Origin of the sequence: Azonexus sp., assembly GCF_049652925.1 — a bacterium.
Classification (GTDB): Bacteria; Pseudomonadota; Gammaproteobacteria; order Burkholderiales; family Rhodocyclaceae; genus Azonexus.
On record NZ_JBASFI010000029.1, the window covers coordinates 56370 to 105658 of the forward strand.

A 49289-nucleotide genomic window follows, 5' to 3' on the forward strand; every position below is an offset into this window, starting at 1 on the left:
GCCGGGCCCGCCATGGCGACCGCGTGGTCTTCATCCCGGGCAATCACGACGAAGTGCTGCGCGATTACTGCGGCATCGTTTTCGGCGAGGTCGAGGTCATCGACGAACTGGTCCACGAAACCCTGGATGGCCGCCGCTTCCTGCTCATCCACGGCGACCAGTTCGACCAGGTGACGCGTCATCATCGCTGGGTCGCCGTGCTCGGCGACAAGGCTTACGAAATGCTCGTCCGCATCAACAGCCTGCTCTCCTGGGGGCGGCGCAAGCTCGGTATTTCCGGCTACTGGTCGTTGGCCGGCTACGCCAAGCGCAAGGTCAAGACGGCGCTGACCTTCATTTTCGATTTCGAGGAATCGGCCATCCACCACGCCAAGGAGCGGGGCCTGGACGGCGTCATCTGCGGCCACATCCACTGGGCGACGATCCGCGAGATCGACGGCCTGACGTACGTGAATTGCGGCGACTGGGTCGATTCCTGCACGGCCATCGTCGAACACTTCGACGGCCGGCTCGAACTGGTCACCTGGGGCGAACAAAAGCCGGTGCCCATGCTGGCCGCCCCGGTTGTCCAATCCGTTGCCGAAACTGTAGAGGCCTGAGATGCGTGTTTTGATGGTTTCCGACGTGTATTTTCCCCGCGTCAATGGCGTCTCGACTTCCATCGAGACCTTCCGCCGCACGCTGTCGGCGCATGGCGTCGAGGTCAAGCTGGTCGTCCCGCGTTATGGCAACGAGGTTGATGAGCCGGGCATCGTTCGCGTCGCCGGCCGACCGGTGCCGGGCGACCGCGAAGACCGGCTGGTCGGCTGGCGGGCCATGCACCGGTCGGTGCTCGAAGCGGCGCAGGACTGCGACCTGATCCACGTCCAGACCCCGTTCATCGCCCACTACGCCGGCCTCAAGGCCGGGCGCAAGCTCGGCCTGCCGGTGGTGGCGACCTATCACACGTTGTTCGAGGAATATCTGCAGCACTACGCCAAGCCGATCCCGCCGAGCTGGTTGCGCGGCCAGGCGCGGGCCTTGTCACGCCGGCAATGCAACCAGCTCGATGCCGTGATCGTGCCGTCGACGGCGATGCGTCAGCGGCTTGAAAGCTATGGCGTGACATCGCCGATGCGCGTCCTGCCCACCGGCATTCCGATGGCGCAATTCGCCGGCGGCAACGGTATGCGCTTTCGTCGGAAGTTCGGCATAGCCGAATCCCGCCCGATGGCGCTCTTCGTCGGCCGCGTCGCCCATGAAAAGAATATCGGCTTCCTGCTCGAAGCCCTCGTCCAGGCCCGCCAGATCCGCCCCGACGCGCTGCTCGTCATCGCTGGCGAAGGCCCGGCCATGGCCGACCTCAAGGCGCAGACCGCGGCGCTGGGCGTGCAGGATGCCGTCCAGTTCATCGGCTACCTCGACCGCCAGCAGGCGCTGCCCGATTGCTATGCTGCGGCCAATGTTTTCGTCTTTGCCTCACGCACTGAAACGCAGGGCCTGGTCCTGCTCGAAGCGATGGCGGCCGGCGTGCCGGTCATCGCGCTGTCCGAAATGGGGACGACCGACATTCTGGCGCCGGCGCGCGGCGCCTTCTCGCCGCCGAACGACCCGCGGGCTTTCGGTGAAGTGCTCGGCCAGTTTCTCAAGCATCCCGAATCATGGCGCCACCTCAACGATGAAGCGCCGATCTACGCGCAGGAATGGACCGATGTGGCGATGGCCGAGCGGCTGGCGCGCCTTTACGGCGAACTGACCAATTGCAAAATTGGCCAGAAATTCCGGTTGACCGTAGCAATCTGATCGCCAGCCCGATGAACGACCATTCCGACGCTTGCTGCGTCCGCTGCGCCTACTTCCGGCCGAGCGATGCGCTCACCGGCCTGTGCCATCGCTATCCGCCGGTCTTCGCCGGCGACAGTTCGCCGCGCGAAGCCCATCACTGGCGCCATCCGGTCGTCGGGCCGCATGGCTGGTGCGGCGAACACCGGTTGGCGCCCGGCGCTCAGATGTCTTCGAGCGGTGTCACCAACTGATTGACCTTGCGCAGGCGTTCGGCCATGACGCGCATGACCTGGGTGGCGAAAAACGGCGTTTGCTGAACGAGAAACTGGAAGCGCTTTTCGTCGACTTCGACGAACTCGCATTCGGTCACGGCGACTACGCTGGCCGAGCGCGGCCCGGGTGAAACGATGCCCATTTCGCCAACGATGCTGCCATGCTCGAGGCTTTCGACGACCCGGTTGTTGACGATGACTTCGGCCGTGCCAGTCGTCAGGACGTACATCATTTGGCCGTCCTCATTCTCGGAAAACAGGGCGGCGCCCGGGGCGACCTTGATGATGGTGGGGTTGTGCGTAAACAGCTCGAAGAAAACCATGGTTACATTTCCGGATGAACGAGACTAGGCCTTTTAGCATAGGCGGGCTTCTGCATCATTGCAGGAATATTACAGATAAGCCGGGCTTGACCTAGAACAAGGTCGGCGAGATCAGGCGCAGGCCAACCGAAAACCAGTGCTGGTCGCTGATGGCGCCAAACCGGCTGCCGTAGGTAGTGTCGATCTGGACGTGGTTGGGCACGATCCAGTAACGGACGCCCATCTGGAAAAATGGATTGCCCTTGTCCTGGCCATAGCTTTCGGCAATCAGCCAGGCCCGGTTGGTGATCTGGATTTCGCTGCCGAGGCCCCAGGTCAGGCGATTTTCCTGGTTTTCGCGTTCGCGGGTGTAGCCGAGGTTGGTGTGGATAACCACCCGGTCGTCGGCCAGCGAAAAGCTGACCGGCACGTGGAAATACGGGTTGCCGGTGTGTGCGCTGCCCGGCTGCGTGGCATAACCGGCGGCGAAACCGACGCCGTAACCATTGGTTTCCAGCGGCTTGAGCAGGGTCTTGCCCTGAATGACCATGGCGCCGCTTTCCTGATGGCCGTCAGCATAGGCCAGCGCGCCGCCGAAAGTCAGCTCGAAATTGCCGCCCGGGTTGCAGGCTGGCAAGGCCCAGAGCTCGTGCTGGCTACCGTGCAGGTGTACCCAGGATTCGACTTGGCAGGCGCCGCCATCGGTCAGCCGCGCATCGTCGGTGATCATCGGGCGGGCGGCGTGGGCGGCCGGCAGGGCGGCGAGCAGGAAGAGCAGGGCGGAAAGCAGGCGCATGGGCATATTCGGACGAGCGTAGGTTTGAATTGTGACAGAGCGATGACTCCGGCTGTCATCAAAGCTTAGCGCTACCTGATTAACGTGAGCGCTTTCGCGGAGATTTCATGCAGGAACCCTCGTCGAACGAACTCGGCCTCGATCCGGCCAACGAATCGCCCTTCAAGGGCAAGACCGGACTGCGCCGGGTGTGGAATGCGCTGACCTACTCGCTGGCCGGCCTCAAGGCCGCTTACCTGTGCGAAGACGCCTTCCGCCAGGAAGTCATCCTCGCGGCGCTGCTTATCCCGGCGGCCTTCCTGTTGCCCGTGCCATGGCTGGGGCGTGGGCTGATGATCGCCAGCGTGCTGCTCGTCCTCATCGTTGAGCTGCTCAATTCGGCCATCGAAGCCGTGGTCGACCGCGTCAGCCTGGAAAACCATCGCCTGGCCAAGCGCGCCAAGGACATCGGCAGCGCCGCGGTGCTTGTTTCGCTGATCCTCGTCATGTTCGTCTGGGCCTGCGTGCTCATGGAGATCGCCTGATGTCACTGGTCATTGCCTTCGTCACCGAAACCTTCCCGCCCGAAGTTAACGGCGTGGCGATGACCGTTGGCCGGCTGGTCGGTGGCCTGCGCGAGCGCGGCCACCGGGTCAGCGTCATCCGGCCGCGGCAATCCAAGGGTGATGCCGGCAGCGAACACGAACTGGCCTTGCCCGGCTTCCCGCTGCCCGGCTACCCCGGCCTGCGCTTCGGTCTGCCGGCCGGGCGTCGGCTGGCCCGCCAATGGCGCCAGCACCGGCCCGATCTGGTCCATGTCGTGACCGAAGGGCCGCTCGGCTGGTCGGCCGTCAGCGTCGCCCGCAAAATGGGCATCCCGGTCACCTCGGGCTTCCACACCAATTTCGACCGCTATAGCGTGCATTACGGCATGGGCTGGATGCGCCCGGCCGTCGCCGCCTACTTGCGCACCCTGCACCGGCGGACGCTGGCGACCATGGTGCCGACGGCCGCATTGGCCGCCGACCTGGCCGGCGAAGGGCTGACCGGCGTACGCGTCGTCGGCCGTGGCGTCGATACCGAACTTTATGATCCGGCCCGCCGCAGCGCCGCCCTGCGCGAGAACTGGGGCGTCGAAGGCGATGGCCCGGCTTGTCTTTACGTCGGACGGGTGGCGGCCGAGAAGAATCTGGCGCTGGTCAAAAAGACCTTTGCCGCCATTCAGGTCTGGCATCCGAAAGCCAAAATGGTCTGGGTCGGCGACGGCCCTTCAGCCAAACAACTGGCCGCCGATCATCCCGATCACCATTTCGCCGGCATGCGCATTGGCGAAGATCTGGCCGCCCATTACGCCAGCGCCGACCTCTTTCTCTTCCCCAGCCTGACCGAGACCTACGGCAACGTCGTCGCCGAGGCGATGGCCAGCGGTCTGCCGGTCATCGCCTACCGTAGCGCCGCAGCCGCCGAACTGATCGCCCAGCAGCAAAACGGCATGGTCGCTTCGCCCGGTGACGAGCGCGGCTACGTCGAAGGTGCGCTGTGGATGCTCGACGAAGCCGAGCGCCTCGGCGAAATGGCCGAAGCGGCGCGCAAGACGATGCTGCCGCGCAGTTGGGCCGGCGTCGTCGAAACTTTTGAGAACGTAGCGCGTGAAGCGATGGCGACTCAGCCCTGAATCATATGCAGTTCAACCACGGCCGGATCGTCACCGTGGTCGATCAGGATGCGTTTGACGCGATCCTGCCAGAGTTCCCCGAACAGTTTTTTCTCGGCCGGACTGGCCGTGCCCTGGACGACGGCGGGCAGCAATTCGCCGAGGCGCGGATCGGCCGATATCAAATTTGGGCGAAAATTCCCGTTGACCGTGGCATTCGTATCGAGCCGGGTAAACGTCATGCCGACGCTGCCGCTCACGCCGAAGCGCAGCAAGCCGCGCCGGACATGCTGTCCGCCCAGCCCCTTGAAACCGCCATCGCCGGCCGCGCCGGTCAGTAGCGTGGCGACACTGGCGATGACGCCGGCGACGCCAGTATCGATGCTTTCATGGAGGGCGACAGCAATGTTGCCGCGGACGGGAATCTCGTTGCCATAAAGCGCGCGCAAGGCACGCACGCTGGTCAGCCAGGCCCCGGCCACCGTCGGGCAGGAATGCCCGGCCAGTTTGACCGCATCGGCAAAGCCGTATTCGATCAGCCCGCCCGCCGCCGCGCCGAGCAGTTCGGCCAGCGGGTCGCGCAGCGTGATGGTGGGAACGCGGGAAAAGAATTCGGGAAAGGCCATTGTGATCTCCTTGAGGCTGCAGTATGCCCAGCCGGCCAGAGCGTGGCCTTGATGTCGGTCAGGCGCGCTGGATCAGCTCGATCTTGTAGCCATCCGGATCTTCAACGAAAGCGATGATCGTCGAGCCATGCTTCATAGGCCCGGCTTCGCGCACGACCTTGCCGCCGCGCGCCTTGATCGCGGCGCAGGCGGCAGCCGCATCGGGCACGGCCAGCGCGATGTGGCCGTAGCCGGTGCCCAGCTCGTAGCTCGGCGTGTCCCAGTTGTGGGTCAGTTCGAGCACGGCTTCGCTGGCTTCGTCGCCATAGCCGACGAAGGCCAGCGTGAAGCGGCCTTCCGGGAAGTCGGTGCGGCGCAGGAGCTGCATGCCGAGGATTTCGGTGTAGAAAGCGATGGATTTGTCGAGATCGCCGACGCGGATCATGGTGTGCAGAATGCGCATGCGTGTTCCTTAAAAGTGGGGGATTTGCCGGGCCAGTTGGCGCAGTTCAAGCCGGCGCGTCTTCCAGTCCGGGCAAAGTTGCTCAACCACAGACCAGAAGCGCGGGCTGTGGTTCAAGTTGTTATTGTTCCATACACGTAGGCATGTATCGGTGTATGTGTACATATAAATCAATATCTTACGAAAAAATATCCTAGCATGTAGGTGTATCAGCATGTACGGGAAAGCACAGGAATCCCCGTACAAACTCCATACACGGCTGGTCGTGTAGGTGATAGCCTCATACTTAGGAGAACGGTTCATGGTCAAGAAAATCAAGCTCACAGACGACATTGTGGCATCCCTCCCTATTCCAGCGAAGGGGCAGGCATTCCATTGGTGTGCCAAAGAGCGAGGGCTGGCAGTTCGTATCACTGCAGCCGGGTCGAGAGCGTATATCGCCCAGGGGCAGGTTCAAGGAAAAACGGTTCGGGTGACGCTTGGGAGATCCGATCAGCTTTCTGTTGAGGATGCCCGTGTTCAGTGCCACGCCGCCCTGCTTTTGATGCGTCAAGGCACCTCGCCGGTTGAACGCAAAAAGCAGGTCAAGATCGAAGGCGTCACTCTGCAGGAAGCCCTTGAGGACTACCTCCAAAATAGGCGCAGTGCCTACGGCCCCCTTCGGGAGAGCACGAAGGAAAAGCTCCGAGGTCACGTAGAACACAATCTAGCTGACTGGTGCAGCAAGCCCATGACCAGCATTACTCACCTGATGGTGGCGCAACGATTCCGCGAGATTAGCGAACGGGCACCAGTGCAAGCCAACATCGTCATGGGCACGCTCAGGAGCTTGTTTTCATGGGTTCGGGACAAGAGCATCAACGCCGAGGGTATCCCTACGATCTGCGCCCATAACCCTGTGGTCATCGCCTTCCGGCAGCTTGTGAAATACAACCATGTCAAACCGCGCACGCGCCGCGTCCCAACTGACCGCACCGGGGCGGTCTGGCATCTGCTGGAGCAAAGGCTGGATGCAGATAAATTCACCCCGAACGATAACCACAATGCTGCGCTGGCGCTTTGCCTGATGATCGTTGGTGCCCGCTTCAACGAACTGGCAACCCTCAAATGGACGGCGGTTCATCTGGACGACGAAAAGCCGTATATCGAATTCACCGAAACCAAACAGCATCGCCGCCTTATGCTGCCGATCACAACTACGCTCAATCGGTTACTGCGTCTGCAATGGGAGCGTCGGCAAACTGGCAACCCCTATGTCTTTGTCGGTCGTACTCGGAAAAGCCACGTCAAAATTCTCTACAAGACGCTCCACCACGTTGGCGACATTGCTGGCGGAAAGATCAGTGCCCACGACTTCAGGCGCGGGCTGGTGCAGGCAGGGGAGACGGTGGGCATTCAGAGCCATATCGTTGAGCTGCTTACCGGCCATGCGCCCACGGGGGTCACGGCAAAGCATTACCGTGATTCGGAAGACTTGCGGCACTACCTGCCGCAAGCCCAAGCGATAGCGGATTGGTTCGAGCAGCAGGGGGCGATCTATGCCGCCCAGCAGTCCGGCGCAAATGTTATGGCAATCCCTTCTCGTGCTTGAGGGGCGCGAAATCTTGACCGAGATGACTGCATGATGTCGCCCCACCTAACCACTGAAGTTCATTGGCTCGACCAAGATGTATGTGGCAGATATCGGCCACTATCTGCCGTTGGCTGTTACATTTGAATTTCTCGTGCTGGAGGGCGCCGAACGGCCGGTATTCGGCGAGCTAATTTGCAGCTTCAATTTCTCAAGCCGGCCAAAAGCAGCCGGTCAGCATCCCGCAGCAGCGGCCATGCAGGCGGCTGCTCAGCTCCGAAACCTGCCGCTCCTTTCCTCGCGTTGAAGGACATCCCACGACTTCGACAAAAACGAACGGAATGCTTCAGGGGGGCGCTCTTGAAAGTCCGGTTCGTCATCTTGATTAATCCGGGCAGCATAAAAGTCGCGATCCCCATTCAAAACATTGGCGTCCAGGAATAGCGAATAATGCTCCTCGGTGTAGGCTTGGCGTTCGCTGATAGCCACGACCGTTTCGATGACGTCTCCGTTCAACACAGGGTGATCGTCCGAGTCGTGATGAAGAAGATTCTGTGCCTGCAAGGCTTCCGCCAAGTCATTGATCGTTTCAAAATCGTCCATTGTTAAACCTCCATTTTTTGACAAAAAATACTGACTCATTTAGGTAGCGGCTCGTGCCAAACGAGAAGGTCGCGGGTTGTTTCGATGATCCTTACTCCACGTGACGTTAATGCTGCTTTGTTGGTCACAATGGCCGCGACGTGGCGCGCCCAACACTCGTAAGACCCCCAATGCTCGTCGATCGATGCTTGGGAAGGCCATTCATCGCGAATTCGGTAGAAGCCGGTTGCCCTGTACTCGGTTATCGTCCTTATCTTTCCTGGCGTTAGCGGCAGAAATACTCCCTCGCACTCGAAGCCGAATCTGTTTTTTTCGCAGCCAAAAAAGTCCCCGGGCCATACCGAAGCCTTTTTAAACGTCATAAAGCTGCCGCAACCCCCGTGACAAAAGACAACAACTTCGTCCTTGCTGTTATTTGTCGTGTCCATGATTGCTCCCGACAAACAGCCTGTGAAAAAAGGCGTCGCGCTCTTTCACGAATTCTGGGTTGGCATTTGGAGACAAGGCGGACTCAAAGATTTCTTCAGCCGCGGCGCGAAATTTTTGTGGCGCGGGATGCGTAGCGACTAGCGCTTGCAACGCGTGCTCGCAAAAATGAAGGCGTAACAGGACTTGAGCGACGTTCATGGTTAACCCTCCGAATGGTGCTGGCTGCTCGGTTGATTGGTTGCGACGGCGACATTCCCTTGGGGATGAGAAACCGCAAGAATGGTGATGAAAACGCTCCCTTTTGGCAGTTTGCTGTTCTGACTAATGCTTAAGAAAAGTGGCGCTTTGTCCGGCATCATCCTGTGCAGTTGGCGCGCAATTTCGCGATAGCGCGCCATCTCCATGCCGTTGGCGCGCACCACAACCAAGGCGCCAAGATGCTCACTGCCCGCAGGATTTGGCCATGCCATCTCGACGGCACGATCGATATCATCCAGGCCGCGTGAAAGCACGCAGGATGTGCTGATCCGGGAAAGGGGTGGCAGTGCCGCGAAATCAGCCTCGTCGAAACCCACAGTAGTCTCGCCTGACATGGCCGAGAAGAGTTCACGCACAACGTCGATTGGCACAGTAGGGGCATGGGGTAGCTGCATAGTTTTTCCGTTCATGGTGAGATGGCGGGGAATACAGGGGTTGGGGTGCTACACGGCTTGTCGTGCAGCACCCATGTGGTTCACTCCCGAGTCTTGGCGGCAATCGCCGAAGAAGCAACGCCACCAGTGACCGCGCCGGCAGCCGCAATCATGCTGGTGCCTGCTGCTATGCCGCCACCGCCAGCGGCCAACGCGCCACCACCAATAGCAGCCAGCGAAGCGTTAGTCAGTGCCGCACCCGACAGCGTGCTAATTGTCGCTCCCGTACTTGCGGCCCCCAAAATTCCAGCGCTTCCTGCAGTTGCCGCAATTGCTGGGGCTGTAGCCAAGGCCAAGCCTCCAGATGCAACCGTCAACCCTGCGACGGCCAAAGCCGTACCGGGGTTCTCTGCGATGAAATCCGCCCCGTTTTTAATGCCGTCGATAGCGGTGCTGCAAACATTGCCAATGAAGTCGAAAAATCCCATGTTGTTTCCTTTCTAAAATCAGCGGATGGCCCGCCGCTGCTCGGGGTGAAAAGAAAAATTAGGCAGATGGAAAGTCAATGGGCCCGAGTCAGATCAGCGGCCTCGACGCCAAGGGCTGTCAAAACGCAGAGCAGGTCTTTATCGGCATCGCCGATGTGGTCGCCAATGTCCAATACACTCACCCAGCTTGCCAGCCCCCAAAGATAGGAAACACCGGCGCCGAGGCCGCAGGCGGATGGATTTGGCACGGAGCGCCGTGGGGTGCCGTCAGCGAAGTGATCCAACGTGGTTAGGCCCATCACCAACCAATGCGCTCTATCGCGCTGAAGCAGGATGACTGGTCGGGCCTTCCCTTTGGTCTTTGGGCTTTGCAGCGGATTGCGGACCAATGCGGTCACGATTTCGCCCGGCAGATGGTGGGCAAACTGGCGCGGCGAAACGAAAGCAGAATTTCGCATGTTAAGCCCCCAGAGGCATGTGCCGATTGAACCGCACGGCGCTGCCGAAAGGAAGGACGCACAGATCGATATCCAGCCAACGAACAGTGGCGAGAAGCCTGGGTGCCTGCAGTTGTGGAGATTGGGCCGAAAAGGCCAGAATATGGCTTACGAGAGGAACGGCGCACAGGGGCGCTGTGGTGGCGAGAAACAACATCGTGCGGACTCCTGGGACTATGAATTTCACGGCAACGCCCTTCGTTGCCATCAGTTGCCGCTGCGCTCACGTATGTCGATGTCGCAGCATTCATAATCGAACGCGAGATGTCCCGCGCCCTATCCGTCAATAAAAGGGACGGATACCCAGCTGAGCGGCATTGCGCCGCATCCGCAATAAATATCAAGATGCTTTTTTTAGGCTATGCCTACACCAGAGGAATGTCAACAGTTGTCGAATGTCTATATCTGAGTCCTGCCGTTCCCTTCTCCTTTTGCCAATGCTGGCACTGTTACATCACCCCAGATCCCCCTGCAGCGCCGGTCAAGTCGTTGCGATTCAGTGGTTAACTGCCTGCGATTTCGCAATATCACATAACCCTACATAAAGATGGCTATTTGCTGATTTGACGCCGGATGAATGTTGGTGCCACCATTGGCGCGAACGACCCTAGGCGGGTTTGACGTATTGACATCAAACGCTGCCATGGGGAGTTTGTTAAGCTGTGCCTGCTGGTGCAGTTAAGTGCATCAGCATCCATCCCGGTCACGTTAAGTACCGGGTCACCGCCTAAGTCCGCTTCCCGCCGTTCGTGATGGACTCGCGTAACTCAATAAACCCGACGAGGGCGTTTTGGAGTTACGCATCATGGAAAAGCCTCGTCTCACCATCACTGAAAAGCTGCTTGCATCGCAGGGGCTTTTGTCTCGCAAACAACTAGCCCCGATTCTTGGGGTTGAGGTTGGCACACTGACCGCATGGGTTTCTCGCAATCGCGGACCCGCCTTTATCAAGGTTGGTGACCTCGTTCGCTATGACCCGATAGAAGTAGTTCGTTGGCTTGAGAGCCAGACGGTCGAACCTACTGCGTCAGCGGAGTCTCTGGCACCGAAAGCCGCCTCGGCATTGCCGGACTGGCTGCTACCGAACCGCCCTAAAGCCCACATTGCAGGGGCTTGAACATGAGAACGACATTCAATCAATCGCTTCTGGCGATGGGCGCGTTCGTCTGTATGGGCTGCGTATGGAATAGGTCTATCTGGGGAGGTCTGCTATGACCGAGAAGAGAAACAGCGGGGAGGCACCTGAAACCTCCCCGCTGCAAGGAACACCCAAAGACAAAGGTACAACGAAAGGTAGTGTAGGAAACCTTGTTGGCACTGGCTTTGACAAATGGATGGCGGCACAACAGCCTGCAGCATTTTGTCGGCAGCAGTACGAGGGCCAACAGCCGATCATCGCCCCAGCCGCCCAGCAGCCCGGCACTTTCGCCTCTATGCAAGCTGCAAAACGGTGGCTTGTGTGGAATCAGGACAAGAAACCGTTTTACGCCAACGGCACCCCGCGCAACGGCACTCTGGACTCTCCGGCTGACCGCGCCGCTTGGGCGTCATACGATGAAGCTATCGCCGCTGTCGCAAGTAGTGGTGGGCGCTTTGTTGGCATCGGCTTCGCCCTTGGGCAGGACGATGCGGGTGGATTTTGGCAGGGCATCGACCTAGACAAGATTCCTGACAACCAATTGGCCAGCCTTGCGAACAGCGCGCCGGGATATGTCGAATGCAGCCCTAGCGGGAAAGGTATCCACGCTATCGGCTATGGCAGGCACTTCGCCACGCTCGGCAGCAACGGGAGCGGGATCGAGGCTTACTCTGGCGGTCGATACTTCACGGTTACCGAGAACATGATTCGTGATGTGCCGCTGACTTGCATTGCCGACTTTGTGGCAACACAGGTTGCACCACGGCACAGTCGGACAAACGCAGCGCAGGTGCAAGTAGATGCCGGAACCGTGCAGGTGGAGGCAAAAACCATCACTGAACTTCGTTCGGCGTTGATGCACATGCGCTCCGATGACCGCGATCTTTGGGTAGCGATGGGGCACGCACTGAAAGAACTAGGAGACACCGGGCGCGGCTTGTGGATGGAATGGTCTGCTACCTCCGACAAGTTCGACCCGAAGGACGCCGCGAAGAAATGGGACAGCTTCAGACCGAATCACACCGGCTATCAGGCGGTCTTTGCGGAAGCGCAACGACGCAGTTGGCTTAACCCGAATAGCAACAGTGCCCGGGCACCCATATCCCGACCTATCGACAATGCGCGCCGTTTCACTTTGCTGTCCGATGGCGACCTTCAGAGGCTTCCGCCCCAGCAATGGCTGGTTAAGCGAATCATTCCTGATAGTGGGGTCGGCGTCATCTTCGGTAACTCAGGAACCTTCAAATCATTTCTTACGCTCGATCTACTGGCGCATGTCGCAAACGGCCAGGAGTGGTTCAAGCACCGTGTCAGAAAGGCACCCGCCGTCTATATCCCGTTCGAGGGGCAGGGCGGTATCCCAAAGCGTGTTCAGGCGTGGCGTTTGGCAATATCTGGCAGAGCGGGCTGTGATGTATCCACCCAGATTGCCTTTATTACCGACCGCATGAACCTCCGAGAAGCAGCCGACCGTGACACGCTGGTGGCGACGCTGATCGAAACGGGTTTGGCCGGCGGGGTGTTATGCATCGACACACTGGCGCAGGCTGGTCAGGGTATCGAGGAAAACACCAGCGAGGGTATGGGCGAAATGATCAGCGTCTTCCAAGAGCTTCAGCAACGGCTCGGCGGTGTTGTTCTGGTCGTGCATCACAGCGGCAAGAATGCCTCGGCAGGGATGCGTGGCTGGTCTGGTCTGTGGGGGGCGTTGGACTTCTCTATCAAGTGCTGGCGCGATGATGAATGGGACCCTCTCGACGGGCAGTTTGTACTCGACAAGGTAAAGGACGAGGAGAGCGGTAAGGCATATCCATTCACTATGCTTCGTGTCCCGCTCGGATATGACGCAGACGGCGATGAAATCACATCCCTAACGGTCATTCAGTCGGAGGAGGAGGCAAACAGACCGCCAGTAGTGCCACCGGACGTCGCTGAACGCCATCACGTGGAGGAGGAGTTTGTCCTTCAGTGGATTAAGGACGCATTTGCCAAGGGGATGCGCCACAGTGGCAGGACGCTGGAAGGTGACCGCGAAAAGATGGAGGCATACCTGAAGTTCTCGCAGGCTCAGCTTCGAAACGCCATCGCTCGCCTCGAATTGAAAGTGAAGATCGTCAAAGAAGGTAGCGGCAGGAACACCTGGCTACGGGCAGTTGAGGGAGGGATCGACGCATGAAAAGGGTAGTTCCTCGGCCGCTTTCGCGTTGCGCGTTGTTGTGCGTTGCTTCCGCGTTGGGAGTTTTAACGCGAAAGCAAACACCCGGGAAAGCAAGCGCGCATTTCAATGCGCGTTGCGGGTTTTTTCCCTTAGGGCAACGCGTATTTTTAACGCGCATTTCGGTGCCGCTTTTTATGCCGTTGCAATCCCTGAAAAAACAGGTCATACGCGTTGCGAATCACTCCAACTGCCTGCCGATAGAAAGCCGTCTAAACCTTCGTTATCCACCGAATGCGAAATGGACGGTAAAACTGAAACCCCCAACGAGACGGCACCGTTGAACCATAGGGCACTGAGCGCTGTACGGTGGGGGAGGGCGCGCTGCTGCGTAGCGGGCGGCACAGGCGACGGCGCTAGCGCGGCCAATACCCATGCACCGGCGCCATCGTTTGATCGCCTGCAGCGCGTTGCTGCAATCGCCTCTTTCTCATATGCCGGTAACTAATGGAACTGTCCATTTGCTGGGCAACGGATTGGAATGCTTCTGTTTTTTCGCTCCGGTGATTTGCCGAGTAAGGAATTTGTACGGATTCAGCGTTGGTGGATCACCTGACCTGTCCAAGCTGGTCGCCACCATCGGCAACTGGATGCAGCGCCGTCATCAGAGTATTACCGGTAATTTCGCCCTATGCTTTTGCCATGCCCATTCCAGCCGAGAGATCAGCTTTGCCAACCGACAACGCCAGGAACCAGCAAGCATTCCGAGACCGACTTAAACACGACGGAGGTGCTCGCGTGGAATTCACCCTCAATCAAGACCTGCTCCAGATGGTGGAACAGGTCAGACAGAGTCTTGGGGCGGGATGTGCCCGCCAAGACGCATTAACCCACCTGATTAACCAAGGAGCATCAACTATGCAGCGAAATCAGTATCGAGAAGACCAGTCGGCTGGGCAACCTTCACGCCCGATTCAAATGACAGTAGCCGAGCATCAAGAGCTCGACCGCTTCAAGGCAGAACTGCCCAACGCGATCATCAGCGCCGAGCATGACCAAAAAGCCCACGCCTTCAACGGTGGCGATGCAGGTGCCGCTCGAAAAGAAGCATTCGAGGCGCAGCTCAACGCCGGGAACATCCACCGCCAGAAGTAACCCGATTCACCAACCACTAGGAATCATCCAAATGAACACCCCTGAAAAACTCCGCGAAACCCTTGCTGACGTAATCGCCAAGCACAACGAAGCCAGCGGCGAATATGCCGTTCTTAATGCTGACTATGTTTCCGCAGCAGCGAAAGGCGAGGACGCGAAAGCTGATCAGCTCGAAGTTGCAATGGAGCGCACCCGTCGGCTGATTCAGCGCCTTGAGCTTCGGCGCGCTGCGCTGACGGCTGAGGTTGGCAATGCTGAGGAAATTGAACGTGCTGAGCGCGGTGCCAAATTGAAAGCCACTGCTGACTCGATTTTGAATCGGGCTGGCAAGCGCATTGCTGACATGGAACCGCTCGCTGCTGCGCTTGCCAAGCTGACTGACGATCTGGAAAGCGACTTTAGCGATTGGAAGGAAGCCCGATATTTTGCTCAGCAGTCCGGCGCGACACCGGAAGGCTTTGCCAATCAAGCAAATGACGCACTTGTGCGGCGTGTTACTGATTCGCTGGCCATGTCAAAGGTTCGCACCGCCAACATCAGCAAGGAACTGAGCCGCGTCAGCGTTTTTATGTAACACAACAGCATGGCGTAACCTGCGGCCAAGCCGCATAAGTGCCTGTCCATCGGAGTACCGAATGACAAAGACAGGCAAAGGCCCGAAGGCCATCACCAGCGCCAAGAGCATCCGCGAAGCGGAACGTCGTGCCGAAATAATCCAGATGCGTCTAGATGGACGCAACCTCCAAGAAATTGGCGACCATATGGGCATCAGTGCGGTGTCCGTCCATAACGTCATCACCCGCGCCCTAGCTTCCATGACGAAGGAGCCTGCGGAAGAGTTGCGAGGTCTAGAGTTGGCCCGCCTCGACTCGTTGTATGCGGAGGCGATGAACGTGCTCCGGAGCTTCACTCCCCTCCTGCATAACGGTCGAGTCGTTCAGATTCCCGTTATCGACCGCAACGGTGAGGCCATCAAAGACCCCGGGACCGGCCAGCCCCTTACCTGTATCGCCGAAGACAAAGCGGCCCGTCTCGCCTCGATAGCGGCAGCAGCGCGGGTCATGGAACGCCGCGCCAAGCTTCTCGGCCTCGATGCGCCAAGCCGGTTCCAGCAGGACGTGACCGTCAGCACCGACGACAAACCGGATTACGACCTTAACAAGTTGGACATGAACGAGATGCTTTTTTACCGCCATATGTTGGTGAAGATGCATGACCCCAGTAGTCCTGACCGCACTGAGCGCCCCAATCCCAGCGACGAGTTGCGAGCCAAGCTGACTCCCGCCGAGATTTGCACCCTGCAGGCGATCTTCAAGAAGCTGGATGTTCAGTACCTCGCAGCAGGCACGGTGCAGGCCCTGCGCGACACACAGCTAGCCCTGCCTGCCCCGTAAGAAGGAGATTCGCATGATCGCTACCCACATTGACCGAGAGAAGCGCCTGAAGATCGTATTCGATAGCGAGCGCTCACCCGCCACGCGTTACACGATCTTCTTTGAAGGCCGAGATACTGTGGTCGTCGGACAGCCATTCGAATCAGCGGAAGCGGTATGGCAGCGTGTGCTTGATACCGTTGCCGAGATGCGGGCGGTCATTCGGCGCGGTGCATGGCGCGGGCGCGAACACTATTTCGCCATCATTTACGCTGACATTGAACCGACTGACGAGCAGCGCAAAGAACCCATGAAAGACTGGATAACTGCATGCCTCTATCAACTGGCAGACCCGGCACGCAACAAGGATGGCGATTCGCGGGTTGAGGCACTGATTGCCCTGAGCGAACTGCACGATCTTAGCACCCACCGCTTCACACAGGCGCTCAACCTGTGCGAGTTGGCGGCTGCTGAATTAGTAAGGCGGCAGTGATGAGCGGGGGCGATATCTATTAACCAAAATTACGCTGATAAGTTGAACAATAAATCTCAAAATTGTTCATTGGGGTCCAGAATCGTTTCTCCCACATTGGAGTCCCTGATTCGGTTTCATCGGCAAATTTGACCATTTTGTTAATCATTTCGAAAACTGCTTTTGTAATCCAAAGCGGCTTCTCTGAGAGCGTGCAGAGCTTTGCCGCGTAGTTGGCAGCTTGACCTACCCAGACAATGTCGTTGTCTCCTTTTACTCCGATACGAGCAGCTCGTAGGTTGCTCGTATCGACTCCAATAACATGTTTCAGGATAAAACTGGTATTTGGGTACTGGTTCTTGATTGCTGGCCTAAGAATTTCATTAACTGTGTAGTTAATTTGCAGTGCAGCTTTAACGGCTGAAGTGTTTTTGTTGTCACCAATGAAAATGGCCATGATTCGGTCACCGTCATACGCAGTAATCGAGCCGCCTTCACTTCGGATAATTTGTGCTGCACTACGCAAATAGATTTTGTAGATCTCGGCAGCAAATGACCAACTATATGTATCAACCATGTTGGTCGAGCCATCCAAGTCCGCATATAGAACCGTTGCTGACTCTAGGTGCTTTGCATGGTTTTCATTCAGTCGAAGATCTTCTGATACAGGTACCTTTGTGGTTGCCTCTTCCTCCCATATTTGGGAGAGAGTAGCTTTTGCCTCCGTAGTGAGGTCGGCTTTAAGTCCCATAGATACCCCTACTTCTTAATGAGTGTTGCTAGGGCTGCAACCCATGGGAGGATTGCCACAAAGGACCATTTCATTCCAGCTCGAACCCACTTGAACTTATCCCTCGCAATTTCGGCATTCCGATGAATCTGGGCTAGGCAATCAGTAAGCAAGTCATTGGCGGATGACTTTTGGAAGCTGTCTTGAAAATCGGGGGCGGCGTTCTTGCAGATGCAGCCAAAGAAAATCTTCGAGTCTTTGGGGCCGTTCAGCCTTGGGATAATTGCCATTGCGATGCAATAGAGACCGGCAACAAGCATTCCTCCTGAAAGCCAAGTCAGAAGGTTTGCCCAGGGAGTCCGCTCAGAGGTTTGCAACGCACTATATCCGGTGGCCAATGCGCCGAGCATTGCAGTGTCGATTGTTACGATAACGGCAGCCTTGACCTCTGATGAGGCGACCCAGCCGAGATGGCGCTCCAGAACCCACTGAGCAAACTTTAAGCGTTCTAGCTCGTTGAATGCATCAGCACTTTTAGGGGCGGGGTTTGCCACTAATAACGGTTGAGTACCCTGCATTACCTAAATTCCAGCGTCAATGAAAATGGCATGGTACATCGGGTAAGCCATTCACAGAAACATCGGCAGCAATCGGGTGTTAGGCCAGCGTATTAGACGAATAGCCTTGCCCATGCAGGAACGGACGAGGATTGGCCGAACGTCGCCTATACGGCATCGGCGAACTGGGCCGGGTTGCCGGCGGCAGGGGCCGCGATCACCCCAAGGTGGCTACATGGGTATTGGCTCGGGTGTTGCCCGGCCTGTGCCGGCATTGCTGCCTCAGTCCGTCACACTTTGATCGGGCCAAACATCCCCGTGTAGATCAGGGCATTCCAGATTTTCTTGATCGCTTGCCCGGTCTCTTGGCTCACAAACAGGGACGACCGGCTGCCGTGGGGGCGGCCAAGGAGGTAGGGGCGCATCGTTTCCCATGTCTCTGCCACATGAGACCACTCCCAGCATGGAATTTCCTTTTCTAGGATCAGGGGCATGGCAATGGACAGCGGGATCATTCCGTCTGCGTCCAGGCGTTTGTTCCACTCGCACTTGACCAGCACAGGAGTCGCATCGGGGTGATATAGCTGCACGTCCAGCTTCTCCGCCGTGATTCTGGCGGCATGGTGATGTGGCAGCGCATTCACGGATTCGATGATCACCTCTGCCTTCCCGCTTGCAGTGTAGGGGCAGGTGATAAATCCATTGACGAAGTATTTCGTATGGTCGAGACCTTGGTATCCGCAGTCCTGGCTCGGCGTTGTAACCGGGTAGCGGTCGTCATGGTTGCGGACCAGCGGATGCCACGACGGATACCCGCTAACAACAGGTCCGAGTTCATCAATGATATCCAGCAACGCCTCTTTGCTGCGTGCCCTTTGGGACTCGTCTGCATCCCTAGGCCGTGGAACAAGATAAGCCTCCATCTGCTCGTATCCGACCCGTGCTGCTTCGTCTGCTCTGAACGCCATTTTGCACACTCCTATCTATCGCGATAGTGTGCATGATATACCTACATTACGCACAAGTTAACTGTTTTGTGCGCAAGTTGCGTCCTCTGTGTGTTGCTGCTGGCCGTGTTACTTAGCCGTAAATCCGAATGTAAGTCGTTCCGGTAAATTCAAGGAGGGCGACATTGTTCTCTTGGAGGCTCTTTCTGATTTCCTTCGGGTCGATAGCCATTACACGCTTCAAAAGATCTAGCACCTCTGGATTTTCCCAGTTCCATGTCGGTGACCTTATGACCGCCATGAACGCTTCTATCATTTCGAAATGTCGTGTAAGTCCCTCAACTGCGCTCTTGCATTTCGTGTAGTCGTCGAATTTGAATACCTGCCCCTTCGCTGCTAGGGACTTGAGCTTAACTACCGACGGCTGGAGATTATCCAGTACCTCGTGCAGGAGCTTGCCATGATGCTCCCCGTCCTTCTGAATGTAGGCAATCGCACCTTTGACTGGTATGTCTTCCTGCTCGCGGTTTTCCCATGTTGGCATTTGGCTTTTCATGCCGATCTTTGCAATCACTACGAACGTTATGGGCTCAACCATCGCCGCAATGTAGGTGTGGGCAGCCTCAACTAGCGCATCGAGGAATTCAGCTTTACCCTTGGCCTTGTCTTGGCGCCTCCAAGTATGCAACGCATAGAATGCAATTGCGGCGGTGAGCACGGCTGCAATTGCGCTGATTGTTTCAGGCCAGCGTATCGCGTCAAGGGACCAAGTAAGAGCGTCGCACATCAGAAAACTCCTTCAAAAGACAAGCTCGTGAGGCAATCTAGTTCGCAGATGAATTGTTACGCACTGTGTTCAATTGGGCTGTGTCGATCCTAAACAGCAGGTGAGTTAGAGAGTGCAAAAACCATACAAATTCCTTACAAGAAGCTCGGTATGGTTTTTCCAAGAACCCTTAATTCAGCACGTAAAGCACGCCATTGCGGGCATAGCTGCTCGACCACAGCCCAGAACCTAGGACTATGGTTCATTTCCTTGAGATGGGCCAGCTCGTGGCAGACGACGTAATCGACGATGGCCAGCGGCATGAGCACCAGCCGCCAGTTCAGCGCAATGCCGCCGTGGTGGCTGCAACTGCCCCAGCGCGTGCGGGCCGACGACAGGCGCAACGGCGGTTGGCCGACACCGAGCCGCGGGGCATGGATGGCCAGCCGTTCGGCGAATACCGTGCGGGCTTTTTCGCGCAGGGCTTTTTCGAGCAGGTCACTGGCGGGATGCGTCGCATCGGGGCGCAGGTAAAGCGTGCCGGGGCCGAACTGCCAGCGGTTACGGCCGACATCGGTGAATGCTACGGTCAACGGCTCGCCAAGGCTAAAAACCACGGTGCCAGCGGTGATCTCCTGCTTGCTGGCAGCCGGCCGGTCGCGCCAGGCGGCGAGCTTGTCGAGCACCCACTGGCCGTGCTCGTGGATCAGGCTTTCAATGTCGCCGATGCGCGCCCGCGTCGGCGCGCCGACGCGCAGGCCGCGGTGGTCGATGGCCAGGCCGATGGTCCGGCGCTGGCTGCGCCGCAGCTGGTAGGCGACGGCCTGGCCGGCAATGACGATGCTGCGCGCCGGCTCAGGTGGCGTTGTGCGAGGCATCCGCGTAGCGATGCGGCGAAATGCGGTGCATCTCGTCTTCGATCCAGGCTTCGGCCCGCTGATTGACTTCGGCCTCGGTCATCCCGGTGGCGTCGAATGCCGGGCCGATGCTCATCGTGACGGTGCCCGGCGTTTTGAGGAAAGCCTGGCGCGGCCACAGTTCGCCGGCATCATGGGCAATTGGCACAACCTTGCAGCCGACGCGGGTGGCGAGGTAGGCGCCGCCCGGCTTGTAGCGTTTTTTCTGGCCCGGCGCGACGCGCGTGCCTTCGGGGAAGAGGATGACGTAGAAGCCCTGCTTGAGGCGCTCGCGACCCTGGACGACGACCTGGTCGAGGGCATCCTTGCCGGCAGCGCGGTCGATCGAGATCATCTTCATGGCGCCTAGCCCCCAACCGACCAGCGGCACGCGCAGCAATTCTTTCTTGAGCACGAAGACGCAGAAAGCGCCGGCCGGTACCAGATCCTGGATGGTCATCGTTTCCCAGGCCGACTGGTGCTTGGCGAGAATGACGCAAGGCTCTTTCGGCATATTTTCCAGGCCGATAACCTTGGGCCGGATGCCGAGGATATTTTCGACCCCGAACTGAATGCCGAGGCGCCACAGCTTGCCGAAACGGTAGCCCCACAGCCCGCGCAAGGCGAGGGCGGCGATGACGACGAGCGGCGCGGTGAGGATGGACCAGACGACGGCGTAGGCCATGAACAGCGTCGAGCGCACTGCCCTCATGGTGTCTTCTCCTTGAGGATGGCGTCGACCGCGGCAGACAGGTTCTTGAAGACCACGGTGCCCTCGGGCAATTCGTTTTCGGCCTTGGTTTTTTCGCCCTTGCCGGTCAGCACCAGCATCGGCTGACAGCCCGCTGCCGCGCAGGCCTGCAGGTCGCGCAGCGAATCGCCGATGGCCGGGACGCCCTTGAGATCGACGTTGAGCGTCTCGGAAATGCGCTTGAACATGCCGGGCTTCGGTTTGCGGCAGTCGCATTTCGAATCGGCCGCATGCGGGCAATAGAAAATGGCGTCGATCCGCCCGCCGAGTGCGACGACAGCCTTGTGCATCTTGGTGTGAATCTGGTTCAGCGTTTCCATGTCAAACAAGCCGCGCCCGACGCCCGACTGGTTGGTCGCCACGACGACCCGATAGCCGCACTGGGTGAGGCGGGCAATCGCTTCCAGACTGCCCGGGATCGGCTTCCATTCGGCCGGGCTCTTGATGAACTGGGCGGAATCGAAGTTGATGACCCCGTCGCGGTCGAGGATGACGAGCTTGGCTGGCATGGCGTTCTTCCTGTTCTCAGGCAGACAGCTTGGAAATGTCGGCGACCTTGTTCATCGCCACGTGCAGCTTGGCGAGCAGGCCGAGACGGTTGGCGCGCAGGGCCGGATCGTCGGCATTGACCATGACGCCATCGAAGAAGGCATCGACCGGAGCGCGCAGCGCGGCCAGCGCCTGCAGCGATTCGGCGTAGTCGCCGGTGACGAAGGCGGCGTCGGCCTGCGGCACGACATCGACGAGCGCGTCGTGCAGGGCGATTTCGGGCGCTTCCTTGAGCAGGGCGTTATCGACCGTCGGCTCGACCGGGTTCTCGACTTTCTTGAGGATGTTGCTGACCCGCTTGTTTGCTGCCGCCAGCGCGGCAGCTTCCGGCAGCGCGGCAAAGGCGCGCACGGCGGCCAGGCGCTTGGGAATGTCGCCCAGGCGCTGCGGCCGCTGGCTGACCACGGCATCGACTTCCTGCGCCGTGTAGCCCTGCTCGCGCAGGCTACCGGCCAGGCGGTCGTAGATGAAGTCGGCCAGTTCGGCATCGGCGCTCTTGAAACCTTCGACGGCGGCAAAAGCGCTGCCTGCCACGGTCAACAGGGAATTCAGCGGTAAATCCAAATTGCTTTCGGCCAGCATGCGAATGGTGCCCAGCGCATGCCGACGCAGCGCGAACGGGTCGCGGTCGCCGGTCGGGATCTGGCCGATGCCGAACATGCCGACCAGCGTTTCCAGCTTGTCGGCCAGCGCGACGACCGTGCCGACCATGCCGCGCGGCAGGGAGTCGCCGGCGAAACGCGGCTTGTAGTGGTCTTCGACGGCGTCGGCGACATCAGCCGCAAGGCCGTCATGCAGCGCGTAGTAACGGCCCATGATGCCCTGCAGCTCGGGGAACTCGCCAACCATGTCGGTCAGCAGGTCGGCCTTGGCCAGCACGGCAGCCTGTTCGGCGTGCTGCGTCAATTCGCCGCCGCCAAGATGGTCGCCGATGGCGCGGGCAATCGCGGCAACGCGCTGGACGCGCTCGCCCTGGGTGCCCAGCTTGTTGTGATAGACGACCTTGGACAGGCCGATGACGCGGGATTCGAGGGACTTCTTGCGATCCTGGTCGAAGAAGAACTTGGCGTCCGCTAACCGTGGACGCACGACGCGCTCGTTGCCGCCAATCACGGCGGAAGCGTCTTCCGGGCTGATGTTGCTGACGACGAGGAACTTGTTAGTCAGCTTGCCGGCGGCGTCGAGCAGCGGGAAGTATTTCTGGTTGGCCTTCATGGTCAGAATCAGGCATTCCTGCGGCACGGCGAGGAATTCTTCTTCGAACTGGCCGATCAGCACATTCGGGCGTTCGACCAGCGCGGTGACTTCGTCGAGCAGGGCGTCGTCGTCAGTCGGCTTGCCACCGGCCTTGGCGGCTGCAGCGGCAAGCTGGCGGGCGATTTCGGCGCGGCGCTCGGCGAAGGAGGCGATGACGGCGCCGTCGGCGGCCAGCTTGCTGGCGTATTCGTCGGCGTGGGCGAAGACGACCGGATCGACGACGGCTTCAAAGCGGTGGCCATGCGTTTCGCGGCCGGAGGTCAGGCCGAGAATGGCCAGCGGCACGACATCACTGCCGTACAAGGCGACGAGGCCATGGGCAGGACGAACGAAATTGACGCTGCTCCAGCCGTCCTGCAACTGGTAGGTCATGACCTTCGGGATGGGCAGCGCGGCGAGGGCGGCTTCGAGTGCCTTCTGCAGACCTTCGGCCAGGGTGGCGCCCTTGGCCAGGCTTTCGTAGAACAGCACGTCAGCCTTGCCGTCGTTTTCGCGGTGCAGGTTCGGTACGCAGGAAGCGTCGGCGCCGAGGGCGGCGAGCTTCTTGAGCAGGGCCGGCGTGGGGTTGCCGGCGGCATCGAGACCAACGGCGACTGGCATGAGCTTCTGGACGACCGGCTTGTCGGCGGCGACGGCGGCGACTTCGGTAACGTGGGCAGCGAGGCGACGCGGCGAGGCGTAGGCGGTGACGGCTGCGGTCGACGTGGCCAAACCGGTATTTTTCAGCGAGGTTGCCAGCGTATGGGCAAACACTTCGCCCAGCTTCTTGAGCGCCTTGGGCGGCAGTTCTTCGACGAACAGTTCAACGAGCAGATTCTTGGACGACATATCAGGCAGCTTTCTTTGCATTCTGTTCTTCGAGCTTGGCCAGCACTTCGGCGGCCCATTCCTTCGGCGCCATCGGGAAGCCGAGGCGGGCGCGGGAGTCGAGGTAGGCCTGGGCGACGGCGCGGGCGAGGTTGCGGATGCGGCCGATGTAGGCGGCACGTTCGGTCACCGAAATGGCACCGCGGGCGTCGAGCAGGTTGAAGGTGTGGGCGGCTTTAAGCACTTGCTCGTAAGCCGGCAGGGGCAATTGGTTGCCCATCAGGTGCACGGCGGTTTCTTCATGCTTGCCGAAGGCGTGGAAGAGGAATTCGACGTTGCTGTGCTCAAAGTTGTAGGCCGATTGCTCGACTTCGTTCTGGTGATAGACGTCGCCGTAGGTCAGGCCTTCCGTCCACGTCAGGTCGAAAACGTTTTCGACGCCTTGCAGGTACATGGCCAGGCGCTCGATGCCGTAAGTGATTTCGCCGGTGATTGGCTTGCAGTCGATGCCGCCGACCTGCTGGAAGTAGGTGAATTGCGTCACTTCCATGCCGTTCATCCAGACTTCCCAGCCGAGGCCCCAGGCGCCGAGCGTCGGGTTTTCCCAGTCATCCTCGACGAAACGCACATCGTTCTTCTTGAGGTCGAAGCCGAGGGCTTCGAGCGAGCCGAGGTAGAGCTCGAGGATGTTGTCCGGGGCCGGCTTGAGGACGACCTGGAACTGGTAGTAGTGCTGCATCCGGTTCGGGTTCTCGCCGTAGCGGCCGTCCTTGGGTCGGCGCGACGGTTGCACGTAGGCGGCTTTCCACGGCTCGGGGCCGATGGCGCGCAGGAAGGTGGCGGTGTGGCTGGTGCCAGCGCCGACTTCCATGTCGTAAGGCTGGAGCAGGGCGCAGCCCTTGTCGCTCCAGTATTGCTGGAGGCGCAGGATGATTTCCTGAAACGTCTGTTTTTTGGTGGTGCTCATCGGATGCAATCGGTGATGTTCTGAGACGCACGATTTTACTTGCTTTTGCCACGGATGGCGCGGAACGAAGCCGGCGGCATACTGTCTGCCAGATCTCTGGATAAATAACGGGAATGAAGATGGCGGAAACGACGATCACGCAAAAAACAACCCTGGCTGGTGGCTGCTTTTGGTGCACCGAAGCGGCGCTCGAGCAACTGGACGGGGTTATTTCTGTGCTGCCCGGCTACATGGGCGGGCAGGATCCGAAGCCGACCTACGAGGCGGTGTGCCGCGGTGACAGCGGCCACGCCGAAGTCGTACAGATCGAGTTCGACCCGGCGAAAATCGATTTTGAGACGCTGCTCACGGCCTTTTTCACGATCCACGATCCGACCACGCTGAACCGCCAGGGCCACGACGCCGGGACGCAATACCGTTCGGCCATTTTCTTCCATGATGCCGGCCAGCAGGCCGCCGCCGAAGCGATGATCGCCCACCTGAACGGCGAGGGCGTCTGGGGCTTGCCCATCGTCACCGAGGTGACGCCGGCCTCGACTTTCTTTGTTGCCGAGGAATATCACCACCAGTATTTCCGGCGCAATCCGCACCAGGGTTATTGCGTCGCCGTGGTGGCGCCCAAGGCGCTCAAATTGCGCAAGGTTTTTGCGGAGCGGATCAAGGCTGGCTAGGTGATTGCGGGGCGATTCCACGGTCAACCGGGAAAAACGGCCAAAATTGAAATGGCGTATTTCGGCCTGTTTTTGACTGGACGCCGAGACAGCGTTTCAACCGTTTTTGTTGCGGCGATGCAACACTGAATCTCCTGCGCGCCGGGTTGTTGATTGACAATAACTATATAAATCAATACACTGGAATCAATGCTGCGGTGCAGCATCGGTTTCCGTGGCAATTTGCCTGTCTGGCTGCGGTATCCAGCGACCCCTCTCTTGGGCTCTGGCCGATGTCGTACCCCCTGTAACCGTTCGCTGTCGAAGACGTTTTTTGGCAGTGGCAACAGTGAAGGAGGTCGCATGTTTACCTCAACAGTTTTTCCCTCATCGATGTTGCGGCTCTCTGCCGTCGCGTCTTCAATGTTTCAGAAGTTCCTGATGCTGGCCGGCGTATTTTTTGTACTTGCCCTGGTCGGCGTCCAAAGTGGCAATCCCACCATGCTCGGCGGTTTGAAGTTCCTGCTGCCAGCGAGCGAAGAAGTGGCGCTTGATGACGAACTGGCGGTCGACGATATCGATCCCGTTGGCGAGGCTCTCAGTGCCCGCATGCGTGGTGCGATGGAGTACGTCTCGCATCGCTATCGCGTGGCGCCGGATGCGCTGGAGCCGATTTTTGCCACGGCCCAGTCGGCCGGGCGGCAACTGCACCTCGATCCGCTGCTCATCATTGCCGTCATCGGTATCGAGTCGCGCTTCAATCCGTTCTCCGAAAGCGTCGTCGGCGCCAAGGGGTTGATGCAGGTCATGCCGCGTTTCCATCAGGACAAGTTGCCTGAAGACGCCGATCAGGCCGCCTTCCTCAATCCGGTCATCAATGTCCAGGTCGGCGCCAAGGTGCTCAAGGAATCGATCCGTCGCAACGGCGGGCTGGAAAACGGCCTGCAGCAATTTGCCGGGGCGACCGGCGATCCGGAGCGGCGCTACGCCACCAAGGTGCTGGCCGAAAAGCTGCGCCTCGAACAGGCTGTCCAGAAGTTCAGGACGACCTGATAACGGCTTGGTCCGGCGGGTTGATGAACTCCATCAACTCGCGGACGAAGCGCTCGCGCTGCCACTGGTGCGGCGAGTGGTCGGTGCCCTCGTAGATGCGCAGCACGGCGTTCGGGATGTTGTCGGCGACGTAGTGCGCTGTCGACGCATGGTAGAAATTGCTTTCGCCGCCATAAACCAGCAGCGTGGGCAGCGGGATATTGGCCAGCACGTCGCGATAATCGGCGGCGGTCAGGCTCAGCCAGCAATTGATCAGTGGTTCCGGGTTCTGGGCCTGCAGCGCGGCGCGTGAGCGTTGCCAGCCCGAGGCGTTCTGCAGGTATTTTTCTTCGGCCCGCTTGTTGAGGCCGTGCGCCGTCAGCTTGAGCACGCCCTCGGCAAAATCGTCGCGCAGCCAGGACACCAGCTCGTTGTTACGGTCGACGCCAAAATCGCCGTAAATTCCGTGTGCCCAGTCGTCGGCTGTCAGCAGCTTGGGCGACTGGTCGATGAAGCAGAGCTTGCCCAATCCGTGTGTGCCGTGGTCGCGCAGGTATTGCCAGAGCGTCAGGGCACCCATTGAATGGCCAACGGCTGTGGCATCGTGCAGGCCGTAATGGTCGATCAGGTTGCGGAGGTCGCGCGCCATCCGTTCGACCGTCGCCGAACCAGGGTGGGCCAGCGTATGGCCGCCGTGGCCGCGCGCATCCCAGCGATAAACGCGGTGCTGCTCATTGAGCTCGGCCATGAAAGGGAACCAGTCCTGGCTGCTCGACGTCCAGCCATGGAGCAGGATCAGCGGCGAACCCTCGCCGGAAATCCTGACGTGGATCTTCTCGCCATCGTCGGCCACGAAATGCGTCATCGGCTCACTCTTTGAAATCGTCTGGCCGCCAGTATAATCGCCGGCGTCAATACGCAGGAGTATGGAAATGTTCGACTGGAGAGACTACGGCAACGGCATCATCGCCTTCGACGCCGGCTACGTGCGCCCCATCCTGGCGGCGATTCACATGATCGTCGATGACGGTCGCGTCGCCTTCATCGACACCGGTAGCAACGATTCGCTACCCCATGTGCTGGAAGCGCTGTCCAAGGTCAGCCTCGGCCGCGATGCCGTCGATTACGTCATCCTCACCCACATTCATCTCGACCACGCCGGCGGCGCTGGTTCGCTCATGCGCGAATTCCCGAATGCCAAACTGGTCGTCCATCCGCGCGGCTCGCGCCACATGGCCGAGCCGTCAAAACTGGTCGCCGGCGTCACCGCGGTTTACGGCAAGGAATACGTCGATACCGTTTACGGTGACATCCTGCCCATCGCCGCCGAGCGCATCATCGATGCCCACGAAGGCCTGACCATCCAGCTCGGCGGCCGCGAACTGCTCATGATCGACACTCCGGGCCACGCCAAGCACCACATCTGCATCATCGACCGGAAAGCCAATGCCATCTTCACCGGCGACATGTTCGGCCTCTCTTACCGGGAATTCGACGTCGACGGTCGCCAGTTCATCCAGCCAACGACCAGCCCGACGCAGTTCGACCCGGCCGAAATGCGCGCCTCGATCGACCGCCTGCTCGGCTACGGCGCGCAGGCCATGTACCTGACCCACTACGCGCAAGTGCACGATGTCCCGGCGCGCGGCGCCGACCTGCGTCGCCGTCTCGACGCCCACGTCGCCATCGCCGAAGCTCACGCCAACGACGGCGAAACCCGCCACGCCGCGACCAAGCAGGAACTCACCGCCTACCTCCTGGCCGAACTCCGCAGCCACGGTTGCACGCTACCCGAAGCGACCATCCTCGACATCCTGGCGACCGATATCGAACTCAATGTGCAGGGACTGATCTGGTGGCTGGATCATCAGGGCTGATCGGCGGCTGGCCGAGCCATAACTGAGGCACGGCAGCGGCAGACTCGGCAATTCCACGGTCAACCGGAAAATTTGGCTGAAACCGGAATCCTCAGGTCAGCGGAGCGCTGCGCATACTTCCCTGACCTGACCACGCAGCCAGCGATGGGCCGGATCGGCATCCAGCCGCGGGTGCCAAAGCAGTGAAATCGTGATCTCCGGTGTGGCGACCGGAAGCGGAAAACTATGCATGCCGGCGCGCAAATTTCCGGTGTGTCGTTCGGGAACGCTGGCGATCAGGTCCGAGGCCCGAGCCAGGGCCAGTGCGGTCGAAAAGCCACCGACGATGGTGACGATCTCGCGTTCCAGTCCGAGTGCCAGCAAGGACTCATCAATCGGTCCCTTGTCCTTGCCCTGACGCGAGACGTAGATGTGCCGTCCGTCCGCATAACGTGCAAGCGTGACTTCACCTTGGCTGAGCGGATGCCCCATGCGCACGACGCCGATGAAACGATCCCGGAACAATGCCTGCACACGCAGTTCCGGCGCCATCGTCTGCCCCACAACACCGGTTTCCAGATCGACAAGCCCGTCGCGCAGCGGCTTGCTGTTCTTGTCCGGTTTCTGCACAAAGCATAGCCGGACGCCGGGTGCCTCGTCGCCGACGCGGGCGATCAAATCGGGGCCGAAATTTTCGACGAAACCTTCGCTGGTCCGCAGCGTGAAGGTCCGGACCAATTGTTTGAGGTTGAGCTTTTCGGCCGGCCGCAACACGGCTTCCCCGTCCTGCACCAGTTGCCCGACACGTTCGCGCAGTTCGATCGCGCGCGGCGTCGGAACGAGACCGCGCCCGGCCCTGACCAACAAAGGGTCGCCCGTCGTCTCGCGCAGCCGCGCCAGCGCCCGGCTCATGGCTGACGGACTGAGCCGCAAGCGTCGGGCCGCGCCTGCCACGCTGCCTTCGGCGAGCAAGACATCAAGGGTGAAAAGCAGGTTCAGATCCGGTCTTGGCATGGGGTAACGATAGCAGTGTTTGTCTGATATGTGGCGCTATACGCATCAATAACATGCGAATGCTGCGCCTTCCGCCATGTCGTGCCAGGACCTACGATTCAGATAAGCCCGTTCGGGCGCTGCACAACAAAGGAGTTCATGGTGAAAACAATCATTGCCGGGCAAGTTGAAGCGTTCTCCCGAAACGCCGAATCGACGCCTTCGCTGCGCTGGGTGCTGGCCAGCCTGGCGCTATCCGTATTGCTCTCGTCCCTCGGTACGAGCATTGCCAATGTCGCCTTGCCGAACCTCGCAGAGGCCTTCAATGCTTCCTTTCAGGCGGTTCAGTGGATCGTCATCGCCTATCTGCTTGCCATCACGACCCTGATTGTCAGCGCCGGACGGCTGGGCGACATCATTGGCCGCAAAAAGCTGTTGTTGATCGGCATTTTCCTGTTCACGTTCGCCTCGCTCCTGTGCGCCATGGCGCCCACGTTGTGGCTGCTGATTGCTGCCCGCGCTCTGCAAGGCCTAGGCGCAGCCATCATGATGGCCGTTGCCATGGCCTTCGTCAGCGAGACGGTGCCAAAAGAAAAAACCGGCAGCGCGATTGGCCTGCTGGGAACGATGTCGGCCATCGGCACCGCGCTTGGCCCATCGCTCGGCGGTGTCCTGATCGCGGAGCTTGGTTGGCGAGCAATATTTTTCATCAATCTGCCGCTGGGCGCCCTGACACTTTTTCTCGCCCATCGCTACCTCCGCGTTGATCAAGGGAAAGCGAAAGTCGAACGCGCCCGTTTCGACACCATGGGCACGCTCCTCCTTGCGTTGACGCTGGCCGCCTATGCGCTGGCGATGACGACCGGGCGCGGCAGTTTCGGTCTGCTCAACATGGCGCTGCTATTGGCGGCGTTGTTCGGTGGCGGCTTGTTTGTATATGCCGAGGCGAGAACCACATCACCCTTGATCCAAATGGCGATGTTTCGCCAGCTTGAACTGAGCGCGAGCCTGGCCACCAGCGCCCTCGTCTCAACAGTGATGATGGCGACACTGGTCGTCGGGCCATTCTATCTGTCTCGTTCTCTCGGGCTTGAGGCGGCAACGGTTGGGCTCGTCCTGTCCATCGGCCCGGCGGTCGCTGCGCTGAGCGCAGTGCCGGCCGGTCGCCTGGCAGACCGGCTTGGTACCCAATGTGTCACCACCCTTGGCCTTCTCGGCATGGCGGCCGGTGCTTTGACACTATCCCTGTTGCCGACGATGTACGGCATCGCCGGTTACATCGCACCGATCGTCGTCATCACCGCCAGTTATGCGCTCTTCCAGACGGCCAACAACACTGCGGTCATGACTGATGTCAGCCCGAACCAACGGGGCGCCATTTCCGGCCTGCTCAACCTGTCGCGCAACCTTGGACTGATCACCGGCGCATCCGTCATGGGCGCAGTCTTCGCGATCGGATCGGCGACGAACGACATTGCAACGGCACCCATCGACGCCGTTGCTGCCGGTATGCGGATTACGTTCGCCGTTGCCACCGCGCTGGTTGTCGTTGCGCTTGTCATCGCTACTGGCGCTTACCGTTGCGCATTCCGGAATCGGGTAGCGGCTCCTTAGGCGGCAAATCAATCTGACTTCGATAAACGCTGGCAGTCAGAAATCACACGGATTTTCACCGTATCGAAATCAGCAATCCGCCGATGAGGATGCACAGGTGATGTGACACGAAAGGGCCACCAGTGCCCTTCCACGGTCAACCGGAAAAATTGCCCGAAATTGAAATCAGGCTGCTTGCGAGCGATTATTCAAGACGCCTCGAATCAGCCTCAGAGCACCGACCACTCAGCGTCTTCTTTTGCTGGGGCGTGCAGTTTTTGCGTGCCGCTCCCGAGCAAGCCACGAGCCGGCGCGGCTCGCCCGCCGGCCGATGCGCCATGGCCAAGCTTGAAGCTGGAAACCTGCCGCTTCAGTTGTTGCGCCTGTTCCTCCAGCGATTCGGCTGCGGCGGCAGCTTCTTCGACGAGGGCGGCGTTTTGCTGGGTGACTTCGTCCATTTGGGCAACGGCTTTGTTGACCTGTTCGATGCCGATGGTCTGTTCGACCGAGGCGGCGCTGATGCCGGCGACGATGGTGGACAGGCTGGAGATGGCGGCCATGATTTCGGTCATGCTCTGGCCGGCCTTTTCCGCCTGGTTGGTGCCATGTTCGACCTTGCTGGCCGACTCACGGATCAGCCCGGAAATTTCCTTGGCGGCTTGCGCCGTGCGATGAGACAGGGCGCGGACTTCGGTGGCGACGACGGCAAAGCCCTTGCCCTGCTCGCCGGCCCGGGCGGCTTCGACGGCGGCGTTGAGGGCGAGGATATTGGTCTGGAAGGCGATGCCTTCAATGACGCTGATGATGTCGCCGATTTTGCGCGAGCTGTCGCGGATTTCGAGCATGGTGGCGGCCGAGGCATTGACGATCTCGCCGCCGCGCTGGGCGATTTCCGAGGCCGATTGGCCAAGACGGTTGGCCTGTTTGGCGCTGTCAGTATTTTGCTGGGCCGTGGCGGTGAATTCCTCGATGCTCGCCGCCGTTTCTTCGAGGCTGGAGGCCTGTTCCTCGGTGCGCACCGAGAGGTCGGTGTTGCCGGCGGAGATTTCCTTGGCGGCGGTCGAGATCGTATCGACGGCGCCGACGACGTTGCCGATCAGCTCCTGAAGGTTGGCCACGGTGGCGTTGAGGCCTTCGGCCGTTTCGCCAAACAGCCCCGGGTAATGCCTTTCGATCTTGTGCGTCAGGTCGCCCTCGGCCAGCGCTTGCGACACTGATGAAATGTCGGAAAGCGCCTGCTCGGCCGTTGTGCTCAGGCTGTTGAGCAGATCGATCAAGGTCTTGGCGTAGCCCTGCTTGCGCGTCGTATCGATTTGCTGCGCGAAATCTCCCTGTGCCGCCGCATCGACGATGGAACGAACCTCGTCGACCACCTGCACCAGGGCGCTTACCGTGGCATTGACGGCGTTGGCCGTCTGCCCGAAGGCGCCGGGGTAAACCGCATCCACCTTTTGCGAGAGATCACCGGCGGCCAGCGCCGAGGCGACGCGTGAAACGTCCTGCAGGCTGGTGTCAGTGACGACCATCAGCTGATTGAGGGCGGCGGCGATTTCCTTGCCGAAGCCCTGCTTGCCGGCCAGGTCGATCCGCTTGCCGAGATTGCCCTTTTCCGCCGCATGGACCATTTGCCTAATCTCGTCGACCAGCCCGCCCAGGCTGTCCTGCATCTGCTTCATGGCGGCCAGCATGCTCGCCGAATCGCCAGGCTGAACAACGACCGCGCCACCCAGGTCGCCGCGGGCGATGCGGTTGGCCACCTCGACCGCCTCGGCCGGTTCGCCGCCGATTCGCCGATTGAGTGATGTCGCCAGTGATTTCATGCCGAACACGACCAGGGCACAGCCCAAAATGCCGGCGATGATCGCGATGAGGCTGCTGGTCTGGCTGGTGTTCATTAGCTGTTGCATCGACGTTTCGGCAAACTGGCCGGCCACGCCGACCGTCGCCTCGACGCCCGTCCGGTGCGCCTCGTAGTGCTGGCGCATCTGCCTGAGCGAAGCTTCGAGTGCCGTCGTGTCCTGCGCCGCTACGGCCGGCAGGAAGTTGTTGTCGAGTTCGGCCCAGAACAGGTCGGCATGACGGCGCTGCTCGCCAAGCAGTTTCTGTTTTACCCCGGCGTCGAGATCGCTTTCCGTCCAGAACTTGTTGCGATCGTTGTAATCCTTCTTAAGCTGAGCGAGTTTGTCGATCAGTTTCGGGCGTTGATCCACGCCGGCGCTGGCAATGTCGTAGGCCACCAGCTGGGCTTCGATGACATACAGCGGCGGCGGCAGGATATCGGCGACGACATCCTTGCCCTGTCCCATCAAGGTGGCGGCTGACGAAACCTTTTGCAGGGCGGCAATGCCCACGCCGCCGACGATCAGCAGGACCGCAAAGACCAGCAAGGATATGACGCGCAGAAATTTGCCCAGCGGCAGATTTTCAAGGAATTGCATGCTCATTCAGCCTGTGGTGAAGGGATGGGAAGAAAGCGGTAAATCGCAAGCGAGCCGGATTAAGCGCCCAATTATAGAGGGATTCTTTTCGCTCAATGTCTGCGCAATGGCCACCGAATTGCACCGATTCCACGGTCAACCGGAAAAACCGGCCAATTTTGAAATTTTCGCCGTGCGGCCTGGCTAGATTAGGTGGTGCGCAGGCGCTTTCCGGTCAGGCCGACGAGGCCCAGAGCGGCCATCAACCCCAGCGCCAGCCAGTTTCCGAAGCGGGCAAAGGGCGTCATGCCTTCGTAGGCGCGCACATCACCGTGCAGCACGCCGGTCGTGAAGGCGGGCAGGGTGGCGCTGACGTGGCCCTGGGCGTCGATGATGGCGGTCATCCCCGTGTTGGTCGCGCGCAGCATGGGGCGGCCGGTTTCGGCGGCGCGCATCTGGGAAATCTGCAAATGCTGCGGCTGGGCCAGCGAGTGGCCGAACCAGGCGGTATTCGACAGATTGGCCAGAATGCCGGCCTGCGGCAGGGCGCGGATGATTTCTTCGCCGAAGACGTCTTCGTAGCAGATGTTGGCCGCCACGTGCTGGCCGGCGACGGCGAGCGGCGTCTGCACTTCCGGCCCGCGCGTGAAGGACGACATCGGGATGTTGGCGTAGGCCATGAACCAGGCGAAGCCGGCGGGGATGAATTCGCCGAAGGGGACCAGATGGTTCTTACTGAAAATCTGCAGCGGCGAGCTGCCGATGCTGACGGCGCTGTTGTAGTAGCCACGGTCGTCGCCGGTCAGCGTGCCGAAAATGATGTCGCCGTTCTGGCGTCTGGCCAGCGTTTTGAGTTCGTCGAGGAAATCGCTCGGGATCTGGTCGATGAAAACCGGGATGGCCGTTTCGGGCAGCACGGTCAATTGCGCCGGGTTTTGCGTGATCAGTTCGCGGTAAAGGTCGAGCGTGCGGAAGAAGGCTTCCGGCCGGAATTTCATTTCCTGCGGCACGTTGCCCTGGACCAGCGCGACGCTGATCGGCTCGCCAACGGGCGTCGTCCACGCCACCTGCTGCAGGCCGAAGCCGCCCATGGCAAGCAGCGCGGCAAACGGGGCGCCGATTCGCCAGCGGATGAGCAGGGCACCGCTCAGCGCGACGAGCAGCGATAACCCATGTACGCCGAGCAGCGGCGCAAAACCGGCCAGCGGGCTGGGTGCGGCTTGCGAGTAGCCAACGGTGAGCCACGGGAAGCCCGTGAAAATCCAGCCTTTGAGCCAGTCGACCGCGGCAATCAGCGCCGCAAAGAGCAGCGTCTGCCGCCAGAAGGCATCGGGTTGCCAGCGCTTGAAGAGATAGCCGGCGAACATCGGGAACAGCGCCATTACGGTGCAGAACAGGAAGGCGGCCGGCCCGGCCAGCCACCACGGCATGCCGCCAAAGACCGAGAGGCTGACGAAGACCCACGAAACGCCGGTCAGGAAAAAGCCCATCCCGAAGGCGAGGCCGGTCAGCAGGCCCTGCCGTGGGCTGTCAGCTTCGCGCAGTAGCCAGAAAAACCCGAGCCAGACGAGCGGCGCCAGCCAGAACAGGCCGAACGGCGCGAAGCAGCCGACGCCGACGACGCCGATGGCCGCGGCGATCAGGTAGCGCGCTGCCCGGTTTTTAGCCAGTAAAGTCTTGAGCACCGGCAACTGGCTTGGGTGCCGGCGTCACCAGCAGGGTGTACAGCCGGCGGCTGTCGGCGCGCAGCACCTGGACGCGGACACCGTCGATGTCCATGACCTCGTTGCGTTTCGGCACGCGGCCGAGGTGGCGCAGGACCAGCCCGCCGACGGTGTCGAATTCCTCGTCGGAGAAGGTGGTCTTGAAGGCGGCGTTGAAGTCCTCAATCTCGGTGCGCGCCTTGACGCGGTAGCGGCCCGAGGCATCAAGGCGGATGTTGTCGTGGGTCTCGTCGAAGTCGTATTCGTCCTCGATATCGCCGACGATCTGTTCGAGCACGTCCTCGATGGTGACCAGGCCGGCGACGCCGCCGTATTCATTGACGACGATAGCCATGTGATTGCGCGAGACGCGGAATTCGCGGAGTAGCACGTTGAGGCGCTTCGATTCAGGGATGAAGACGGCCGGGCGCAGCCAGTCGCGCAGGTTGAATTCAGGTTCGATCTGGACGCGCAGCAGATCCTTGGCGAGCAGCACGCCGAGCACCTTGTCGCGGTCGCCATCGACGACCGGAAAGCGCGAGTGGGCGGCTTCGATGACGACGGGGACGATTTCGCTGAGCGGATCGTCGATGTCGATGACGTCCATCTGGGCCCGGGGAATCATCACGTCGGTAACGCGGGTGTCGGAGGCGGCGAGTGCGCCTTCGATGATGGTCAGCGCATCGGCGTCCATCAGGTTGCGCTCGTAGGCGCCGTGCAGGATTTCTAGCAGCTGCTCGCGGTCTTCAGGCTCGCGCAGGAGCAGGGAAGTCAGTCGTTCAATGAAACTCGGTTTACTGTCACTGTCCATAATATTTAAACCGCATACGGGTCTGGATAACCCATGGCGGCGAGAATCTCCCTTTCTTCGTCTTCCATTGCCTGGGCATCATCGTCGTTTTCGTGATCCCAGCCCTGTAAATGCAGCATACCATGCACCGTCAGGTGCGCGTAGTGAGCCGCCAGCGGCTTGTTCTGCTCGGCTGCTTCGCGGGCGACAACGCTCGGGCAGATGACCAGATCACCCGTCACCACCGGCTCGCTGTCGTAGGGAAAGGACAGCACATTGGTCGCGTAGTCCTTGCCGCGATACTCGTTGTTCAGCGACTGGCCTTCGTCGGCATCAACCAGGCGGATCGTCACTTCACCGCCGCCGACCAGCGCGGCACGCGCCCAGCGCACAAAATCTGTTCGCAAGGGTAAGCCCTCACGGTTACAGGCATATTGCACCGACAGGTTAAGGCGTTTGGTGGGATTCATAGGCTTCGACGATGCGCGCGACCAGCGGGTGGCGCACCACGTCTTCCTTCTTGAAATGGGTAAAGGCCAGACCGCGCACGCCCTTGAGGATGCTGATGGCTTCGTTGAGGCCGCTCTTGTGGCCTTTGGGCAGGTCGATCTGCGTGATGTCGCCGGTGACCACGGCCTTGGCGCCGATGCCGATGCGGGTCAGGAACATCTTCATCTGCTCCGGCGTCGTGTTCTGCGCCTCGTCGAGGATGATGAAGGCGTGGTTGAGCGTGCGTCCGCGCATGAAGGCGAGCGGCGCGATCTCGATGGCGCGCTTTTCGTAGAGCTTGCTGACGCGGTCAGCGCCCATCAGGTCGTAGAGCGCGTCGTAGAGCGGCCGTAAATACGGATCGATCTTCTGCGTCAGGTCGCCGGGCAGGAAACCGAGGCGCTCGCCGGCTTCGACCGCCGGGCGGGTCAGGATGATGCGTTCGACCAGGTCACGCTCGAAGGCATCGACGGCCGACGCGACGGCGAGATAGGTCTTGCCGGTGCCGGCCGGGCCGATGCCGAAGGTGATGTCGTGTTCCTGAATGTGCTTCAGGTACTCGACCTGGCGCGGCGTGCGGCCGTGCAGTTCGGTCTTGCGGGTGATCAGTTGCGGCCCGTCGACCGGGCCTTCGGCGCGCCGTGACACGCGACGCACCGGGGCGTTGAGCAGTTCGATCAGACCGAGCTGGATTTCATCGACCGTCAGCGCCTGGCGCGCCATGCCGTAGAAATGCTGGAGCGCTTCCACGGTCAACCGGGATTTTTCGCCAAAAACGGAAAAGCGTTCGTTGCGGCGACGAATGATGACATCGAAAGCGGTTTCGATCTGCCGGATGTTCTCGTCGAGCGGGCCGCACAAATTAGCCAGCAGGACGTTATCGACCGGCGCCAGGGCAAGCTCCACCGGTTTGGTCTTGGGGGCGGGCTTGGTCCGCGCCGCCGGCTTGTCAGTCTTCGCGGATGACAATTTCGCCTCTCAGCGTGTGCGACAGTGAGGACGTGATGCGGACATCGACGAAGGTGTTGATCAGCCGCGGATTGCCGGCGAAATTGACGATGCGGTTGTTGTCGGTGCGCCCAGCCAGTTCATGCACGTCCTTCTTCGAGGTGCCTTCGACCAGCACGCGCTGGATGCTGCCGACCATCGTCTGGCTGATCGCCTGCGCCTGTTCGTCTATCCGTTTCTGCAAACGCAGCAGGCGGGCCGACTTGACCTCGGCCGGCGTCGCATCGTCGAGCTCCAGCGCCGGGGTGCCCGGGCGCGGGCTGTAAACAAACGAGAACGAGCTGTCGAAACCGACCTCGTCGATCAGTTTCATCGTTTTCTCGAAATCCTCGTCCGTCTCCCCGGGGAAGCCGACGATGAAGTCCGAGGACAACGAAATATCCGGCCGCGCCGCGCGCAGCTTGCGGATGATCGACTTGTATTCGAGCGTCGTGTAGCCGCGCTTCATCGCCGCCAGCACGCGGTCGGAGCCGGCCTGCACGGGCAGGTGCAGGTGCGACACCAGCTTCGGTACAGTGGCGTAGGTGTCGAACAGGCGCTGCGTCATCTCGCGTGGATGCGAGGTCGTGTAGCGAATGCGCTCGATACCGGGTACTTCGGCGATGTATTCGATCAACAGCGCCAGATCGGCCTTCTCGTCCGTCTCGGCCATGTCGCCGCGATAGGCGTTCACGTTCTGGCCAAGCAGCGTCACTTCGCCGACGCCATTGGCGGCCAGACCGGCCACTTCGGTCAGCACGTCGTCAAACGGTCGCGACACCTCGCCGCCACGGGTGTAAGGCACGATGCAGAAAGTGCAGAACTTCGAGCAGCCTTCCATGATCGAGACGAAGGCCGAGGCGCCCTTCACTTCGGCCGGCGGCATCGAATCGAATTTTTCGATTTCCGGGAAGGAAATATCGACCGCCGCCTTGCCCTTGGCCTTGCGTTCGGCCATCAGCTGCGGCAAGCGATGCAAGGTCTGCGGCCCGAAGACGATATCGACGTATGGCGCCCGGGCAACAATCGCATTACCCTCCTGGCTGGCGACGCAGCCACCGACGCCGATCACCAGATCGGGATTCAGCTTCTTCAGGTGACGGACGCGGCCGAGGTCGTGGAAAACCTTCTCCTGCGCCTTCTCGCGCACAGAGCAGGTGTTGAACAGGATGATGTCGGCTTCTTCAACGTTGTCGGTTCTGACAATCGGCTCGGAGGCGTTGAGCACATCGGCCATCTTGTCCGAATCGTACTCATTCATCTGGCACCCGAAAGTGCGGATGAATAATTTCTTGGGCATGGGTAACACTTCACAAATCAGTGGGTGCCGCTTAGGTCATCCTGCGGCACAAAAGTTCGCCATTATAACCGACCGGAAATTCGGTTGACCGGCCAAGCCCCGGCAAACTATAATCCGCGCCCTCAAGCGTGGTGATGTAGCTCAGTTGGTTAGAGCGGTGGATTCATAACCCACAGGTCGGCAGTTCAATTCTGCCCATCACCACCAAAGTCTGCTAACCTGCTGTTATGGAAAAGAAACCCCATAACAGCAGGTCTTCTAGGCTCCAAGGTGTGGCTCAAACTGTGGCTCAAACAGAGCCCAAGATGCCCAAATACACCGAACTCCGCGGCAACGTCTATTGGTTCAAAAGACGCGCCCCGAAGCCGTTAAGCGCTGGTACCCCATTACTTCTCGATGACGTGCTCACTTCAGTGGGCAAGAACAGCTACGTCAAGTTCACCCTTCGCACTTCAAATTCACGAGAAGCGGCAAAGCAGGCACGCAAGTACGCACATCTGCTGGATGAGGCGGCTGCCAGCAATCAAAATGGCACTGCTCGTCAGGCAGCCGCCGTTGCTCGAAAGCCTGAAGACACCGCTCCTCTGAGCGCAGATGAAATCAAATATGCAGCGGATTTGATGTTCGCGACCCTGCTGGCCGCTGATGAGCAGACTTATGCCGCCGGTGCTCAGCAGTTGTTTTCGAGCGAATTGTGCGATGAAGAAGACGTTCGCGAACCCGACCGCTTTCTTTGGTCCTCCGCAGACCTGCCCCCACTTTCTATGGCAGGGCAGGCAAAGCTATTGCAGCAGTTGATGCCACTCATTAATCAGTATCTCTACCGTGCAACCCACAAGGTGGCGAATACAGCGGCCCCGGAGCTACTTCCTTTTGCTGATGCGTTCCGTAGATACGTGGCGGCTCTAGAGATGCGGAAGCAGTCGATTGACGTGCCAACACCGGCTCATCCAGAACGCTCGCCAGAGTCATCGATTACGCTCTCAGTGCTCTACCAGAAGTTTAGGGACTATAAGACCTCGACTCAATCTTGGAAGAATCCGGTGGTAAGCGACCGAAGAGACTATGGTCCATTGGTCCGAGACTTCATTGCCACGGTTGGGGACAAGCGCATAGATGAGTTGACTCGAAAAGACGGGGAGAAGTATTTCGAGCACACGATGGCCAGGACTGACCTCGCGCTGGGAACCAAGAAGCGAAACTTTGACCGTATAAAGACTTTTCTGACCTACGGCGAAAACAAGCATTCAATACCGAGAATCACTGCTTCAATGGAAATTGAGGCCTCCTACAAAAAGACTCACAAGTCATATGAGCGCTTTACGCATGATGAACTGAAGAGCCTTTTTCATTGCAAGGCCTACGAGGAAAATACTTTCAACAAGGCGTCTGAGTACTGGTTGCCGTTGATTGGCCTTTATACAGGCGCCCGTATTGATGAAATCGCTAGTCTCCCAGTCAGTAAAGTGGCTGAGATTGACGGTGTCTGGTGCTATTTCATGAGCAGCGAGGAGGGCAACCAAAAAGGTAAAAATGAGTTTGCTCCCCGGTGGATACCGATGCACCCGGAGGTAGTGAAAGCTGGCTTCGTTGAGCATTGGAAAACTCTCTCAGCTGAAGGGCACGTCCGTATGTTTCCTGAATTGGGTAACGCAGACCGCGATGGCCCAGCCAAGAGAGCAACCGACGATTTCATTAAGTTCCGTCGAAGCGTCAAGGTAGGCTCGATGGTGGGGCGGGGTACGAAAGTCTTCCATTCGCTTCGTAGTACTTTGGTTTCTGAGTTGATTACGCGAGAAACAGATGACTACACAAGAATCAAGATGCTTGGGCATAGCATTTCAGCCCACGATGAAAAGCATAAAGGTGTCCACTTCGACATCTATGACCAGTCCAACTTCGATGCAAAACGCTGCCTGAAAGAGCTTTCCAAGGCTAACTTTGGGTTGAAGCACACAAAGTTTCGCGACACGACAAAAATGAAACTGGCTCGAGCTAAACACAAAAAAATGGCTGAACGCCTTGGAAGTTTCCGGCCCTAGATGCCCTCGAAAAAGTTTTTCATGTTCTCTTCTTGAGCCCGGAAAGCAGACTCGGTTTTTCCGTGAGCATAGGTGTGAAGAACCGTTTCTAAAGTGTCGTGCAGCAATCCGGCAACCAAGGTGAATTTTCCCGGATTGCGCCTCAGGAAGTCGGTGGCCACGATATGCCGCAAAGCATGTGGCCGCAGCCGACGCACTTCTGGAATGAAGTTCTTTGCAATACGCGAAATCACATCACCGATATCGCCGAGTTGGACACCAAATCTCGAAGGAAATACCCAAGGACAATCTTTGTGATTCCTAATCAAAACGGGTCGATAAACCTGAAGGTAATTTTCGATTCGATGGCTCAAGTCCTTGGTGATTGGTGAGTTGTAGTCTTCATTTTTTGATTCATCGTTCTTGAAATCACCTTTCTCAAAACGAAGCCACCACTGACCATCTTCCGCCTGATACAAATTGGATTGGTAGTCAGAGCTTTGTCCTGGTTCGATGTATTTGGTGATAGTCAGTGTTCTATGCCGAAGAGGATTGAATAGGCTGAGCACTAGAATCAATGCATCGCGCTTGTAGGTTGCCTGGTGCACTGAGCCTGGTGCAGCAGCAGCGGCAGCCAAATCGAGTTTCTTGATGGCTTCCTTGAAAGGCTGAAGCGGTTCGCTGAGAGCGAAAAGCGTCTGCAAAGCAACTTTTGGGTCGCGCGATTTTTTGCCGGCAGCGGCGCGTTGCCAGGACCGGCAGACTTCATGAGTTTGCGCACACAACTCATTCCATGAGCGCCCCTTAGCGAAAGCCTCGACCTTGGCCAGCAATTCGGGCTGCTGCCACAAATAGCCCTCGTTCTCACGACAGAGAGTAGAAATTGCGCCAGCTGGGTTCGCCTGGCCGTTATGCACGATATTGCCCGAACGTGCCTTAATGAATTCGAAGAAGGCATCTACGAACTCAGGAATAACGAAGACCGCCAGCGTCTGCACATGTTCCAGGGGAAGGCCAAGACCAGACTTTCCTCGCTGCGCATTATGACCCTTCGTCAAAAAGCCAAGGAATGCCTGGACTGTTTGAAGGTTGCGATGAGCGCTGCTGCAAACTAGTCCGGGCCCCGGGTGGCAAAGAATTTCTTTCCCGACATAGACTCCCGCTTTTTCTTTCGGCAAGACTCGCCAGCGAGCACGCGTGCCACGCTTGAGTCCAATGGGGTGCTGGCAGGTTTTGTATTTCATGAAGGCAAACCACTCATCCAGCAGTGACTGATTGAACATTGCGGGAGTGACGTAGTACGGGTCTTTGAGGTTGGCCCGTACTCGGGTTTCAAACTTGTCTGGCGGCGCAACAGTACTCTGTTTTCCGTCCCGGGACGGAAAAACAATTTTCGACTCAAGGAACCCTTCTGTCAGTCCTAAATGTTTCTCAAGCCGCCGTAATGCTGGGATGGCTGCAAAAATCGGGGTAACGCCTTCATGCCAAGCAGTCAGAGTCTTGAGTTCGGTGTAGATGGCTGTTGAGTTGCACGCAAAACTGACCCGGGATTTGCACTGAAATCTGACCCACCCGATGAGCCGCAGTATGGCTCAGGTCATTGCTGGATTTCTAGTCTTCACCTCCTTGCTGGCCTTGGTTGAACTGTTCTTGAAGCGGTAACTTTCGTTGCCGGTTTCGACGATATGGCAGTGATGAGTCAGCCGGTCGAGCAGTGCAGTAGTCATCTTCGGATCGCCAAAGATGCTGGCCCATTCAGAGAAACTCAGATTGGTCGTGATGATCAGGCTGGTCTTCTCGTAGAGCTTACTCATGAGATGGAACAGCAGAGCGCCACCGTTCTGACTGAACGGCAAATAGCCCAGTTCATCAAGGATCACCAGGTCTGCATGCATCAATCGATTGGCAATCTGCCCCTGTTTGCCAGCCAGTTTCTCCTGTTCCAGTGCATTAACCAGATCGACCGTCGAGAAGAAGCGCACACGCTGATGCGCATGCATGATGGCCTGCACACTGATGGCGGTGGCCAGATGTGTCTTGCCGGTTCCTGGGCCGCCAATCAGCACCACGTTGTGAGCGGAATCCATAAATTCCCCGCGATGCAGATGTCGGACGAGCGCTTCGTTGGCGACGCTTTGCGTGAAGTCGAATCCCGACAGATCGCGGTAAGCCGGGAAACGGGCAATCTTCATCTGGTAATTGACTGATCTGACTTCCCGTTCAGCCAATTCGGCCTTGAGCAGGCTGTCCAGAATTGATTGTGCATTCAGATAGGCCGGTGAACTCTGGGCGGCCAGTTCCTCAATGGCTTGTGCCATACCGAAGAGCTTCAGGGATTTCAGCGTAGTGACCATGGCCTCAGGCAACATGACGCACCTCCCGCAGACTGTCGTAACGCGTGACGTTGGCGAGCGGTTCAATCTTCAGCACCAGTGCCTGTGGCGCATCAATCGGCGCCGGTGGCGGCAACTCCACCAATCGCCCCAGCAGATTGAGCACATGCTGCTTCGAGGGAACGCCCGCATCGAGAGCCATCTCGACCGCAGTTAGTACCGCTTGCTCATCGTGATGCAGCACCAGGGCAAGAATCTCGACCATTTCCCGGTCACCACCCGGTCGTTTCATGAGCGATGACTGGAGGCGCTTGAAGCCATCGGGGAATTCAGCAAAGGGAGCGCCGTTCCTCAACGCACCGGGCTTGCGTTGCAAGACAGAAAGATAATGCCGCCAATCGTAAATAGTGTGGCTGAAGTCATGCCGGCGATCGATGATTCGTTGGTGTTCGGCAATGATGTTGCCTTCAGCAGCAACCACCAGATGATCGGCATAGACCCGCAAGCTGACCGGCCGATTGGCAAACGAGGCCGGGACGCTATAACGGTTACGCTCGAAGTTGATCAGGCAGGTCGGTGAGACGCGCTTGGTATGTTCGACGAATCCATCGAAGGGAGCTGGCACTGCCATCAGTTGAGCCTGCTCATCAAGCCAGACGTCGGCGACCGTGCCGGGCAATTCAGGGTGACGCAGTTCTTGCCAGAGCGTCAGGCAGCGTTGTTCTAGCCAGGCATTGAGGGCATCCAGATTCTCGAAGCCCGGCGCACCCTGCCAGATGCGATGTCGGGAGTCCTGAACATTCTTCTCGATCTGCCCCTTCTCCCAACCCGAGGCTGGATTGCAGAACTCGGCCTCAAATAGGAAGTGGCTGACCATGGCCTGGAAACGGGTGTTGATGTCCCGGACTTTGCCTTTCCGAATTCGATCCACTGCCGTCTTCATATTGTCGTAGATGCCGCGCCGAGGCACCCCGCCCACCACCCGGAAAGCATGGTTGTGGGCATCGAACAGCATCTCGTGGGTCTGCAATGGATAGGCCCGCAGGAAGAATGCTCGACTGTAGGAGAGTTTGAGCTGGGCGACCTGAAGCTTGGTCTTCATCCCGGCAATGACCGCCCAGTCTTCGCTCCAGTCGAACTGAAAGGCTTCGCCCGGCGCAAAGGTCAGTGGAATGAAGGTGCCACGTCCGGTCGTCCCGGCCGCTTCCTGTTGCGTTTGCCGCCAATGCCTGGCGAAAGCGGCAACGCGATCGTAGGAGCCTTCGTAACCCAGCGAGGTAAGGTCAGCATAGATCTGCCGGAGATTTCGCCGCTGCTTGCGGTTCTTCTTCGCTTCTGTCTTGAGCCATGCGGCCAGCTTCGGCGCAAATAGGTCGAGCTTGCTCGGGCTGTGTCGCTCGGGATACTTCGGTTCGACGATCCCGGTACTCAGATACTTCCGGATCGTGTTTCGGGACAAGCCCGTTCTCCTGGCAATTTCACGGATGGCCATGCCATCCCGCAGGTGCCAGCGCCTGATTACGCTTAATAACGCCACGTCGATCACTCCTGATTCCCCCGCTCGTTCCCGAGCAGGTCAGTGTCTATACGTGGGTCAAAATTCGATGCAAATCTATGGGGCTAGTGGGTCAGTTTTGCGTGCAACTCAACAACCTCAGTTCATTCCGGAGCAACACAGCATCAATATGCTCTTAGCAGGCATGTCGGCAGAGCATCGCCAAACCATCGCCACAATGCTGGCGAATGAAGTTCAAGTCGGCGTTTTCGAAACGCTAAAAGCGCTTGAACAGTTCAAAATTGAACCGTTCATTGATGGTTATGAAGGCAGTCCGTTCCAAGATTTCATTGCGCGTCTAGCCGGTTGGGAATGGCCGGAAGACGAATCATGAATAAATCGCCAAACAAACCAATCCACTGGACCTTCGGCAAGCTGCTCTTGCCAGCGTCCGGTGATTTTTAAGTTAGGCATCGCATGAGTCTCTCGCGCAGTACCCTCTTTAAGTCTGCGCTGGTCACTGCTGTAGTTGGGCTTACGAACGGTTGTGCCACGTCCGAGGGCGGAACAATGAGTTCCTATCACCAATCTGAGGGGCCCGGGGAGTACGGGGTGGCATCGCGCAGTACCAGCTCGAGCCCCAGCGTCTTGGCGAGCACCAGCAGCCGTTCCAGCGTCAGGTCACCAGGCGCGGTCTCGAGCACCGAGAACCTGTTCTGACTGACGCCAAGACGAATAGCCACCTGCGTCTGCGTGAGCTTCAGCGTCTTACGCCGCTCGCGAAGACAAGCGCCGAGCTGAAGGGGTGTGTAGAGAATTGTTCCTAACTTGTGATTCATCATGACGAAATTAGCTGCAAAACGGATAAACACATAATATCCGCATTGCAGCTAAAGTCAAGATTCGCCAGGGTTAGCCCGCACTAGATGCCATAGTTTGCAAGAACGGTGATGGCTTCGCCGGCGATGCACTTTGAAAGATTGATGATATCCAGCGTCTTGTTCACTTTAGACAGAATTGTCTGATGATTGAACACGAACAAGTTTTTGAGTTTTTCAGCGCGAAGCTGATGCCGCGACCAGCTCGCTTCTTTCGCAGCTTACGAATGAATCGCTGCATTACGCGAATTGTGTGCAGTGTAACCGCCGCCGGCTCGACCTCCCTTTTATGAGGCATGGTTTCCCGTTCATCAAAGGGAACTCCCGCTGGAATTTGCAGGAGCATTTCGGCAAGGCTGTACCGCGGCCGAAAGGCTGCTTTGTGGACAAAAGAGGGAGGAGTGCGGCGAGCGCGTTTCACAGTGCTATTAGAGCATGTCGTCTGTGAGTGGATGTCAGCCTAACCGAAGCCCAGCCGATGTCGCTCAACAGCTAGGAATAAGCTAGGTTTGTCTCGAATTGTCGCGTAGCAGCTACGGAACGGCCTTAATTGTCGTTTTTTGGCGAAGATTGTCGATGCGGGCATGGCAATCCATGCAAGGTTTGAACGGTATTTTCAGAGAACGGCAATATCTCTCAGAGAACGGCAATAGTCAAAATCGCTTCTCTGTTCTGGAGACCGTTCCAGGTGACCTAACATTTATACGGCTCTTAGTGCTGGCAAAAACGTTGGGTTTAGAACTTGTGTTGCGCTCGCCCGAGCCTGAGCCGCCTGCTACAAATAATGCAGAGAACTGGTGAAATGGGCCGAACAGTTCCTGAAGGGCAATCCATGTAGCATGAGGCCGCAACCGGCCATTTGCTGCCGGTCGAGGTGACCATGCAATTTGAATAATCAGGGCGTCCCACGAACCTGTCGTATGGCCGGTATTCGGCAAGCAAATTGACACCCTGATTGCCTCGACCCGGCCAGTAGCGGCCGGTCGCTGTTACATCTGAATTCACATCTGGGGCCTACCCAGAAATGGACCTTGGCAATCAATCGTTCCCCCAGTATTGATTGACGAAACCCCTAGAGGCTAGTCCGTCGCGCCTGCTAACCTGATTGTCATCACAGCAATGCGAGCCAATCATGGAAATTCCGAATGTTACAGAGTCACTTCGCAGCCGCTTAATTAAGGCTGCGCTGGATTGTTTCCTCGCCGATGACTATCACAACGTCACCACCCGACGCATCGCGGAGTCCGCCGGCGCCAACGTCTCCATGATTCGCTACTACTTCGGAAGCAAGGAAGGACTTTACGAGGAGATGATACGTGAGACCTTGAGCCCACTACTGGATGTCCTCGATGGGCCGCTCCTGTCCTCGACAGCAGGTTTCGCCGAATTTCTGGTCTTGTACTATAAAACAATGTCGGCCCGCCCTGAGTTTCCCAAGCTAATCCTCAAAGTGTTGGCGCTCCATCATGGTCCGGGCCGACGCTTCATTCAGCAGTTGCTTGAACGCGGACGTACCCGTGGTGCGCGCAAGGTTGCCGACTTGAAGGCACAAGGGCAGATGGCGGCAGGAATCGACCCCGACATTCTGCGATTGGCATTCGTCAGTCTGGCCATGACCCCAATGCTGCTCAAGGACATTTTCGAAGAACAGATGGAGCGTCCCATGGACGATGCTTTCTTGGAACGTCTCGCAAACTTTAACGGCCACCTGTTTTCGGCTGGCTTGGCACCAGTCGTTCCAAGTAGCCAAGGAAATGCACTATGACGCTCCAGATGAATATCGGTTCGGTGCGCCGATTCGCCAAGGTAATGAAGTTCGGTTCCTGGCTTCAGTCAATTCCCAATAAGGTCACCCCAGCACCATTTCGGCTCGTGCAAATTGGCTCGGCATACTGGCAATCAAGGGCACTCTTCGTGGCAGCGCGACTGGATGTGGCCACGGTCTTAGGGAAGGAAAGCATGGATGCATCAGCACTTGCCGGCCGGGTCGGCGCCAATGCTGATGCTCTTGGCCGCCTAATGCGCTTGCTTGCGGCCATAGGGGTCTTCGAAGAATCGGCTCCCATGGTCTTCCGCAACAACAAGCTGTCTAACTGTCTTCGTAGTGACGACCCGCAAAGTGTCAGGGCCATGATTCTGATGCACAACTCAGAAGCCATCAGCCGTCCCTGGTTCGAGCAGTTGGAAGCCGGTATTCGCAGCGGCACACCACCATTCCGACTCAGTCATGGTGAGGATTTGTTTGATTACCTGGACCATCACGCTGACTTCGACCAACTTTTCTCAGAAGCCATGGACAGCGTTGAGGCCTTGGCTGGTAATGGTTTTGCCACTGACCTGGATTGGAGCCAATTTGAGCGAGTTATCGATATTGGCGGGTCACGTGGAGCCAAGGCACTTGCCATTCTGAAACGCCACCCTAAGCTAACTGCATTGATTGTGGACCGGCCTCAAGTCGTGGCAGAAGCCCAAAGGTACTGGGCTAACCAACATACGGAAGGTGTCGAACGCCTTCACTTTCAGGCAGGAGATTTGTTTGAGGCGATTCCTGTCTCGACTGGCCCGAGGGACATCTATCTTCTCTCGGCTGTCCTACACGGCTTTGACGACAGCAACTGCATACGTGCGTTGAAATTACTACGTGAAGCTATCGGAAACAGTGGCGCCCGCGTTGCGGTGCTGGAGATGGTCGTGCCGGAAACAGGCGCCGACATCGCAAGCGCTTCCTTTGACTTGCAGATGTTCGTCGGCTGTCGAGGTCGAGAGCGGACATTGTCCGAATGGAAGTCGGTCATTCAAGCCAGCGAATTGGTTCTCGATGAAGTCGTGCACCTTCAGTCACTCGGATGCATTTTGGTTTTGCGTTCTGAGTGAAGGCAACGACCGCTTTCGAGCGATGAATACTAAGAGATGACAGTCGCTTCGCGACCCAAAACGGTCATAGCGGTTTCCCGATAGCGGCCAGTCAGCCAAAGCCAGGTTTTTCGAACCTGACTGCCACAAAGCGGCCGATGGCGACCTCACACTACCGGCCATGAACCGCCGGTCGAGGTAGGCGTCCAATTTCAATACCGAAGGTTTCGGCAAGGCTCGGCCAATGTCCGCTGTTCGGCGAGCTAATTGCCCTCTGATTGCCTCGAACCGGCCATGAGCCGTCCCTCTGGATTTTTCTCCAATGCAACCTGTTCGCTTTGCGGTGCTTCTCCAGTGGCCTTTCAATAGAGCAACCAACTTTCGCCACCTTAGTTTCCAGCAATTGAGCAATTGAGCAGTTGACGCCATTAACGTCAATTGCACTTTATAAGAGCCATGATTCATTTGACGCAAGTCAATGCTGCGCTGCACCATATTCCGTATCATGGAACGCGGTTTTGCCAACTCGAAGAACGACATGATTGATTTGTCTGAATGGAAGCCCGAATACAGCGTAGGAAACACGACTCTGGATAATCAGCACCAGAAGCTATTGCAACTATGCAAGCATGTATCTCAATACCAATGTGATGGCACCAAAGCCAGCATTGAGACTTTCCACAGCATCCTTAGTGAACTGGCTTTTTACGCGGAAAGACATTTTGAATTGGAAGAAGATGTCCTCCGTCGTGTCTGGTACCCTCGTCTCCAAGAACAAATACAAGAACACGATGCATACCGAGAATGGCTCACAGAGTTTCTGTGTGTTGCAATGCATGGCAATATTGACAAGTCCACCCTGCAAAATTATCTCGAGCAGTGGTGGGTAGGCCATATCCTAGATTCTGATATGCAATACAGCTGTTATTTGAAGAAATAGAATTTCACTTCCGGGAAAATTCGGCGAATGACGGCTTCCATTTATCAGTAATGGCTGCTCAGGTTAGAGAGCGCTCAGTGGCGACTGGCCGCTTCCGGGAGTCGGAATTTCACTGGCCGCTTTCCGGCTGGCAATTTGAAGAGAGGCCTGTCGCAAGCCGACCCATTGCAGCCGGTTACAGTTCTCAGGCAGCACGGCTGCAATCAAGCACAGACCAGTCATTCAAGCTTGGCTAGACGGCTACAATTAGTGCGATGTATCGACGTAGCCTAATTCTCTTTTCGCTATCAATTGTCCTTGCGTTTAGGACGCTTGCTGCGTCTGCTTCACAAGAGCGCGCAGACTGGTCCAGTTTCTTTACTACAGCCGAGGCGCACGGCACCAT

General features: G+C 58.5%; 55 protein-coding genes and 1 tRNA gene (1 of these 56 only partly in view). 23 read left to right on the plus strand and 33 right to left on the minus strand.

The window, feature by feature from the left end; genetic code table 11:
• The 3 genes in view from WBK19_RS15875 to WBK19_RS15885 are tightly spaced (at most 11 nt apart) and all read left to right on the plus strand, a layout consistent with a single transcriptional unit that may run on beyond the window.
• On the plus strand, positions 1-599 hold the 3' portion of the coding sequence (locus WBK19_RS15875) for a UDP-2,3-diacylglucosamine diphosphatase (protein ID WP_511291422.1). 199 nt of this gene lie to the left of the window's left edge; the window shows 599 of its 798 coding nt (coding positions 200-798); its start codon lies beyond the left edge, outside the window; the stop codon is at positions 597-599.
• Position 600: 1 nt separating this feature from the next.
• Positions 601-1782 carry a glycosyltransferase gene (locus WBK19_RS15880; RefSeq protein ID WP_511291424.1) on the plus strand — a complete coding sequence of 394 codons (1182 nt, stop codon included), beginning with the start codon at positions 601-603 and terminating at the stop codon, positions 1780-1782.
• An 11-nt stretch (positions 1783-1793) separates the two neighbouring features.
• Entirely contained in the window at positions 1794-2015 is a 222-nt protein-coding gene (locus WBK19_RS15885) for a hypothetical protein (RefSeq protein ID WP_511291426.1), read from the plus strand.
• On the opposite strand, the gene WBK19_RS15890 is transcribed toward WBK19_RS15885, so the two are convergent.
• Both WBK19_RS15890 and WBK19_RS15895 read right to left on the minus strand, forming a co-directional pair.
• Positions 1985-2359 (minus strand): Crp/Fnr family transcriptional regulator, encoded by a 375-nt coding sequence (locus WBK19_RS15890; protein WP_511291428.1) that lies wholly within the window; start codon positions 2357-2359, stop codon positions 1985-1987. The genes WBK19_RS15885 and WBK19_RS15890 overlap by 31 nt on opposite strands.
• A 91-nt stretch (positions 2360-2450) precedes the next feature.
• Positions 2451-3134, minus strand: a complete 684-nt coding sequence (locus WBK19_RS15895) for a PA4824 family protein (RefSeq protein WP_511291430.1) — start codon at positions 3132-3134, stop codon at positions 2451-2453.
• A gap of 107 nt (positions 3135-3241) precedes the next feature.
• On the opposite strand from WBK19_RS15895, the gene WBK19_RS15900 reads away from it, so the two are divergent.
• Complete coding sequence (locus tag WBK19_RS15900; RefSeq protein WP_511291432.1) at positions 3242-3658, plus strand: diacylglycerol kinase; 417 nt, start codon at positions 3242-3244, stop codon at positions 3656-3658.
• Entirely contained in the window at positions 3658-4788 is a 1131-nt protein-coding gene (locus WBK19_RS15905; protein ID WP_511291434.1) for a glycosyltransferase family 4 protein, read from the plus strand. The genes WBK19_RS15900 and WBK19_RS15905 overlap by 1 nt, the downstream gene beginning before the upstream one ends.
• Here the strand turns inward: WBK19_RS15905 and WBK19_RS15910 are convergent.
• Genes WBK19_RS15910 through WBK19_RS15920 form a run of 3 tightly spaced genes read right to left on the minus strand, consistent with a single transcriptional unit; the run spans position 4779 to position 6168 of the window.
• Positions 4779-5393 (minus strand): hypothetical protein, encoded by a 615-nt coding sequence (locus WBK19_RS15910; protein WP_511291436.1) that lies wholly within the window; start codon positions 5391-5393, stop codon positions 4779-4781. The two genes, WBK19_RS15905 and WBK19_RS15910, sit on opposite strands and share 10 nt — an antisense overlap.
• Before the next feature lie 58 nt (positions 5394-5451).
• Positions 5452-5835, minus strand: a complete 384-nt coding sequence (gloA, locus tag WBK19_RS15915; RefSeq protein WP_511291438.1) for a lactoylglutathione lyase — start codon at positions 5833-5835, stop codon at positions 5452-5454.
• A gap of 9 nt (positions 5836-5844) precedes the next feature.
• A complete protein-coding gene (locus tag WBK19_RS15920; protein WP_511291440.1) occupies positions 5845-6168 on the minus strand; it encodes a YgjP-like metallopeptidase domain-containing protein in 324 nt (107 codons plus the stop codon).
• Here WBK19_RS15920 and WBK19_RS15925 point away from each other — a divergent pair.
• Complete coding sequence (locus tag WBK19_RS15925; protein WP_511291442.1) at positions 6137-7426, plus strand: tyrosine-type recombinase/integrase; 1290 nt, start codon at positions 6137-6139, stop codon at positions 7424-7426. The two genes, WBK19_RS15920 and WBK19_RS15925, sit on opposite strands and share 32 nt — an antisense overlap.
• Positions 7427-7675: 249 nt before the next feature.
• On the opposite strand, the gene WBK19_RS15930 is transcribed toward WBK19_RS15925, so the two are convergent.
• The 6 genes from WBK19_RS15930 to WBK19_RS15955 form a co-directional block, all read right to left on the minus strand.
• Positions 7676-8008: a hypothetical protein gene (locus WBK19_RS15930; protein WP_511291444.1), complete on the minus strand. Its 333-nt coding sequence runs from the start codon at positions 8006-8008 to the stop codon at positions 7676-7678.
• A 35-nt stretch (positions 8009-8043) separates the two neighbouring features.
• Positions 8044-8436, minus strand: coding sequence for a hypothetical protein (locus WBK19_RS15935; RefSeq protein ID WP_511291446.1), 393 nt, complete (start codon positions 8434-8436; stop codon positions 8044-8046).
• Entirely contained in the window at positions 8420-8635 is a 216-nt protein-coding gene (locus tag WBK19_RS15940) for a hypothetical protein (protein WP_511291448.1), read from the minus strand. Before WBK19_RS15940 ends, WBK19_RS15935 begins: the two co-directional genes overlap by 17 nt.
• Before the next feature lie 2 nt (positions 8636-8637).
• Positions 8638-9090, minus strand: coding sequence for a hypothetical protein (locus tag WBK19_RS15945; RefSeq protein WP_511291450.1), 453 nt, complete (start codon positions 9088-9090; stop codon positions 8638-8640).
• An 80-nt stretch (positions 9091-9170) separates the two neighbouring features.
• Positions 9171-9557, minus strand: a complete 387-nt coding sequence (locus WBK19_RS15950; protein WP_511291452.1) for a hypothetical protein — start codon at positions 9555-9557, stop codon at positions 9171-9173.
• 74 nt (positions 9558-9631) lie between these two features.
• Positions 9632-10015: a hypothetical protein gene (locus WBK19_RS15955; protein WP_511291454.1), complete on the minus strand. Its 384-nt coding sequence runs from the start codon at positions 10013-10015 to the stop codon at positions 9632-9634.
• Positions 10016-10859: 844 nt separating this feature from the next.
• Here WBK19_RS15955 and WBK19_RS15960 point away from each other — a divergent pair.
• The 6 genes from WBK19_RS15960 (at position 10860) to WBK19_RS15985 (ending at position 16368) form a co-directional block, all read left to right on the plus strand.
• Positions 10860-11171: a helix-turn-helix transcriptional regulator gene (locus tag WBK19_RS15960; RefSeq protein WP_511291456.1), complete on the plus strand. Its 312-nt coding sequence runs from the start codon at positions 10860-10862 to the stop codon at positions 11169-11171.
• A gap of 94 nt (positions 11172-11265) precedes the next feature.
• Positions 11266-13368, plus strand: a complete 2103-nt coding sequence (locus tag WBK19_RS15965) for an AAA family ATPase (RefSeq protein ID WP_511291458.1) — start codon at positions 11266-11268, stop codon at positions 13366-13368.
• 777 nt (positions 13369-14145) lie between these two features.
• A complete protein-coding gene (locus WBK19_RS15970; protein ID WP_511291460.1) occupies positions 14146-14502 on the plus strand; it encodes a hypothetical protein in 357 nt (118 codons plus the stop codon).
• Complete coding sequence (locus WBK19_RS15975; protein ID WP_511291462.1) at positions 14399-15076, plus strand: hypothetical protein; 678 nt, start codon at positions 14399-14401, stop codon at positions 15074-15076. The genes WBK19_RS15970 and WBK19_RS15975 overlap by 104 nt, the downstream gene beginning before the upstream one ends.
• 61 nt (positions 15077-15137) lie before the next feature.
• Entirely contained in the window at positions 15138-15896 is a 759-nt protein-coding gene (locus WBK19_RS15980) for a hypothetical protein (protein ID WP_511291464.1), read from the plus strand.
• A 13-nt stretch (positions 15897-15909) separates the two neighbouring features.
• A complete protein-coding gene (locus WBK19_RS15985) occupies positions 15910-16368 on the plus strand; it encodes a hypothetical protein (protein WP_511291466.1) in 459 nt (152 codons plus the stop codon).
• Between the two features lie 19 nt (positions 16369-16387).
• On the opposite strand, the gene WBK19_RS15990 is transcribed toward WBK19_RS15985, so the two are convergent.
• The 9 genes from WBK19_RS15990 to glyQ form a co-directional block, all read right to left on the minus strand.
• Complete coding sequence (locus WBK19_RS15990) at positions 16388-17098, minus strand: adenylate/guanylate cyclase domain-containing protein (RefSeq protein ID WP_511291467.1); 711 nt, start codon at positions 17096-17098, stop codon at positions 16388-16390.
• A gap of 8 nt (positions 17099-17106) precedes the next feature.
• Positions 17107-17655, minus strand: coding sequence for a Pycsar system effector family protein (locus WBK19_RS15995; RefSeq protein ID WP_511291469.1), 549 nt, complete (start codon positions 17653-17655; stop codon positions 17107-17109).
• A gap of 269 nt (positions 17656-17924) precedes the next feature.
• Positions 17925-18602, minus strand: coding sequence for a hypothetical protein (locus WBK19_RS16000; RefSeq protein WP_511291471.1), 678 nt, complete (start codon positions 18600-18602; stop codon positions 17925-17927).
• A gap of 112 nt (positions 18603-18714) precedes the next feature.
• Positions 18715-19368, minus strand: a complete 654-nt coding sequence (locus WBK19_RS16005) for a hypothetical protein (protein WP_511291473.1) — start codon at positions 19366-19368, stop codon at positions 18715-18717.
• 134 nt (positions 19369-19502) lie between these two features.
• Complete coding sequence (locus WBK19_RS16010; protein WP_511291475.1) at positions 19503-20225, minus strand: M48 family metallopeptidase; 723 nt, start codon at positions 20223-20225, stop codon at positions 19503-19505.
• Positions 20203-20955 (minus strand): lysophospholipid acyltransferase family protein, encoded by a 753-nt coding sequence (locus WBK19_RS16015; protein ID WP_511291477.1) that lies wholly within the window; start codon positions 20953-20955, stop codon positions 20203-20205. Before WBK19_RS16015 ends, WBK19_RS16010 begins: the two co-directional genes overlap by 23 nt.
• Positions 20952-21503: a D-glycero-beta-D-manno-heptose 1,7-bisphosphate 7-phosphatase gene (gene gmhB, locus WBK19_RS16020; protein WP_511291479.1), complete on the minus strand. Its 552-nt coding sequence runs from the start codon at positions 21501-21503 to the stop codon at positions 20952-20954. The genes WBK19_RS16015 and gmhB overlap by 4 nt, the downstream gene beginning before the upstream one ends.
• A 16-nt stretch (positions 21504-21519) precedes the next feature.
• On the minus strand, positions 21520-23628 hold the full coding sequence (gene glyS / locus WBK19_RS16025) for a glycine--tRNA ligase subunit beta (RefSeq protein WP_511291516.1): 2109 nt from the start codon (positions 23626-23628) through the stop codon (positions 21520-21522).
• A 1-nt stretch (position 23629) separates the two neighbouring features.
• A complete protein-coding gene (glyQ, locus tag WBK19_RS16030; protein ID WP_511291481.1) occupies positions 23630-24574 on the minus strand; it encodes a glycine--tRNA ligase subunit alpha in 945 nt (314 codons plus the stop codon).
• 113 nt (positions 24575-24687) lie between these two features.
• Here glyQ and msrA point away from each other — a divergent pair, with 113 nt between their 5' ends.
• The gene (msrA, locus tag WBK19_RS16035) at positions 24688-25245 is read left to right on the plus strand and encodes a peptide-methionine (S)-S-oxide reductase MsrA (RefSeq protein WP_511291483.1); all 558 of its coding nucleotides are present in this window, start codon (positions 24688-24690) and stop codon (positions 25243-25245) included.
• Between the two features lie 23 nt (positions 25246-25268).
• Here the strand turns inward: msrA and WBK19_RS16040 are convergent, their stop codons facing one another.
• Positions 25269-25451: a hypothetical protein gene (locus tag WBK19_RS16040; protein WP_511291485.1), complete on the minus strand. Its 183-nt coding sequence runs from the start codon at positions 25449-25451 to the stop codon at positions 25269-25271.
• Positions 25452-25647: 196 nt separating this feature from the next.
• On the opposite strand from WBK19_RS16040, the gene WBK19_RS16045 reads away from it, so the two are divergent.
• The gene (locus WBK19_RS16045) at positions 25648-26277 is read left to right on the plus strand and encodes a transglycosylase SLT domain-containing protein (protein WP_511291487.1); all 630 of its coding nucleotides are present in this window, start codon (positions 25648-25650) and stop codon (positions 26275-26277) included.
• On the opposite strand, the gene WBK19_RS16050 is transcribed toward WBK19_RS16045, so the two are convergent.
• Positions 26264-27121 carry an alpha/beta fold hydrolase gene (locus WBK19_RS16050; protein WP_511291489.1) on the minus strand — a complete coding sequence of 286 codons (858 nt, stop codon included), beginning with the start codon at positions 27119-27121 and terminating at the stop codon, positions 26264-26266. The genes WBK19_RS16045 and WBK19_RS16050 overlap by 14 nt on opposite strands.
• 67 nt (positions 27122-27188) lie before the next feature.
• Here WBK19_RS16050 and WBK19_RS16055 point away from each other — a divergent pair, with 67 nt between their 5' ends.
• Positions 27189-28133, plus strand: coding sequence for an MBL fold metallo-hydrolase (locus tag WBK19_RS16055; protein WP_511291491.1), 945 nt, complete (start codon positions 27189-27191; stop codon positions 28131-28133).
• Positions 28134-28229: 96 nt separating this feature from the next.
• On the opposite strand, the gene WBK19_RS16060 is transcribed toward WBK19_RS16055, so the two are convergent.
• Complete coding sequence (locus tag WBK19_RS16060; protein WP_511291493.1) at positions 28230-29126, minus strand: LysR family transcriptional regulator; 897 nt, start codon at positions 29124-29126, stop codon at positions 28230-28232.
• 138 nt (positions 29127-29264) lie between these two features.
• Between WBK19_RS16060 and WBK19_RS16065 the strand changes: the two genes are divergently transcribed.
• Complete coding sequence (locus tag WBK19_RS16065; RefSeq protein WP_511291495.1) at positions 29265-30719, plus strand: MFS transporter; 1455 nt, start codon at positions 29265-29267, stop codon at positions 30717-30719.
• Between the two features lie 209 nt (positions 30720-30928).
• Here WBK19_RS16065 and WBK19_RS16070 read toward each other — a convergent pair whose 3' ends face one another.
• Positions 30929-33136: a methyl-accepting chemotaxis protein gene (locus tag WBK19_RS16070; protein ID WP_511291497.1), complete on the minus strand. Its 2208-nt coding sequence runs from the start codon at positions 33134-33136 to the stop codon at positions 30929-30931.
• Between WBK19_RS16070 and WBK19_RS16075 the strand changes: the two genes are divergently transcribed.
• Positions 33135-33323 (plus strand): hypothetical protein, encoded by a 189-nt coding sequence (locus tag WBK19_RS16075; RefSeq protein ID WP_511291499.1) that lies wholly within the window; start codon positions 33135-33137, stop codon positions 33321-33323. The genes WBK19_RS16070 and WBK19_RS16075 overlap by 2 nt on opposite strands.
• 1 nt (position 33324) lies before the next feature.
• Here WBK19_RS16075 and lnt read toward each other — a convergent pair whose 3' ends face one another.
• From lnt to miaB, 5 genes are read right to left on the minus strand one after another with little or no spacing between them, the layout of a single operon-like run.
• Positions 33325-34800, minus strand: coding sequence for an apolipoprotein N-acyltransferase (lnt, locus tag WBK19_RS16080; protein ID WP_511291501.1), 1476 nt, complete (start codon positions 34798-34800; stop codon positions 33325-33327).
• Positions 34778-35629 carry a CorC family transporter gene (locus WBK19_RS16085; RefSeq protein ID WP_511291503.1) on the minus strand — a complete coding sequence of 284 codons (852 nt, stop codon included), beginning with the start codon at positions 35627-35629 and terminating at the stop codon, positions 34778-34780. The genes lnt and WBK19_RS16085 overlap by 23 nt, the downstream gene beginning before the upstream one ends.
• Positions 35630-35634: 5 nt before the next feature.
• The gene (ybeY, locus tag WBK19_RS16090; protein ID WP_511291505.1) at positions 35635-36078 is read right to left on the minus strand and encodes an rRNA maturation RNase YbeY; all 444 of its coding nucleotides are present in this window, start codon (positions 36076-36078) and stop codon (positions 35635-35637) included.
• Complete coding sequence (locus WBK19_RS16095) at positions 36056-37066, minus strand: PhoH family protein (protein WP_511291506.1); 1011 nt, start codon at positions 37064-37066, stop codon at positions 36056-36058. The genes ybeY and WBK19_RS16095 overlap by 23 nt, the downstream gene beginning before the upstream one ends.
• The gene (miaB, locus tag WBK19_RS16100; protein ID WP_511291507.1) at positions 37047-38384 is read right to left on the minus strand and encodes a tRNA (N6-isopentenyl adenosine(37)-C2)-methylthiotransferase MiaB; all 1338 of its coding nucleotides are present in this window, start codon (positions 38382-38384) and stop codon (positions 37047-37049) included. Before miaB ends, WBK19_RS16095 begins: the two co-directional genes overlap by 20 nt.
• 130 nt (positions 38385-38514) lie before the next feature.
• Here miaB and WBK19_RS16105 point away from each other — a divergent pair.
• Positions 38515-38591, plus strand: a tRNA-Met gene (locus WBK19_RS16105).
• Positions 38592-38689: 98 nt separating this feature from the next.
• Positions 38690-40426, plus strand: a complete 1737-nt coding sequence (locus WBK19_RS16110) for a hypothetical protein (RefSeq protein ID WP_511291509.1) — start codon at positions 38690-38692, stop codon at positions 40424-40426.
• Here WBK19_RS16110 and WBK19_RS16115 read toward each other — a convergent pair.
• The 3 genes from WBK19_RS16115 to istA form a co-directional block, all read right to left on the minus strand.
• Positions 40423-41649: a hypothetical protein gene (locus WBK19_RS16115; RefSeq protein ID WP_511291510.1), complete on the minus strand. Its 1227-nt coding sequence runs from the start codon at positions 41647-41649 to the stop codon at positions 40423-40425. The genes WBK19_RS16110 and WBK19_RS16115 overlap by 4 nt on opposite strands.
• A 348-nt stretch (positions 41650-41997) precedes the next feature.
• Positions 41998-42774, minus strand: a complete 777-nt coding sequence (gene istB / locus WBK19_RS16120; protein ID WP_511291511.1) for an IS21-like element helper ATPase IstB — start codon at positions 42772-42774, stop codon at positions 41998-42000.
• The gene (gene istA, locus WBK19_RS16125) at positions 42764-44284 is read right to left on the minus strand and encodes an IS21 family transposase (protein WP_511291512.1); all 1521 of its coding nucleotides are present in this window, start codon (positions 44282-44284) and stop codon (positions 42764-42766) included. Before istA ends, istB begins: the two co-directional genes overlap by 11 nt.
• 58 nt (positions 44285-44342) lie before the next feature.
• Between istA and WBK19_RS16130 the strand changes: the two genes are divergently transcribed.
• Complete coding sequence (locus WBK19_RS16130; RefSeq protein ID WP_511291513.1) at positions 44343-44627, plus strand: DUF6547 family protein; 285 nt, start codon at positions 44343-44345, stop codon at positions 44625-44627.
• 187 nt (positions 44628-44814) lie between these two features.
• On the opposite strand, the gene WBK19_RS16135 is transcribed toward WBK19_RS16130, so the two are convergent.
• Positions 44815-45105 carry a helix-turn-helix domain-containing protein gene (locus WBK19_RS16135; RefSeq protein WP_511291514.1) on the minus strand — a complete coding sequence of 97 codons (291 nt, stop codon included), beginning with the start codon at positions 45103-45105 and terminating at the stop codon, positions 44815-44817.
• A gap of 1138 nt (positions 45106-46243) precedes the next feature.
• On the opposite strand from WBK19_RS16135, the gene WBK19_RS16140 reads away from it, so the two are divergent.
• The 3 genes from WBK19_RS16140 (at position 46244) to WBK19_RS16150 (ending at position 48904) form a co-directional block, all read left to right on the plus strand.
• Entirely contained in the window at positions 46244-46876 is a 633-nt protein-coding gene (locus tag WBK19_RS16140) for a TetR/AcrR family transcriptional regulator (protein WP_511278060.1), read from the plus strand.
• Positions 46873-47985 (plus strand): methyltransferase, encoded by a 1113-nt coding sequence (locus tag WBK19_RS16145; RefSeq protein WP_511278061.1) that lies wholly within the window; start codon positions 46873-46875, stop codon positions 47983-47985. The genes WBK19_RS16140 and WBK19_RS16145 overlap by 4 nt, the downstream gene beginning before the upstream one ends.
• Positions 47986-48442: 457 nt before the next feature.
• Complete coding sequence (locus tag WBK19_RS16150; protein ID WP_511278062.1) at positions 48443-48904, plus strand: bacteriohemerythrin; 462 nt, start codon at positions 48443-48445, stop codon at positions 48902-48904.
• Positions 48905-49289 lie beyond the last annotated feature (385 nt).

What these genes read in the sequence shown, in the direction of transcription:
- WBK19_RS15920 (WP_511291440.1), bottom strand. Translation starts at nt 6,168, where the DNA reads ATGTCGTCTGTGAGCTTGATTTTCTTGACCATGAACCGTTCTCCTAAG.
- WBK19_RS15940 (WP_511291448.1), bottom strand. Translation starts at nt 8,635, where the DNA reads ATGAACGTCGCTCAAGTCCTGTTACGCCTTCATTTTTGCGAGCACGCG.
- WBK19_RS15995 (WP_511291469.1), bottom strand. Translation starts at nt 17,655, where the DNA reads ATGCAGGGTACTCAACCGTTATTAGTGGCAAACCCCGCCCCTAAAAGT.
- WBK19_RS15955 (WP_511291454.1), bottom strand. Translation starts at nt 10,015, where the DNA reads ATGCGAAATTCTGCTTTCGTTTCGCCGCGCCAGTTTGCCCACCATCTG.
- WBK19_RS16150 (WP_511278062.1), top strand. Translation starts at nt 48,443, where the DNA reads ATGCTGCGCTGCACCATATTCCGTATCATGGAACGCGGTTTTGCCAAC.
- msrA (WP_511291483.1), top strand. Translation starts at nt 24,688, where the DNA reads ATGAAGATGGCGGAAACGACGATCACGCAAAAAACAACCCTGGCTGGT.
- WBK19_RS15925 (WP_511291442.1), top strand. Translation starts at nt 6,137, where the DNA reads ATGGTCAAGAAAATCAAGCTCACAGACGACATTGTGGCATCCCTCCCT.
- WBK19_RS15960 (WP_511291456.1), top strand. Translation starts at nt 10,860, where the DNA reads ATGGAAAAGCCTCGTCTCACCATCACTGAAAAGCTGCTTGCATCGCAG.
- WBK19_RS15895 (WP_511291430.1), bottom strand. Translation starts at nt 3,134, where the DNA reads ATGCGCCTGCTTTCCGCCCTGCTCTTCCTGCTCGCCGCCCTGCCGGCC.
- WBK19_RS16070 (WP_511291497.1), bottom strand. Translation starts at nt 33,136, where the DNA reads ATGCAATTCCTTGAAAATCTGCCGCTGGGCAAATTTCTGCGCGTCATA.
- gloA (WP_511291438.1), bottom strand. Translation starts at nt 5,835, where the DNA reads ATGCGCATTCTGCACACCATGATCCGCGTCGGCGATCTCGACAAATCC.
- WBK19_RS15905 (WP_511291434.1), top strand. Translation starts at nt 3,658, where the DNA reads ATGTCACTGGTCATTGCCTTCGTCACCGAAACCTTCCCGCCCGAAGTT.
- miaB (WP_511291507.1), bottom strand. Translation starts at nt 38,384, where the DNA reads ATGCCCAAGAAATTATTCATCCGCACTTTCGGGTGCCAGATGAATGAG.
- WBK19_RS16085 (WP_511291503.1), bottom strand. Translation starts at nt 35,629, where the DNA reads ATGGACAGTGACAGTAAACCGAGTTTCATTGAACGACTGACTTCCCTG.
- WBK19_RS15975 (WP_511291462.1), top strand. Translation starts at nt 14,399, where the DNA reads ATGACCAAAAAGCCCACGCCTTCAACGGTGGCGATGCAGGTGCCGCTC.
- WBK19_RS15980 (WP_511291464.1), top strand. Translation starts at nt 15,138, where the DNA reads ATGACAAAGACAGGCAAAGGCCCGAAGGCCATCACCAGCGCCAAGAGC.
- WBK19_RS16015 (WP_511291477.1), bottom strand. Translation starts at nt 20,955, where the DNA reads ATGAGGGCAGTGCGCTCGACGCTGTTCATGGCCTACGCCGTCGTCTGG.
- WBK19_RS16000 (WP_511291471.1), bottom strand. Translation starts at nt 18,602, where the DNA reads ATGGCGTTCAGAGCAGACGAAGCAGCACGGGTCGGATACGAGCAGATG.
- WBK19_RS16060 (WP_511291493.1), bottom strand. Translation starts at nt 29,126, where the DNA reads ATGCCAAGACCGGATCTGAACCTGCTTTTCACCCTTGATGTCTTGCTC.
- WBK19_RS16140 (WP_511278060.1), top strand. Translation starts at nt 46,244, where the DNA reads ATGGAAATTCCGAATGTTACAGAGTCACTTCGCAGCCGCTTAATTAAG.
- WBK19_RS16130 (WP_511291513.1), top strand. Translation starts at nt 44,343, where the DNA reads ATGCAAATCTATGGGGCTAGTGGGTCAGTTTTGCGTGCAACTCAACAA.
- WBK19_RS16110 (WP_511291509.1), top strand. Translation starts at nt 38,690, where the DNA reads ATGCCCAAATACACCGAACTCCGCGGCAACGTCTATTGGTTCAAAAGA.
- WBK19_RS15950 (WP_511291452.1), bottom strand. Translation starts at nt 9,557, where the DNA reads ATGGGATTTTTCGACTTCATTGGCAATGTTTGCAGCACCGCTATCGAC.
- WBK19_RS15880 (WP_511291424.1), top strand. Translation starts at nt 601, where the DNA reads ATGCGTGTTTTGATGGTTTCCGACGTGTATTTTCCCCGCGTCAATGGC.
- WBK19_RS16010 (WP_511291475.1), bottom strand. Translation starts at nt 20,225, where the DNA reads ATGCCTCGCACAACGCCACCTGAGCCGGCGCGCAGCATCGTCATTGCC.
- WBK19_RS16050 (WP_511291489.1), bottom strand. Translation starts at nt 27,121, where the DNA reads ATGACGCATTTCGTGGCCGACGATGGCGAGAAGATCCACGTCAGGATT.
- WBK19_RS15990 (WP_511291467.1), bottom strand. Translation starts at nt 17,098, where the DNA reads ATGGGACTTAAAGCCGACCTCACTACGGAGGCAAAAGCTACTCTCTCC.
- WBK19_RS15900 (WP_511291432.1), top strand. Translation starts at nt 3,242, where the DNA reads ATGCAGGAACCCTCGTCGAACGAACTCGGCCTCGATCCGGCCAACGAA.
- WBK19_RS15930 (WP_511291444.1), bottom strand. Translation starts at nt 8,008, where the DNA reads ATGGACGATTTTGAAACGATCAATGACTTGGCGGAAGCCTTGCAGGCA.
- WBK19_RS16040 (WP_511291485.1), bottom strand. Translation starts at nt 25,451, where the DNA reads ATGCTGCACCGCAGCATTGATTCCAGTGTATTGATTTATATAGTTATT.
- WBK19_RS16115 (WP_511291510.1), bottom strand. Translation starts at nt 41,649, where the DNA reads ATGAAATACAAAACCTGCCAGCACCCCATTGGACTCAAGCGTGGCACG.
- istB (WP_511291511.1), bottom strand. Translation starts at nt 42,774, where the DNA reads ATGTTGCCTGAGGCCATGGTCACTACGCTGAAATCCCTGAAGCTCTTC.
- WBK19_RS15985 (WP_511291466.1), top strand. Translation starts at nt 15,910, where the DNA reads ATGATCGCTACCCACATTGACCGAGAGAAGCGCCTGAAGATCGTATTC.
- gmhB (WP_511291479.1), bottom strand. Translation starts at nt 21,503, where the DNA reads ATGCCAGCCAAGCTCGTCATCCTCGACCGCGACGGGGTCATCAACTTC.
- WBK19_RS15885 (WP_511291426.1), top strand. Translation starts at nt 1,794, where the DNA reads ATGAACGACCATTCCGACGCTTGCTGCGTCCGCTGCGCCTACTTCCGG.
- WBK19_RS15890 (WP_511291428.1), bottom strand. Translation starts at nt 2,359, where the DNA reads ATGGTTTTCTTCGAGCTGTTTACGCACAACCCCACCATCATCAAGGTC.
- WBK19_RS15910 (WP_511291436.1), bottom strand. Translation starts at nt 5,393, where the DNA reads ATGGCCTTTCCCGAATTCTTTTCCCGCGTTCCCACCATCACGCTGCGC.
- WBK19_RS15965 (WP_511291458.1), top strand. Translation starts at nt 11,266, where the DNA reads ATGACCGAGAAGAGAAACAGCGGGGAGGCACCTGAAACCTCCCCGCTG.
- ybeY (WP_511291505.1), bottom strand. Translation starts at nt 36,078, where the DNA reads ATGAATCCCACCAAACGCCTTAACCTGTCGGTGCAATATGCCTGTAAC.
- WBK19_RS16045 (WP_511291487.1), top strand. Translation starts at nt 25,648, where the DNA reads ATGTTTCAGAAGTTCCTGATGCTGGCCGGCGTATTTTTTGTACTTGCC.
- WBK19_RS15935 (WP_511291446.1), bottom strand. Translation starts at nt 8,436, where the DNA reads ATGGACACGACAAATAACAGCAAGGACGAAGTTGTTGTCTTTTGTCAC.
- WBK19_RS15945 (WP_511291450.1), bottom strand. Translation starts at nt 9,090, where the DNA reads ATGCAGCTACCCCATGCCCCTACTGTGCCAATCGACGTTGTGCGTGAA.
- WBK19_RS16065 (WP_511291495.1), top strand. Translation starts at nt 29,265, where the DNA reads ATGGTGAAAACAATCATTGCCGGGCAAGTTGAAGCGTTCTCCCGAAAC.
- WBK19_RS16005 (WP_511291473.1), bottom strand. Translation starts at nt 19,368, where the DNA reads ATGTGCGACGCTCTTACTTGGTCCCTTGACGCGATACGCTGGCCTGAA.
- WBK19_RS16075 (WP_511291499.1), top strand. Translation starts at nt 33,135, where the DNA reads ATGCTCATTCAGCCTGTGGTGAAGGGATGGGAAGAAAGCGGTAAATCG.
- glyQ (WP_511291481.1), bottom strand. Translation starts at nt 24,574, where the DNA reads ATGAGCACCACCAAAAAACAGACGTTTCAGGAAATCATCCTGCGCCTC.
- WBK19_RS16145 (WP_511278061.1), top strand. Translation starts at nt 46,873, where the DNA reads ATGACGCTCCAGATGAATATCGGTTCGGTGCGCCGATTCGCCAAGGTA.
- WBK19_RS16055 (WP_511291491.1), top strand. Translation starts at nt 27,189, where the DNA reads ATGTTCGACTGGAGAGACTACGGCAACGGCATCATCGCCTTCGACGCC.
- glyS (WP_511291516.1), bottom strand. Translation starts at nt 23,628, where the DNA reads ATGTCGTCCAAGAATCTGCTCGTTGAACTGTTCGTCGAAGAACTGCCG.